Annotated in this window: 44 protein-coding genes and 2 pseudogenes (1 of these 46 running past the window's edge); 21 read left to right on the top strand and 25 right to left on the bottom strand. The window is 41.6% G+C overall.

Translation table 11 applies throughout. The features are described from left to right. Positions 1-21: 21 nt before the first annotated feature. From M3O96_RS09215 to M3O96_RS09230, 4 genes are all read right to left on the bottom strand, one after another. Positions 22-750, bottom strand: a complete 729-nt coding sequence (locus M3O96_RS09215) for a pirin family protein (RefSeq protein WP_249720055.1) — start codon at positions 748-750, stop codon at positions 22-24. Positions 751-884: 134 nt separating this feature from the next. Next, positions 885-1,541: a hypothetical protein gene (locus M3O96_RS09220; RefSeq protein ID WP_249720056.1), complete on the bottom strand. Its 657-nt coding sequence runs from the start codon at positions 1,539-1,541 to the stop codon at positions 885-887. Next, the gene (locus M3O96_RS09225; protein WP_249720057.1) at positions 1,532-1,759 is read right to left on the bottom strand and encodes a DUF2798 domain-containing protein; all 228 of its coding nucleotides are present in this window, start codon (positions 1,757-1,759) and stop codon (positions 1,532-1,534) included. The genes M3O96_RS09220 and M3O96_RS09225 overlap by 10 nt, the downstream gene beginning before the upstream one ends. A gap of 72 nt (positions 1,760-1,831) precedes the next feature. Beyond that, on the bottom strand, positions 1,832-2,506 hold the full coding sequence (locus tag M3O96_RS09230) for an isochorismatase family protein (RefSeq protein WP_249720058.1): 675 nt from the start codon (positions 2,504-2,506) through the stop codon (positions 1,832-1,834). 111 nt (positions 2,507-2,617) lie between these two features. Between M3O96_RS09230 and M3O96_RS09235 the strand changes: the two genes are divergently transcribed. After that, complete coding sequence (locus M3O96_RS09235) at positions 2,618-2,959, top strand: winged helix-turn-helix transcriptional regulator (protein WP_249720059.1); 342 nt, start codon at positions 2,618-2,620, stop codon at positions 2,957-2,959. A gap of 133 nt (positions 2,960-3,092) precedes the next feature. On the opposite strand, the gene M3O96_RS09240 is transcribed toward M3O96_RS09235, so the two are convergent. Next, positions 3,093-3,602: a GNAT family N-acetyltransferase gene (locus M3O96_RS09240; RefSeq protein ID WP_249720060.1), complete on the bottom strand. Its 510-nt coding sequence runs from the start codon at positions 3,600-3,602 to the stop codon at positions 3,093-3,095. A 138-nt stretch (positions 3,603-3,740) separates the two neighbouring features. Between M3O96_RS09240 and M3O96_RS09245 the strand changes: the two genes are divergently transcribed. The 6 genes from M3O96_RS09245 (at position 3,741) to M3O96_RS09270 (ending at position 12,773) form a co-directional block, all read left to right on the top strand. After that, positions 3,741-5,045 (top strand): NCS2 family permease, encoded by a 1,305-nt coding sequence (locus M3O96_RS09245; RefSeq protein ID WP_249720061.1) that lies wholly within the window; start codon positions 3,741-3,743, stop codon positions 5,043-5,045. Beyond that, complete coding sequence (locus M3O96_RS09250; RefSeq protein WP_249720062.1) at positions 5,042-5,833, top strand: 5'-methylthioadenosine/adenosylhomocysteine nucleosidase; 792 nt, start codon at positions 5,042-5,044, stop codon at positions 5,831-5,833. The genes M3O96_RS09245 and M3O96_RS09250 overlap by 4 nt, the downstream gene beginning before the upstream one ends. Before the next feature lie 210 nt (positions 5,834-6,043). Further along, positions 6,044-6,238, top strand: coding sequence for a hypothetical protein (locus M3O96_RS09255; RefSeq protein WP_249720063.1), 195 nt, complete (start codon positions 6,044-6,046; stop codon positions 6,236-6,238). A 169-nt stretch (positions 6,239-6,407) separates the two neighbouring features. Beyond that, a complete protein-coding gene (locus M3O96_RS09260) occupies positions 6,408-9,215 on the top strand; it encodes a PQQ-dependent sugar dehydrogenase (protein ID WP_249720064.1) in 2,808 nt (935 codons plus the stop codon). A 694-nt stretch (positions 9,216-9,909) separates the two neighbouring features. Then, a complete protein-coding gene (locus tag M3O96_RS09265; RefSeq protein WP_249720065.1) occupies positions 9,910-11,274 on the top strand; it encodes a M48 family metalloprotease in 1,365 nt (454 codons plus the stop codon). Positions 11,275-11,897: 623 nt separating this feature from the next. Further along, complete coding sequence (locus tag M3O96_RS09270; protein WP_249720066.1) at positions 11,898-12,773, top strand: PIG-L deacetylase family protein; 876 nt, start codon at positions 11,898-11,900, stop codon at positions 12,771-12,773. 13 nt (positions 12,774-12,786) lie between these two features. On the opposite strand, the gene M3O96_RS09275 is transcribed toward M3O96_RS09270, so the two are convergent. After that, positions 12,787-14,031, bottom strand: coding sequence for a polysaccharide deacetylase family protein (locus tag M3O96_RS09275; RefSeq protein WP_249720067.1), 1,245 nt, complete (start codon positions 14,029-14,031; stop codon positions 12,787-12,789). Further along, the gene (locus tag M3O96_RS09280) at positions 14,028-17,060 is read right to left on the bottom strand and encodes a PVC-type heme-binding CxxCH protein (RefSeq protein ID WP_249720068.1); all 3,033 of its coding nucleotides are present in this window, start codon (positions 17,058-17,060) and stop codon (positions 14,028-14,030) included. The genes M3O96_RS09275 and M3O96_RS09280 overlap by 4 nt, the downstream gene beginning before the upstream one ends. A 268-nt stretch (positions 17,061-17,328) precedes the next feature. Between M3O96_RS09280 and M3O96_RS09285 the strand changes: the two genes are divergently transcribed. The 4 genes from M3O96_RS09285 to M3O96_RS09300 are packed head-to-tail and all read left to right on the top strand — an operon-like array spanning position 17,329 to position 21,827. Continuing rightward, entirely contained in the window at positions 17,329-18,648 is a 1,320-nt protein-coding gene (locus M3O96_RS09285; RefSeq protein WP_249720069.1) for a hypothetical protein, read from the top strand. Positions 18,649-18,684: 36 nt separating this feature from the next. Then, entirely contained in the window at positions 18,685-20,127 is a 1,443-nt protein-coding gene (locus tag M3O96_RS09290; RefSeq protein WP_249720070.1) for a sulfatase family protein, read from the top strand. 22 nt (positions 20,128-20,149) lie between these two features. Continuing rightward, positions 20,150-21,298: a sialidase family protein gene (locus M3O96_RS09295; RefSeq protein WP_249720071.1), complete on the top strand. Its 1,149-nt coding sequence runs from the start codon at positions 20,150-20,152 to the stop codon at positions 21,296-21,298. 55 nt (positions 21,299-21,353) lie between these two features. Beyond that, on the top strand, positions 21,354-21,827 hold the full coding sequence (locus M3O96_RS09300; protein WP_249720072.1) for a cupin domain-containing protein: 474 nt from the start codon (positions 21,354-21,356) through the stop codon (positions 21,825-21,827). A 44-nt stretch (positions 21,828-21,871) separates the two neighbouring features. Here the strand turns inward: M3O96_RS09300 and M3O96_RS09305 are convergent, their stop codons facing one another. Genes M3O96_RS09305 through M3O96_RS09325 form a run of 5 tightly spaced genes read right to left on the bottom strand, consistent with a single transcriptional unit; the run spans position 21,872 to position 30,817 of the window. Continuing rightward, complete coding sequence (locus M3O96_RS09305) at positions 21,872-22,069, bottom strand: hypothetical protein (RefSeq protein ID WP_249720073.1); 198 nt, start codon at positions 22,067-22,069, stop codon at positions 21,872-21,874. Between the two features lie 36 nt (positions 22,070-22,105). Beyond that, positions 22,106-22,717, bottom strand: coding sequence for a hypothetical protein (locus M3O96_RS09310; RefSeq protein ID WP_249720074.1), 612 nt, complete (start codon positions 22,715-22,717; stop codon positions 22,106-22,108). A gap of 4 nt (positions 22,718-22,721) precedes the next feature. Then, the gene (locus M3O96_RS09315) at positions 22,722-23,855 is read right to left on the bottom strand and encodes an AAA family ATPase (RefSeq protein WP_249720075.1); all 1,134 of its coding nucleotides are present in this window, start codon (positions 23,853-23,855) and stop codon (positions 22,722-22,724) included. Between the two features lie 11 nt (positions 23,856-23,866). Then, a complete protein-coding gene (locus M3O96_RS09320) occupies positions 23,867-27,463 on the bottom strand; it encodes an Eco57I restriction-modification methylase domain-containing protein (protein ID WP_249720076.1) in 3,597 nt (1,198 codons plus the stop codon). Between the two features lie 3 nt (positions 27,464-27,466). Next, positions 27,467-30,817 carry a helicase-related protein gene (locus M3O96_RS09325; protein WP_249720077.1) on the bottom strand — a complete coding sequence of 1,117 codons (3,351 nt, stop codon included), beginning with the start codon at positions 30,815-30,817 and terminating at the stop codon, positions 27,467-27,469. 384 nt (positions 30,818-31,201) lie between these two features. On the opposite strand from M3O96_RS09325, the gene M3O96_RS09330 reads away from it, so the two are divergent. From M3O96_RS09330 to M3O96_RS09340, 3 genes are all read left to right on the top strand, one after another. Beyond that, the gene (locus M3O96_RS09330) at positions 31,202-32,095 is read left to right on the top strand and encodes a sugar phosphate isomerase/epimerase family protein (RefSeq protein WP_249720078.1); all 894 of its coding nucleotides are present in this window, start codon (positions 31,202-31,204) and stop codon (positions 32,093-32,095) included. Positions 32,096-32,281: 186 nt separating this feature from the next. After that, positions 32,282-33,748 (top strand): Gfo/Idh/MocA family protein, encoded by a 1,467-nt coding sequence (locus tag M3O96_RS09335; RefSeq protein ID WP_249720079.1) that lies wholly within the window; start codon positions 32,282-32,284, stop codon positions 33,746-33,748. Positions 33,749-33,801: 53 nt separating this feature from the next. After that, the gene (locus M3O96_RS09340; protein WP_249720080.1) at positions 33,802-35,130 is read left to right on the top strand and encodes a GntP family permease; all 1,329 of its coding nucleotides are present in this window, start codon (positions 33,802-33,804) and stop codon (positions 35,128-35,130) included. Positions 35,131-35,284: 154 nt separating this feature from the next. Here M3O96_RS09340 and M3O96_RS09345 read toward each other — a convergent pair whose 3' ends face one another. From M3O96_RS09345 to M3O96_RS09375, 7 genes are all read right to left on the bottom strand, one after another. Continuing rightward, the gene (locus M3O96_RS09345) at positions 35,285-36,076 is read right to left on the bottom strand and encodes an SDR family NAD(P)-dependent oxidoreductase (protein ID WP_249720081.1); all 792 of its coding nucleotides are present in this window, start codon (positions 36,074-36,076) and stop codon (positions 35,285-35,287) included. Positions 36,077-36,117: 41 nt separating this feature from the next. Beyond that, a complete protein-coding gene (locus M3O96_RS09350; protein WP_249720082.1) occupies positions 36,118-37,221 on the bottom strand; it encodes a sugar phosphate isomerase/epimerase family protein in 1,104 nt (367 codons plus the stop codon). 17 nt (positions 37,222-37,238) lie between these two features. Next, entirely contained in the window at positions 37,239-39,788 is a 2,550-nt protein-coding gene (locus tag M3O96_RS09355; protein WP_249720083.1) for a DUF7133 domain-containing protein, read from the bottom strand. 192 nt (positions 39,789-39,980) lie between these two features. Continuing rightward, a complete protein-coding gene (locus M3O96_RS09360) occupies positions 39,981-41,210 on the bottom strand; it encodes a radical SAM protein (RefSeq protein ID WP_249720084.1) in 1,230 nt (409 codons plus the stop codon). Positions 41,211-41,217: 7 nt separating this feature from the next. Beyond that, positions 41,218-42,858 carry a hypothetical protein gene (locus M3O96_RS09365; protein WP_249720085.1) on the bottom strand — a complete coding sequence of 547 codons (1,641 nt, stop codon included), beginning with the start codon at positions 42,856-42,858 and terminating at the stop codon, positions 41,218-41,220. 258 nt (positions 42,859-43,116) lie between these two features. Further along, positions 43,117-43,815: a 6-phosphogluconolactonase gene (locus M3O96_RS09370; protein ID WP_249720086.1), complete on the bottom strand. Its 699-nt coding sequence runs from the start codon at positions 43,813-43,815 to the stop codon at positions 43,117-43,119. Positions 43,816-43,845: 30 nt separating this feature from the next. Further along, positions 43,846-44,196, bottom strand: coding sequence for a hypothetical protein (locus tag M3O96_RS09375; protein ID WP_249720087.1), 351 nt, complete (start codon positions 44,194-44,196; stop codon positions 43,846-43,848). 15 nt (positions 44,197-44,211) lie between these two features. Here M3O96_RS09375 and M3O96_RS09380 point away from each other — a divergent pair, with 15 nt between their 5' ends. From M3O96_RS09380 to M3O96_RS09400, 5 genes are all read left to right on the top strand, one after another. Continuing rightward, positions 44,212-46,182, top strand: a complete 1,971-nt coding sequence (locus M3O96_RS09380) for a glycoside hydrolase family 127 protein (RefSeq protein WP_249720088.1) — start codon at positions 44,212-44,214, stop codon at positions 46,180-46,182. Between the two features lie 52 nt (positions 46,183-46,234). Beyond that, entirely contained in the window at positions 46,235-47,602 is a 1,368-nt protein-coding gene (locus tag M3O96_RS09385) for an FAD-binding protein (protein ID WP_249720089.1), read from the top strand. Positions 47,603-47,888: 286 nt separating this feature from the next. Then, a complete protein-coding gene (locus M3O96_RS09390; RefSeq protein WP_249720090.1) occupies positions 47,889-49,727 on the top strand; it encodes a M64 family metallopeptidase in 1,839 nt (612 codons plus the stop codon). A 46-nt stretch (positions 49,728-49,773) separates the two neighbouring features. After that, positions 49,774-50,280: a hypothetical protein gene (locus M3O96_RS09395; RefSeq protein WP_249720091.1), complete on the top strand. Its 507-nt coding sequence runs from the start codon at positions 49,774-49,776 to the stop codon at positions 50,278-50,280. Continuing rightward, on the top strand, positions 50,277-52,112 hold the full coding sequence (locus tag M3O96_RS09400; protein WP_249720092.1) for a M64 family metallopeptidase: 1,836 nt from the start codon (positions 50,277-50,279) through the stop codon (positions 52,110-52,112). The genes M3O96_RS09395 and M3O96_RS09400 overlap by 4 nt, the downstream gene beginning before the upstream one ends. A 206-nt stretch (positions 52,113-52,318) precedes the next feature. Here the strand turns inward: M3O96_RS09400 and M3O96_RS09405 are convergent, their stop codons facing one another. The 6 genes and pseudogenes from M3O96_RS09405 to M3O96_RS09425 all read right to left on the bottom strand — a co-directional run bounded on the left by M3O96_RS09405 (position 52,319) and on the right by M3O96_RS09425 (position 55,712). Next, positions 52,319-52,816: an energy transducer TonB gene (locus tag M3O96_RS09405; RefSeq protein ID WP_249720093.1), complete on the bottom strand. Its 498-nt coding sequence runs from the start codon at positions 52,814-52,816 to the stop codon at positions 52,319-52,321. A gap of 70 nt (positions 52,817-52,886) precedes the next feature. After that, the gene (locus M3O96_RS09410) at positions 52,887-53,381 is read right to left on the bottom strand and encodes an energy transducer TonB (RefSeq protein WP_249720094.1); all 495 of its coding nucleotides are present in this window, start codon (positions 53,379-53,381) and stop codon (positions 52,887-52,889) included. 62 nt (positions 53,382-53,443) lie between these two features. Next, positions 53,444-53,767: pseudogene (locus tag M3O96_RS22110) on the bottom strand (energy transducer TonB); the annotation flags it as partial. 201 nt (positions 53,768-53,968) lie between these two features. Further along, positions 53,969-54,718 (bottom strand): annotated as a pseudogene (locus M3O96_RS22115) (M56 family metallopeptidase); the annotation flags it as partial. Continuing rightward, on the bottom strand, positions 54,715-55,089 hold the full coding sequence (locus M3O96_RS09420; RefSeq protein ID WP_249720096.1) for a BlaI/MecI/CopY family transcriptional regulator: 375 nt from the start codon (positions 55,087-55,089) through the stop codon (positions 54,715-54,717). The gene M3O96_RS09420 and the pseudogene M3O96_RS22115, both read right to left, overlap by 4 nt. 116 nt (positions 55,090-55,205) lie before the next feature. Then, positions 55,206-55,712 carry a hypothetical protein gene (locus M3O96_RS09425; RefSeq protein WP_249720097.1) on the bottom strand — a complete coding sequence of 169 codons (507 nt, stop codon included), beginning with the start codon at positions 55,710-55,712 and terminating at the stop codon, positions 55,206-55,208. Positions 55,713-55,948: 236 nt separating this feature from the next. On the opposite strand from M3O96_RS09425, the gene M3O96_RS09430 reads away from it, so the two are divergent. After that, positions 55,949-56,443, top strand: a complete 495-nt coding sequence (locus M3O96_RS09430; RefSeq protein WP_249720098.1) for a DoxX family membrane protein — start codon at positions 55,949-55,951, stop codon at positions 56,441-56,443. A 5-nt stretch (positions 56,444-56,448) separates the two neighbouring features. After that, positions 56,449-57,671: the 5' portion of a Gfo/Idh/MocA family protein gene (locus M3O96_RS09435; RefSeq protein WP_249720099.1), read on the top strand. Its footprint extends 412 nt past the window's final position; only the first 1,223 of its 1,635 coding nucleotides appear in the window; the start codon lies at positions 56,449-56,451; the stop codon falls past the right edge of the window.

Below are 57,671 nucleotides of genomic sequence, written 5' to 3' on the forward strand. Positions count from 1 at the left end.
ACTTGACACTGTTAAGTTCATTTATTTCCAAATTGGCTTGTATTCTAATTTTGTTGGTGTTTCAATAAGGAATAGTTCTCCTTGGAAATCTATTTCCAAGGAGCGAGTATCTGAAATTCTGATAGCATCGTCTCGTTGGATTTTTTGGTTGTCTGCCAAGCCCTTACCATTCAGTACATAAAATGTATAACTCATGTTTTCATTTAATGGAATTTCTGTTTTTGTTTTCTTTTCAAACAAAAGTTTTTTGATGGATAGATTTGGTGTCAAGGTCTTTGCAAGACTTTCATTTCCGATATAGGTCAAAGTCAGTATTCCTTTTTCATCTGTATACTGAAAATTTTCACCGTGATAATCGATATAGCTTGGTTCCAGTTTGACTGCTTCATGAAAATTTGGGTCAAACCAGATTTGAAAGGCCCTCGATCCTTTGCTGACTTTTTCTTGGTGTCTGATGCCGCTATTCGATTGTATGATTTGAAAATCGCCTGCTTTGAGTGGTGTCCAATCTTTCGTAGCTGTGTCATAGTGGGAAATATTTCCTTCAAAAAGGAATGTCATAATCTCAAAACCCTCATGCGGGTGCAATCCAAATTCACAGTCGTCCAAAACATATCCGTTGCTCCAATAATACAAACTGGAATAGGGTTTTATATTGGACTTTCCGTTGAAAACAGGTTTGTTGGCATAAAACCTGCCTCCAAAAATCACATCATTATACTGTTCTGATTTTTTGATTATGAGTGTCATTGTATTTTTATTTTTTTCAAGAGGAATTTCTTTTTGGAGCAATTTTAAAAGCCTGATCAGTTTCAATAAAGGTTTTATTTTATTTTGACTCCTTAAAATTGTTTAATTCACGAGATGTTCGTTTTTAATTATGGTCATATTGTGGTTCTTATAAATACCCCATAGTTACTTTTAAATATTTTGTTGATTCCGAAATAGTCTAAATTGGCGGCCAAACCGGACTGATATTTCTTATAATCAAAACCAAATCGAATTTGCAAATAACTTCTTTCGTGAGCGGCAGACTTTATGTTTTGGTTATAAAAAGATTGAAATCTGCTATACATTTTTAATCGATTGGATATTTTAGGTTTGAATTCAAGTAAAGTCAGCATTGAAAAATTCCTGTCATTAGAAAAAATGTAATTGGGTGTCAAAATCAAAAGCCACTTTGCATTTGACAAGACATACTGCACCCCAATGGTAGGAGCAAACCCAGAGAATTTGGTAATATTTATTCCGGTTGATATTCCAAACCCTTTTTTTAGGTTGAAAGAGATTTGAGAATTATTGATAAAGTCGGAATTGTTAACCTCACTTCTATGCTGTCTTTCCAAATTGGTAACCGAGAAGAAAGAGAATTTCTCGCTTTCGGGAAAATACTTGTTGATGATGGTCTGAAGGCCCAATCTGTTGTTTCCAACCGTTAACTCCACAGGAATTGGGATTTCCTTAAATTCTTGTCCTTTTGCGATTATTCCAACAAACAAAAAAAATAGTAACATGAGGCTTTCCCTTTGTATCATCTCCATTCAATTTTTGAAATTATTCTTTGGGAAAATGGTATGAATATCAATGCAAACAGGTAGCCAATCGGAATCAAAACCAAGAGACTCTTTGTCCATTTGATAAACCATCCATCCACAAAACCCGCTGATGTGGCCACCCCAAACAATGACATTACGATACAAAATGGAAGGACTAAAATCATCCGTTCGATGGTAGATTTATATTTCTTTTTCAATAGCATATGGATCATTTTTTAAAGAGAAATAAAAATGAGAGCGAGTCTGATTTCGACGGACTCGCTCTTTTAATTTTTTTATTTTCCCAATTTTGAAACAACTTCTTCTATACTGATTTGCATTGCCTTTTGCCCATCGGGTGTTCCAAAGTCTGGGTATAGTTCGGCCAATACAGCATTTGCGGAATAAACTTTTACTCCCATTTGTCTGAAATGGTCAAAACTCACCTCATCTGCCATTTTGGTCATACTTCCCGAGGCATCAGCAATTACAATAACTTCATAGCCGTTATTCAGTGCGCCCTTTACAGTTTGAAGCAAACAAATGTCTGTAGTCAGTCCGCCTATGAATAACTTTTTCCTTCCCAAATTTTTTACAGCTTGATTGAAATTAGAGTCGAGAAAGCAATTAATTGTACCTCCGCGTTTCACCCTGTTAGAATTTGCAATGGGAGCAACTTGTTGTATTCCCTCATAAGTGGGCCCGACATAATCTTCCATTGTGGTGGTGATCAATAGCGGGATGTTCAGGTCATTACCCAATCGAGCTAGCATTTTTAGATTGTTTTCAACTCCTTTTTTGTCTTGGCTGTATATCCAATCCATGGTCATTTTTTGGTGATCAACTAATAGGATGGCTGAATTTTGTGGTGTGAATTGTTCCATTTTGTTTGAAATTGATTGTGAGTAAACTTTACTTGTTAAAATTGATGCTGCAAGAATCAGCATGACTTGAAATACTTTCTTTTTCATATTATTTTTTATTTGATGGAACAAAATTATTTATATTTACTTCCTAAAGTATAGTAGTTACCTAATGGTAAGTAGTTACATATAAGTAAGTAAATTGATAATCAAATAATTATGGGTCCTAAAGAAGAGGTTTGTCAGTTTAAGTTATTGGCTTCAAGAGATACTTTGGAAGTAATTCAGGGTAAATGGCGAATTCCAATAATCATTTCCCTGACATATGGGAATAAAAGATTTGGTGAAATTCAAAGAGACATCGCGGACATTTCTCCAAAAATGTTGTCTCAAGAACTAAAATCTTTAGAAACGAATAAGATTATTACAAGGACCCTTTATGATAGCATGCCTGTTACCGTTGAGTATTCCTTAACTCCTTTGGGTTGGTCAATGAATAAGCTGTTGGAGGAGATTTTAAATTGGGGAGTTTATTTCCGAGAAAAAATGATCAAAGACTGAAAATATTTACCTTTCTGTACAAAAGACCTTACGGATATAGCGGGTAAAATAATTATGAAGCTATCCTTTTTCAATTTCAGAATTTATTGAAAGGAGTTTGTCCATTCCAAATAAGGGAACAAGATTTTTGAATTCAATTTTCCAGTCTCCTGTACATCACATACGCCCCCACCAATCCCTTTTCCGGATGGCGGTAGGCTTCGGGGATTTCTCCTATGATATCGAATCCCAAGGATTGCCAAAGCTTTACGGCAGGTTGGTTGGTGCTTACCACAAAGTTGAACTGCATGGCGAGGTACCCTGATTTTCTGGCTTCTTCCAAAGCAAAAAGTCCCATCTTTCTGCCGATGCCTTTGCCGCTTTCCTTTTCATCGACCATAAATCCTGCATTGCAGACATGGTTTCCCAATCCGGGTTGGTTTGGTTTCAGGTAAAAAGTTCCTACGATTTTACTGTCCATTTCTGCCACATAAGTGCTTTTGTCCGTACCCAACCAATACTCCATCATTTCCTTTTCCGAGCTATCTAGCGAAAACACATAAGTTCCTCCTTTGCGGATAATTGGCCTGATAATTTCCCATAGGGCTTTGTGGTCTGTTGGGTTGGCTAACCGGAATTCTAATTCTGGAAATATGTCGATCATAAATTGATTTTTTCTTGAAGGATTTCAGGAATTTTCTTTCTAGGCTAAATATAAGGATTGGTTGAGGATAGTTGATCCGTAAAAAATTCTTTGCAATTCCATCTAGATACCTGTATTTTCCGCTTTTCCATGAATTGAATGATCTCCAAACCTACAAACCTCCGAACTGAAATACTGGCTGGAACGAGCACTTTCCTTGCGGCTTTCTACATCATCATCGTCAATCCTGCCATCTTGGCGGAGGCAGGCATGCCTTTTTCGGGAGCATTGACAGCGACGGTTTTGGTGTCTGCTTTTGGCAGTCTGATGATGGGATTGTATGCCCGCAACCCGATCGTCGTCGCACCTGGCATGGGAATCAACGCTTTCTTTACCTACACCGCCGTCAAAGGTTACGGCCTGACATATGAAGAAGCTTTGGGGGCGGTATTTTGGTCAGGCGTGATCTTTTTATTGCTTTCAGTTTTCAAAACCCGGGAGAAAATCATTGCATCCATCCCTGTTGCACTGAGACATGCGGTATCGGCAGGCATCGGGTTATTTATCTGCTTTATCGGATTTCAAAATGCCCACTTCATCGTGGACAATACCGCCACACTCGTAGGAATGGCCGCTTTCAAGGATCCCATCAGCCTGACATTTATGACGGGTTTATTGGTGACGGGCGCCTTGATCAGCCGTAAGGTTTCGGGAGCGATCATTTACGGGATTATCTTTACTACCCTCTTGGCTTGGCCGATCGGCAGGTGGTGGGGAGATGCTTCTGCTGTCAATTTCGGTGTGGCCACCTTGGTCAATTATACCGGATTGTTTGCCTTGCCGGACTTCAGTCTGGTAGGAAAGGCGGACATTTTGGGTTCGCTCCGATACGCTTATGTGCCGGTGATCTTCGTGTTTACATTCACGATTCTGTTTGACGGGATATCTACTTTTGTGGGTTTGGCGGAAGCTTCGGGACTGAAAGATCCTGATGGCAGTCCGAGAAATATGCGCAAGTCTTTGTTGACAGATTCGATGGCAACCCTTTTTGCGGGTTTGGTGGGAAGCAGTTCGGGAACAGCCTACATCGAATCCGCAGTGGGAATCGAAGAAGGCGGAAGGACAGGAGCCACGGCGGTGACTGCAGGATTGCTGTTTTTGCCTTTTATGTTTTTCTCGCCGCTGCTGTCCATCATTCCCTCCATCGCAAGTTCCATTGCCTTGGTATTGGTAGGCTCTTTTATGGTGATGCCGCTGACCAAAATCAACTGGCAAAATCCGGATGAGGCGATTCCTTCTTTTCTCACAATTACCTTGATACCGTTTACTTACAGCCTTTCTGTGGGTATTTCATTTGGGTTTATCAGCTGGACTATATTGAAATTATTGACTGGCAAAAAAGCCCAAATCAACCCCATTCTTCTCATCATCACCCTTCTTTCTATTTTCTTTCTTTGGCTATGAAAAAGTTTTTACTCGTAATTCTAATAGTTGGTTTCTCTCTTTCTGCTTCCGCCCAACGGATAGCATTAATGGGAGCTTTGGATCAGGAGATAGCCATTTTGCTCGATTCCATGCAGGGACAAAAGAAAGTCAGTAGAGGCGGGATTGATTTTTACAAAGGGAAACTGAAAGGCATAAAAGTAGTCATTTTCAAGGCCGGCGTGGGCAAAGTCAATGCCGCTTACAGTACTGCTGTACTTACCGAGAATTTTAAAATTTCCGCGTTAATATTTACCGGAGTGGCAGGGGGATTGAATCCGGAAGCTTTGCCGGGAGATTTGGTGATCGGAGAAAAATTGGTGCAATATGACTTCGGAAAAGTAGATTCCTTGGGATTTTCTGTTTCTCCTTTCAGGAAATTATCTGGTGGTCAGCATGAAGAATTGTTTATTGAATCTGACAAGGAATTGCTAAGGATAAGCCAAGGTGCAGCCCAAGAGGTGGTTTTTGTTCCGATTGCCAACAGGCAGCCAAAGGTTTTCAGCGGAGTGATTGCGACTGGGGATATTTTTGTCAGCAGCAATGAAAAGGCAAAATGGCTTTATACCGAGTTTGGTGCTTTGGCTACCGAGATGGAAGGGGCAGCTGTAGCTCATATCTGTAGGACTTTGGAGATTCCATTTATCGTCATCCGAAGTTGCAGCGACAATGCCAATAACAACGCCCGCATGAATTTCAACCAGTTTGTTGGCCCCGCTTCAGAGAATTCCGCGCGATTGGTCTTGGCAATTTTGGGGAAAATGGAGTAGTTTAAATGGTTCTCCGCTTCTTTGCCATTAACCATAAATTCTAATCCTGTCTTGTCAGAAGACCGAAGTATCGGGCATTTCAGTGTCTTGATTCCTTCACGAAAGTCCCTTTAGGGACTAAACATAGGTAGAAAAAATCGTTGGAGGTTGTTTTTTTATGCCTTTAGGTATAAAATATATTCCGTACCTAAAGGCACGGGAAACTATCATATGTTGACATTTTCTACCGATATTTTGTCCCTAAAGGGACAGCAAAACCACCGTACCCTATTTGGAAGTGTTGCTGGAACAGAATTTGATTTTGTAGATCATCTTCCTCTAACCACTCACGGTTCATCAACAGCATTCGGACTTCAATCCATGATTTATATGGCTAATGACAAAAAGCATAAAACCTTGATTTAATAGATTCGAGACCAAATGCTAAAAAGATGTAAACATCGTAATCGGTCAGTTTTCTCAATTCTATACCCCCATTTTTTGCCAATCAAAATCCCAAAATTACCTCCCTGAAAATTATCTACCAGCAAGGGAAAATTATTGCTAAGTTGGTCGATCTTAAACCCATCAAACCATGTGTTTCGCTCACAAGACCTATTTTCAAGTCCTTCATACCATTTGCCTGGCGCTGCTGTTTACACTTTTTTCCTGCAAAAAATCTGAAGACGCCTCCATCAAACCCGAGGACAACAGGTTTACCAAAGTCGTCCTGACCGAAGGAATGGACGAGCCAATGGAAATGACTTTCTTGCCGGAAAACAAAATTTTGGTGGTCGAGCGAAAAGGTGGGGTCAAGATTTTCAATGAAAAAACCGGGGAGATGAAACTCATTGCCACCATCCCGGTCAATACCAAATATACCAACAAAGAAGGCAGGGTGAGGGAAGCAGAAGAGGGATTGATGGGTGTAATTGCACACCCTAATTTTGCTAAAAACTCCTGGATCTATATGTACTACGCAGATCCTGCTGAGCCCAAGCATGTGCTGGCGCGGTGGGAATTGCATGGCGATTCGCTCTATGCCGATACCAAAAAAGTAATCTTGGAAGTTCCTACCCAGCGCGAAGAATGTTGTCATACCGGTGGTGGGATGGTATTTGACAAGGAAGGAAACCTCTTCCTCACTGTCGGCAATAACACCGTCAACCCACGGGTAGGATCCTCAAACCTTGACGAGCGTCTGGGAATGGAAAGTGCAGATGACCAGCGGGCTCCCGGCAATACCAATGACTTGAGGGGAAAAATCCTTCGGATTCATCCTGAAGATGATGGGACCTATGCAATTCCGGAGGGAAATTTATTTCCCGTAGGAACAGAAAAAACCAGACCCGAAATCTACACCATGGGACATCGGAACCCATGGAGGCCGACTCTGGACAGTGAGACAGGGTATCTGTATTGGGGAGAAGTTGGGCCGGATGCTTCTATCGATTCTATTTGGGGACCAAAAGGATATGATGAATTCAATCAGGCCAAAGGTCCGGGATTTTTTGGTTGGCCGTACTTTATCGGAAACAACCAACCCTACAACAGGCATGACCTAGCAACCAATACCTATGGAGCGCCTTTTGATGTGAATAATCCTGTCAATGAATCAGTGAACAATACCGGACTCAAGAACCTGCCCACGCCTGTAGTGCCTGCGATGATTTGGTATCCTTATGGGGTTTCGGAGGAATTCCCGATTTTGGGAAGTTCGGGTAGAAGCGCTACGGGCGGACCTATTTTCCGCAAGGCAGATTTCAAAAAAGAAGCGACCTTTGTATTTCCTGTCTATTATGAAGGCAAATGGCTGATCGTGGATTTTATGCGGGGATGGATCATGGCTGTGACCATGGATGAAAATGGAGACTACAAATCCATGGAGCGATTCCTACCCAATGAAACTTTCAGCTCGGCGATAGATATGGATTTTGGTCCGGATGGTGCATTGTATGTCTTGGAATATGGAAGTGCATGGTTTCGTGGCAATGCCAATTCCCGCATTGTCAAAATCGAATATAATGCTGGCAACCGAAAACCAAATGTCAGTGCTTCGGCGGATAAATACGCCGGTGGAGTTCCCCTGACTGCAAAATTCTCCGCTGAGGGTACTTCCGATTACGATGATTATGATAAGGGCAAGCTGAATTTTGAGTGGAATGTGACTTCCGCCAATGGATTCAAGCAGGTTTTGAAAGATCAAAATCCGGAATTTACCTTCACAGAAGCAGGAACATACCAAATTACCTTGACCGTCACGGATTCCAAAGGAGACAAGAATTCAGCTTCATTTGAGGTGATAGCAGGCAATGAACCGCCTGTAATTTCGATTGATTTTGGTGGACTGAACAAAACCTTCTATTTCGGAGAAAAAGAATTTGCCTATAATATTCAGGTTGAGGACAAAGAGGACGGGACTTCGGCCGGTGGAAAGATCAAGGCAGAGGAAGTTGCTGTGACTTTTGATTACGTGCCGGCAGGTTTTGACCCGATTGAGATCGCATCCAATCAAAGTGGGGCTGAGAATATGGCGATTTTGAATATCGGCAAAAACCTGATTGAAGCCAGCGACTGTAAATCCTGTCACCAATATGACAAAACTTCCATCGGCCCAAGCTACACAGCGGTGGCGGCTAGATATCCCAAAACGGAAGAAAATACCAAGTTGCTTATCGGCAAGATCATTAATGGTGGCAGTGGTGTATGGGGTGAACACGGGATGAGTGCCCATCCGCAATTATCTGAAGCAGATGCACGGCGAATGGTGGATTTTATCCTCAGTATGAATGAAACCAAACCGACAGTTGCCTCTTTGCCACTCAGCGGAAAAGTTGTACCTGTTGTCCCTGAAGGGGAAAATGGACAGGGAGGCTATCTTTTGCGGGCATCCTATGCCGACAAAGGTGCGGGAAATGTCGGTTCTCTCACCGGGGTGGATTACATTGCTTTACGGAATCCTTTCCTTGATCCCCAACTTTCAGAAATCCGAAAAGGGGTGAATCTGATGACTACGCCGAGGGTCAACTTCTTTATGATTGGTGACCAATCGCATATAGGTTTTAAAGCATTGGATTTGACAGGTGTCAAGCAGATTGACCTGTATGTGGAGGTAAGCCCGCGGGCAGATGCGATTGGCGGTTCCGTGGAGGTGAGGATTGGCTCGCCGACAGGTCAGCTGATCGGTCAGAGTGAGTCCATGGTTCCAAAAGAAGCTGAATTCCGAAGACCACCCGAAGGAGTGAATCCTGTTGAGTGGAGACGGAAAAATACCACCAAATCACAGGTGGTTTTGAATCCGGTTTCCGGTAAACAGGATGTGTATTTTATCTTCAAAAACCCGAATGCCAAGGGTGAAGAAATCCTGATGAGTATCTCAGAGATTGGGTTTAGGGATAAATAAATATTGTCCACAGACCACAGTCAATAGACCATAGCTGCTTGAATTAAACTTCAATTCGGCTTCCAGAAATTTGATGAACGATCGCGGATATTCTTGATAATCATGATTTCCTTCAGGGATTGAAAGCGAATAGAAAAGCAGAGGCCTTATCGGCCTCTGCTTTTTTGCTTGAAAGCTTATAAAATAATGGTCTGTTTCGGGCGAAAGGATATAAAACAAAAGCGGGAAAAATTCTTTCGAACTTTTCCCGCTTCACAAACTGAAAACCGTGGTCTTCAAATCATGCCAAGCTGCAGTTATTATGACTTTTTCCCCAGTTGCCCAAGTTCATAACCTTAGATTTTTAAACTCTGATTTCGCAGCCTTTCAGCTTTGATCCATGATTCCAATACTTCTGCGGTTGCCCTTTTCAGACTATCTACGTTGCCGTTTCAGCCCCTTTGCCTTTTCATCTTGAGTTTTAGATCCTAGTCTGAAATTTTACTTTCAGCCTTTTATCTCTCACTTGATAGAATCAAATTTATGCTTCAAATAATTGATTTCCAATAAATTGACAAATAATTTCTACACAATTTTTCCACTGGAAAAAAGCTTAAATCACAAAGTTATCCACACCTGCATTTTCCCTTATCAAAAACAACCTAAAACCATCTTTATCCGTAAGCATGTTTAAATTCCTAAACCCCTGCTTTTTATGAAAAGGTATCTTCTTCTTTTAGTTTTTGTCTTAGCTGCAAATTTCAGTTTTTCCCAAAGTAAAGTCACGCTCAAAGGGTATGTCGTCCGGCCATTTGGGGAATATACCGTCGGCGATACCGTCACCGTCTATGGTACCAGAAAAAATATCAATACCGGAATGGTTCAATACTATATCAGGTCTCCTTTTGGAGAATACCGTTATTTCAATGAAGATAGGATTTCCCTTCTTGGCAATGACCTTGATTTTTGGGAAAATGTGTGGATGGAAAACAGGGCTGAAACCATAAACAAAAAAGGTTGGGAAAGAGGCCTGAGGCAGGAATTGATAGAAGATGCCATGGATTATTATTCTCAAGCCCTTAATAACAACATGGTTTTGCAAGATGACATGCTTTACGATTATATCTACCAGTTAATCTATTCGATCCATCCGCTTTCTATGCTGAAAGACAGGGCTTCAGATTTCAGCTTGGTCATTTTGAATTCCACGGAACACATCGCATTTTCTTTTGACAATGGCATGATTGTCCTGACCACTGGCCTGATAGCGAGTACGGAATCAGAAAATGAACTCAACCTGATTTTGGGACAATGTATTGCGCATGCCGTCCTCGAGCACAATCTTGTCAACCTCAATGAGGTCATCCGTGCGGAGCGCCGGGCAAGGATTTGGGGAACTGTCGCTGCTTTGGCTGCAGCTACGGCTATGGCTGCCGATGAGGTCAATAATGGGGTTTTGCATGACTACAGCCTTGCGGCGGATTTTGGGATGTCTGTTTATTTCCTTTCCTCCCAAGTCTTGGATAATCTTGGAGCAGGTTATTCCTCCGAACAGCAGTTAATGGCCAAAAGGACTGCTGCCAAATTTATGGATGAGCATCCTCAGGTTAATTTTTTCGATGACCAAGCGTACCTAAATACCATCGCAAGTGCAGTTTCCATTACCGCATGGCAGGAGTACCAGCTGAAGAATTACAGTTATGCCCAAGTGCTTGCTTTGAAACTTGCTGATGCTAGGATGGCTTCTGATATTGATTACCTGCTGCTGAGCAGAATACAAAGGAGAAAATCCAATGAAATGCTATCCAACCAACTGGCATTGGAATACCTTCAAACAGCCAGAAAAATGGCCTTGGATCCCTTACCGGAATTGGATAAGGAAGAAGGTTTGGTATATGCGAGGCTTCAGCAACATGAGAAATCCAAAGCGGCTTATTTGAAATACCGCGATAGTCTTTTAGAATTAAAGGAGAAGGGAAAGAATGTAGATGCTGAACTCAGGATGATCAACCAATACCTGCAGCGGAATTTGGGGCAGGATGCTGCGGCGATGTTGAAGACTGATTTAGATCCTGATTGAGGGACTAAGCTTAAAAAGGATTGATGATCCGATTATAAGGAGAAACAGGCAAATGCAGGCTGCAAAAATGAGTAGGGCTTAAAAGCAAAAGCGGGAAGAAATTCTTTCGAACTTTTCCCGCTTCATCACTTGGAGACCGTAGTCTTCAAATCATGCAAGCTACAGTTATTGTGACTTTTCCCTCAGTTGCCCGAGTTCATAACCTTAGATTTTCAAACTCTGATTTCGCTGCCTTTCGGCTTTGATCCATGATTTCAAGACTTCTGAGGTTGCCCTTTTCAGATTTTCCACGTTGCCGTGTCAACCCCTTTGCCTTTTCACCTTGAGTTTTTGATCCTAGTCTGAAATTTTACTTTCAGCCTTTTATCTCTCACTTGATATAATCAAATTTATGCTTCACTTTATTGAATTCCAATAATTTACAGCTTTATTTCCCCACAATTTTCCCACAAGAAAAAAGCCTAAATCACAAAGTTATCCACAATAGAGGATCCTGAATTTCCAAAAAGCATTGAAAGTCAAATTTGGACCGCAATTCGATGGGTATCAAACTTTCTTTCTTGTTGGCCATATTGATTTTCCTTTTGCTTTTTAATATCTTGAACATCCCAAATGACCGTTCCATGAAAATCGCCCTTTTCTTTCTTGTTTTTCTTTTTCTGAATTTTACCACGGAAGCTTTTTCCCAAGAAAAACCTTTGAAAATCATCATGATCGGTGCCCATCCAGATGACTGTGACATCAAAGGGGGAGGAACTGCAGCCATTTTTGTTCAAATGGGCCATGAGGTGAAGTTTGTCTCAGTGACCAACGGAGATGCAGGACATATGGAAGAAGGCGGCGGGATGTTGGCAAAAAGAAGAATGGCCGAGGCAAAAGAGGCAGGTCGGAGGTTGGGAGTGACTTACGATGTTTTGGACCACCACGACGGTGAATTGCTCGCTACTTTACCTATCAGGTTGGAAATCATCCGCCTCATCCGCGATTGGGATGCAGATGTGGTCATTTCCCACCGTTCCAATGATTACCATCCGGACCATCGTTATACTGCCATTTTGGTTCAGGATGCGGCATATATGGTTGGTGTTCCCAATATTGCCCCGGATACGCCACCTCTTCGAAAAAACCCTGTTTTCCTTTATTTTCAGGACAATTTCCAAAAACCATATCCTTTTGAGGCGGACATCGCTATAGACATTACGGCTGTTTTGGATATAAAAGTAGATGCCATAGATGCCCACGTTTCGCAGTTTTATGAGTGGTTGCCATGGATAGGTAATTATGCCGGGGAAGTACCCGCTGGCAAAGAGGAAAGGAAATCATGGTTGAAAAGTAAGCGATCTATAGCTCCAAATGCTGCCACCCGAGATGCCTTGAAAACCTGGTATGGTGAATCCAAAGCCGGGCAAATCAAATATGCAGAGGCATTTGAGATTTGTGAATACGGTACTCAGCCCTCCAAGGAAGAAATCAAAAGGCTTTTCCCGATGCTGAAATAAAGCAGGGGGTGTATTATTTTCCAGGTCCTACCTTTTCCATGGTGATCTCTTTCAGGTCAAGTAAGGCACCTGTTTCAAATTGGTCCAGAGATTTAAAGAGTACTTTCTGATAGCCTGAATTCAACCTTATTTTGCCAATGGAAACTTTCTTGAAAGTTTCCCAGGAACCTGATTTCTCTACTTTTCCTTGTATTGATTCTTTCCCTGCTGACAGGATAAATTGCTTCCCTGCCTCTTCATCGGAAACAGACCATTTCATCCACACTTCATAGATTCCTTCCTCGGGGATTTCGACTTCCCATACCACACTGTCTTTATCCGTAAACCATCCAAAAGCTCTCCATTCCGGCATGTATTTGATGTCAGGTCCAATGGCCCTTCCCTTTTCTGCGGTCAACATTAACCTGCCATCAGCCGAACTCCTGATGAGTTCAGGGATGTTTGTGGTGTCTGAAGTTGCAAGACGGGTATCGAGTACATATTTTGCAACTGTTCCGATGGGAGCGATCCAGATCCCGTTGGCAGGGTCAGTGGCATATTCTGAAAGTTTTTTCAACATGCTTAAATAAGTGGTTTGATTTCCGGCATCGGCAGTTTCATGTCCTGCCAAAACCAACCACTGTCCGTTTTTTCGAGCCGATTCAATCAATGGCAAGATTTCATCAAAATCCTTATTGTCCATTTCCATTCCGGTCAGCTGAGCCATATCTGCATAGAATGGATCAGAAGGCGCTTCATCCATCCAGCTTCTTCCGGCAAGAAACATTTCAGAAATCAAGGGAACAAAGGATTGGGTATAAATACCTTTCCCAACGAAGGTTTGGCCACATGGATACGCATAAACTGTTGGCCTTACACCAAGTAATTCCTCAATTTCTTTATTGGCCTGAAGCAATTCAGCTTTCATTCTGTCTAAAGTATAATTTTCCAATGCCCTTTCCCGGGACCAGACAAAATTTCCGCTGCAGGGGTGCTGTATGGAATGGTTCCCCATTTCATGGCCCGCAGCCACGGCTTTTTGCCAACCTTCCAAATCCTGTTTCAGGCTATTTGGCAATACAAAAAATGTGGCCTTTATTCCGTACTCATTCAAAAGCGGAATGCCCAGGCTTGTGTTTGTGGCTCGTGCATCATCAAAGCTCAGGCTCAGCGCCATTTTTTTTCCTTCAGGCCAAGGAAAAGATTGTTGCTGTGAAAAGGCCGCACTACCAAAAAGGAAAAGCAAAAGACACAGGGTGAAAATCGGTGATTTTTTCATTTTGGGTTGGATTTAATTTTAAGAATAAAGGCCAGCAAATCCGCCATTTGCTGTGGGTTGATGGCTTCTTCCAGACCTGGCGGCATGGCTGAAATGTCCATGACATTTAGACTCTTGATGTCACTGCGTGAAATGTTTCTCTCTGTTCCGCCTGCTATCCGAAGGAGAATTGCATTGGGTGTTTCGGATCCTATGATGCCCTGCAAAACCTCTCCATTTTGCATTTCGATGGACCATAGGTCATAGCCATCCGCTATGGACAGGTTGGGGAATAGGATATCACTCAATATGTTTTCGGCTCTCCTGTTTTTAAGACTTGCGAGGTTAGGACCAAAATCCCGGCCCATATCTTCCCCCATTTTGTGACATGATGCGCAGTTGTTGTCAAAGATGATTCTGCCTTTTTCGAAGGTTCCTTGTGATGTGAGTGCGGGTTGATACTTTTGCAATAATTCTTCCCCTTTGCTTTCATCTTTATTGATCAACAGGCGTGCTTTTGCCTTAATGGATTCATTGGAATGATTCATCAGTTGGACACTTCGCCTCCAGCCAAGATTAGAAGTCTGAACTGTTCCCTCCTCAATAGCTCCGAGCAATAATTTCATTCTTGTTTCATTTGACATCAGGGCATTGATGGCCTCCTCTCTGATTTCAGGAGTCAGGGTGGACCATTGGCTCAAAACAAATGGTGCTACCATGTCATCCGGAATATGACTGAGTGTTTTTATGGCAGCTACCTGAACGGGCTTTGGTTCTGTAGGCTGAATCAGCCCTTTTAAGGATTCCTGATAGGGATGAGGGTTTTGTAAGGAAAGGAATTCAATGGCCAAGACCCTTTCATCATCTGGCAAGGTTTTATTTTCAAAATTCATTTTGGCATGCTCCATCCAAATTTTAGACTCCTCATTTATTGAGAGACCAATTACTTTCAAAAGTTGGAGGGAAGCTTGTCGCACAGTAATGGAGGGATTTTCGAAACATGATTTGGCAAGCATGCTTTCTGCTGATTTGAGGGAGGAGTCCGATGCTTTTTTACTTTGAATCCCTTGCGCCAATCCTCGCAGCAGTGGAACCTGCCAATCCTTACCATCTCTTGGTTTTGTGGTTGCTTTTTGAATCAAATTTAGGATGATAGGATAATCAAGACTGGCACCAGTCATCGCACTCAACCGCTGTAATAGCGTGGTAAATCCAGGATTATCAGGTTGAAAACCTTCCAAAACAGAAGCCATTAACTTGCTGCTTTCCTCAAATGGGGCAGATAATGCCGCAACCTGCATCCATGGATCCTCCAGGTTTCCAAAAAGCAAATCCTGCCGGGCTTTTGCTGCTTCAGGACTATCCAAAAACCCAAGCGTACAAAGCAATTGAAACCTGACTTTGGGATCTTTGTCATCTTTCATTTTGGGTAAATACTCCTTCAATTCTGGAGCAGCATCCAAATGCAATTCAGCTAGTTTGATGGCATTTTCCCGAACGCCGGGTTCAGGGTTTTTCAAAGCACTTAGAATTGAGCCAGGACTAAGCATACCCAATCCTTCCAAAGTCCACAATGCATGAACACTTCCTTTGGGGGAATTTTGATTTTCAGCCAATAAAGTTAAGCCCTCGGTTATCTCCTTTGATTTCTTATCCAAAAGGAGTCGCTGCGCATTTCTTCTCCACCAGATATTGGGGTCATTGAGTTTTTCTACAAGCTGTTCTGCGGAGAAATCCCCCAATTTGATGTTGTTTGACCAGTTGAGTGGTTTGGTACCCTTTGGCGTAATCCTATAAATTCTTCCTTTATCTGTGCCATTATACAAAGCGCCGGATTTGATAACTTCTTCCGCCATCCATTCCGGATGTTCGATGATCTGTCTGTAATAATCCACCACATAGAGCGCCCCATCCGGTCCTACATACATATTTACCGGCCTAAACCAAGAATCAGTAGAAGCCAAGAATTCCTTTTCAGCATGCTGTCTGCGGGCAGTGAATACCGTTCCTTTTTCCTCCAAAATATCTATATGGATGATATTACTTACAGGTTCGGCTACAAATACAGCTTGGTCATATTCTGGGGGAAATGAGGCGCCAAGGTAGGCCGTTATTCCACAGGCAGAAGTGATGACCCCAATATCCGTCAACAGCTGGTGTTCAGGTTTTTTTGTTATGGGAAAGACCTCAGCTGCATGGCCGTGGTCGGAAATTGATTGGGTAGTTTCCGGTACAATGAGGAAGGGGTTTCGGTCAAGGTATTTTGCGGCCATCACATCCTGGATGATATGGTTACTGTTGTTTACTACAAAGCGATGGCCCCAACTATCGAAAGAATGCCCAAATTGTGTCCTGCTGGCCAAAGCTTCCAATTGATGTGAATCAGGCTGGAAACGTACACTCCTGCCCCCTGCATTTTGGATAAGTTTTGGACCGTCGGGTTGGGAAGGAAAATACACCTCTGATCCCCTGTCACCAAATTCCGCCTCGTAAGTCTTTGTAGTTACCGCTTGTTCATGACCCAAATAGATCCAATTGTCCAATCCAAGCCTTGGACTATTGACGTTGTGCTGGGGATTGGAAACCGCAAATCCTGTCAACATTATCTCTTTGATATCAGCTTTTCCATCACCGTCGCTGTCCTCGAGATAATAGACATGGGGAGGATCGGTTACGATTACCCCATTTTTCCATCTCATAATTCCAGTCGGCAGCATCAGACCTTCCGCAAAGACAATGCTTTGGTCCATCATGCCATCTCCGTCCGTGTCAGAAAGTAATTTGATCTTGCCGGTACCACTTTTATCCAAAGGGTAGCCATGCATTTCAACGACATATAGCCTTCCAAATTCATCAATTTCCATGTCCACCGGATCCGAAATCAAAGGCTCACCGGCGATGAGCTCAATCTGAAATCCATCCTCCAATTCGAAAGTGGAGAGCGCATTTTCCAATGACCTTTCTGCTCCTTGATTTTTTTCGTTGCGACAGGAGGGAAAGGTGATTAGGAGAAGAAAACAAAGGAAAACCGGGAATCTTAATAGGTTCATTCTTGCTGATTTTTTGAGATCCTTACCGGATAGGCTGATCTAACCAATGTAGTAATTGTAAAGGTTATTTCAAAAGTGAATTACTTGCCTTTCATCGGGCTCTTTTGGGGGGAAGATTAGAGATAGAAATAATTAAAATCTTCAGCTTAAAAAGTTTGGTCCCAATAAACAAAAGCAAGATTTCAGGCATTTTCTTTTGAAAAAATTTAATTTTTGTAACTTGAAAAGGTATAGAAAAAGCACCTCAACTCCTCCTATTTATCAAATTATGAAACAAAAGTTCTCCTTTCTTCTGGTGGCGGCCATGACATATTTGTTTGGCTGTAATCCGCGCACTCCAAACCAAGAAAGTCTTTCGGAAACACAAGACTTCAAGGTACCCACTTTCAAACTGATAGAAACAGACACTTTCTTCTTCAATAATTTTGTCGACTGCAATATGGCCGAAGTGTGGGTAGGGGACACACTCAGAATTTTTCCCGGCAAATACGGAGAGGATCCTGTGTGGGGATTTGCTGAAGACCTGAAGTTTGCAAGCGGATCCAATGCCGATGAGGTCTTCAGTACACCTGCATCGGAATACATCGCCCCAAAATTACCAATCAATGCACCGGTCGGAGAACCGGGATTGCATGGTGCAGTATGGTTTGAGACTGTTTATCAAGATGAAAAAGATCCTAGCGGAAGGACCTTGTACGCTATCTACCACAATGAAAATTATCCTGAAACCCTCCCTTTCAATGAAGCAACAGGAGAAGGATATATCGACAAGGACTGGCCCTTGGGTCTGACTGAAAGAATCACGCCTGCTGCGGTATGTAGAATCGGCGTTATGAAATCTACGGACGGCGGATGGAGTTGGGAAAACAAAGGGCTTTTTCTCGAAGACAAGCAGCCCCGAATGATTTTGAAACCACACAATATTTCCAAGACCTTTGCCGGTGGAGTAGGGGATCCTTCTGCCGTGGCTGTTGGCGAATATCTTTACCTTTTTTATGGTGAATATGGCTATCCCGGAACTTATGATGCAGCTTCCTATGACCCGATCAAAGAATGGAGCGGGCAATGTATCAGTATCGCTAGGATCAAAATCGATGACTTAGATGATCCGCAGGGCAAGGCCAAGAGATGGGATGGACAAGGATTCAATGCGGATTGGGACGGAATCGGCAAACCTGTGGCTTCCCTCCAAATGCCTGTCGAAAATGGTGGCGGTCCGGCATCTTCCCCAACAGGTGGATTTCATTGGGGACCATCTGTCAGTTGGAATACTTACCTGGAATGTTGGGTAATGATGATGGGAAAAGTGGAGGGCCAATCATGGGTTGGTGATGAGCTTTACATTTCGTTCAATCCCCACAAGGAATTGGGAGAGGGGAATAATTCCCAAGCTTGGACAAAACCTCAAAAGCTTCTGGAAAAACCCGGACATGTGCTTTGGTACCCCTCGCTGCAACCCCTGAATACCCCTGATGATATTGCCAACAAATACACGAGTCTGCGGCTTGGGAAGCAGGCAAGGTTGTTTTTCAAGTATTCTGATCTGGGAAAATACATGTCTGAATATATCGTCGAGTTTGAAAAATAAGCCAAAATGCCATATACCAAATCGAAGATATCTATTGTGTTAATTTTATTATTAACCATATCTTTTGCCGGATATCCTCAATCCAAAAAACCGAATATCCTTTTTTTATTTGCAGATGACCAGCGGGCAGATGCCCTTGGCATCAGTGGCAATCCTTATATCCAAACTCCCAACATTGACCAATTGGCAAGGGAAGGAAGTCGATTTACCAACGCCTATGTAATGGGGGGACACCACGGTGCAATCTGCGCCCCAAGCCGGGCGATGCTCTTGAGTGGAAAAAGTCTTTTTCAAGTTTATGACCGGCTCAATGGGGTCAATACCATGCCGATGGATTTTTCAAAAGCAGGCTATACAACTTTTGGTACAGGTAAATGGCACAATGAAAAAGAGGCCTTTGAGGCGACTTTTCAGCAAGCTAAAAATGTCTATCTGGGCGGTATGGCAGACCATTATGCGATTGCACTTAGGGACTTTGATGAAAATGGGAAACTGGGAGATCCTCAAATCAAAGGATTTTCCACGGAGGTTTTTGCAGAGGGAGCCATTGAATTCATCCAAAACCATTCAAAAAACGACGCAGGGAAACCTTTCTTTTGCTATGTAGCCTTCACTGTCCCCCACGATCCCTATTCGCCTGCTCCGAAATTCATCAACTATTATCCTGACGGAAGCCTGCCGCTTCCGGGTAATTATATGGGACTTCACCCTTTTCAGTTTGATCAATTGAACGTCCGTGATGAAAACCTGACTGGCTGGCCACGAAAGCCTGAAGTGATTCAGATGATTCTCTCGGACTATTATGGATTGATCACCCACTTGGACCAGCAGATCGGGAAAATAATTTCTGTTTTGAAAGATAATGGGCAATACGATAACACGATCATCGTCTATGCTGCTGACAATGGCCTGGCAGTCGGAAGCCATGGCCTGCTTGGGAAGCAAAACCTCTACGAGCACAGTACCAAAGTCCCCCTGATCATCAAAGGACCCGGCGTGCCCGAAGGAAAGGAATTTGATGCGCTTACGTATCTGTTTGATTTATATCCTACTTTATCTCAATTGGCAGGATTGCCGAATCCCAAGGAAGTCACAGGCAAAAGTTTGGTTCCGATTCTTCAGGGAAAGGAAACCCAAGTCAGAGGGTCACTTTTTACAGCTTACAGAAATACGATTCGGGCCGTTCGGGAAGGAGATTGGAAGTTGATCCGATATCCTGAAAGGGACTTTACACAATTATTCAATCTGAAAAATGATCCCATAGAGATACAAAATCTAGCTTACGAGGATGATTATGTAGAAAAGAGAGAAGCGCTTTTGAAGCTGATGAAACTTTGGCAAAAAGAAACCGGTGACACCACTGAGTTAACAGCCAAAGTCATCAAGCCTATGGAATACGATCCTAAATCAATCTTAAGGCAACCTGATCAATGGCAGCCTGATTATACTTTAAAGCGATATTTTGAAAAAAACTATTAAAACTAACCGAACAGGACTATTTGTGTCCCTTCTATTTCTTGGGATTTGGAGTCAAGGATTCTCTCAAGAGACGATTGTTTTTGAAGGAGGAAAAGAAGGTCACAAGATCTACAGGATTCCGGCTATCATCGACTTACCCAACGGGGATTTTTTGGCTTTTGCCGAAGGCCGGGTCAATGGTTCTGATGATTTTGGAGATGTCAATCTGGTATTGAAAAGGAGTGAAGATGGAGGAAAGACCTGGTCAGCACTCCAAATGCTGGTAGATTATGACAAGTTGCAGGCAGGAAATCCCGCGCCTGTGGTGGATTTGTATGATCCTGCTTATCCTGATGGAGTGGTTTATCTCTTTTACAACACCGGAAACAACCATGAATATGATATCCGCATGAACAGGGGAGTAAGGGAAGTGTGGATGATGAAATCTTTGGATTTGGGAAGAAGTTGGCAAGAGCCTGTCAATATCACGCCGCAAGTTCACCGACCAAACAATCCAACATTCAATGCCGCCTATGATTCCAAAGAAGATTGGAGGCACTATGCAAATACTCCCGGGCATGCTTTTCAGTTTCAGCAGGGCAAATACAAAGGCAGGATTTACGTGGCTGCCAACCATTCAGTAGGACCGCCGCAGGAGGATTTTATGGAATACCGGGCACATGGATTTTTCTCGGATGACCATGGCAAGACTTTTCAGTTGTCTGAGTCCATAGAAATTCCCGGTTCGAATGAGGCTATTGCCACGGAACTTTCAGCCGACAGGATGATTATGAGCGTCAGAAATCAACGCGGAGATATCAGAAGTAGAATTTTGGCCTATTCCTCCGATGGTGGCAAAACTTGGGATGAAGCTTATTTCGAAGCAGCGCTTCCCGATCCGGTCTGTCAAGGTTCCATCCTTCCGCTAGGTGAAAGAAATGGAAAAACCATTTTGGCCCATTCCAATGCTGCAGATCCCAAAAATAGGAATAACCTCTCGCTCAAGATCAGTTTTGACGAAGGGAAAACCTGGGAAAAATCAATAGTAATTGACCGAACCGATGATCCAAATAAACAGGCTTGGACTGCATACAGTGATTTGGTCAGGGTGAATGATAAGAATGTAGGAGTACTATACGAACAGGATAATTACACAAAAATTATTTTCAAAAAGATCAAGTGGAAGGATTGAATTTTTAATCCTTCTTCAAAAATAAAAATTCGCTTTTAATATTTAAACCGAAAAAATGAATACCCGAATCCAAGAATTGGTAGAAAAGTTACAACTCAAGCCGCATCCTGAGGGAGGTTATTTTTCCGAAACATACCGATCAGGCTTGGATACTGCAGGTGCTGAGCGGTCTTTGGCGACATGCATTTACTTTTTGATGACATCGGACAATGTCTCCAAATTCCACACCATCGCGGGGGATGAAATTTGGTTTTACCATGAAGGCAGTCCGCTGACGGTGCATATTCTTTCTGTAAAGGGCTATGAAAAACTCTTGGTAGGCCCACTTGATAATGAAGGCCACCGACCGCAGCAATTGGTTCCTCCGGGAGTGATTTTTGGATCTACGGTAGAGCAGCCAGATTCTTATTCCCTTGTTTCCTGTATGGTCGCTCCGGGTTTTGATTTCCAAGATTTTAGGTTGTACAGTGCCGACGAACTCCTTTCCAAATGGCCGGAAGCAAAGGAGATTATTCAGAGATTAACTTGAAGGAGGTAAATTGAAAAGAGTTTGTCAAAAAATGTCAAAAGATGCTATCCTTTGTCTGAATATTCAAAATCCGAATTGATTTCCGCGACATCAGATAGGAAAAGCGGATCTGAGGAAGCTTTTTTTAGCAATTCTATTTTTTCAGATCTGATATCATCAATTTCCTCTATGATCACTTTTGCGCTTTTTGAAGTTTTGAATGTATCAGACAAATCGATGATCAATTGATTGTTTTTTGGCATATCATGAGGTTTTTCAAATGTCATTTTTTTCTTCATTTAAATTAAATCGATTCCTGTCAACTTAAAATAAAGTCGTTTAAAAGTTTCACTCTTTTTCAATTTTTGGAAGTCGGGAATTAATGCAACCAACTTTTCTGCGTGCATATAGTCAATGTAATTAAAGCTGCCGCCTCTACTTTGTGTGAAAAGTCTGTTGAGCTTCTTCTTCGGATTTTGAACTTGGTCTGGTCGCCTTTCGTGTCCGATTGTAACTTGCCTTGTCTGGGTAGAAAGAAAAATTGAAATTGCTCTTCCGTCAGCGATCAGCCAAGATTCCAACTCCTGTTCAATACAGATTAAATGCACCCTGGTTCGTGGAACATTTGCTGCGTTTAAAGATTCAAAAATATTGTCACGGTCTTCTTTCATACAAGGTCTTGTTCTGTCTTCACGCCAATCGGGATATAAATCCCAAACAATGAAAACCGTTTCACAGCCTGATTTTATCAATTGCTTTGCCGCTTCTCCACATCCACTGATTAATTTGGGCTTGTTGTCAAGTGTAATGGCCACAAACTCGTCATCAGGTCGAATTCTGCCTACTAAGTTTTTACAAACCTTTAAGTCTGCCCCTTGGGGACCGCACTCTAAAATAAATCCTAACTTCATACGCTTAGCTTGAGAATCCTTTTTGGGTGTATAATTGTCCTGGTGCAAATTTCTTTGACCATTCAAGGACCTCTTCATCATCTCCCGGACGTGAAAAAGAAACTTTCTCATCTTTTCTTTCTACAAAAACGATTTGAGAAATATGCAATTGGTCAAGCAGATAAGGCGAATGTGAAGTGATTAAAACTTGTCCTTTCTTGTTATCAATGTAGTTTCTGATTTCGGATACAACAAGGTGAATGGTTCTTGGGTCAAGCCCGTTTTCTAGTTCTTCAATCACGATTAAGGGCGAGGGTTCAGGATGGCGAAATACAGCTAAAAGTGCCAATATTTTCAGAGTTCCTGTTGAAAGCATCCAGCCAGGTAGTTTAAAATCCTGCTCAGAAAGCTGCAGGTAAACCATTTTTTCCAACTCTTGTGTTATCTGCGGTTGAAGGTCTTTGGCATAAGGCAAAACATATTGGAGCGTTTCTAAAATACCTGTATAAACTTCTAAGTTTTTTTCGCGGATAGAAAGAACATATTCTGCTATATTTCTCCCATCAGTATTTAGTTTTATCACACCACTTGTTTTCTTTTGTGATTGAGGGTCACCCATCAAAAAAGTGTTCATAGAAAGAAATTGCCAACTCTCCACATATTTCCTTATTCCTATCTCTGCTGTTAAAATCGAAAGTTCGGGGCGTAACCAAAGGGTTTCTCTATCATCGGTTATATAAAGGTGGTCCGGTGTTCTTTTTCTTATAAAATTGTTGGGTTGATGCGGATAGTTTACAGATTCTTCCAAAAAATATATATGTTCAGCTAAGTCTTGACCTATAGCTGAAGAAAACCGTGTTTTTTGCTTTTGAAAAACTGCATTAAATATAAATTCCATCGGAGCATAAAAATATTCAATACCTGCACTGTTGAACTTACGTTGTTTCTTTTTGCCTTTATGGTGGATATGCTCAAATTTTCTCCAACGACTCATTGATTTCTCCAAACCATCGGTAACAATTACCTGAAAGGTTTCCAGTGCCTCAAGAAGAGAACTCTTTCCGGATCCATTATACCCAATAAAAGCCGTTAGCGGTGTCAATTTTACTTTGGCATTTTCTATGGCTTTGAAATTTTTGATTTCTAAATTTTTAATCATCGTCTGATTTTTTAATTAGGTTTTATCAATTCTCTTTCTACATCACGGTATGCGTTTTGGGTAGCGACCTTTTGAGGTTGCGGGACAACTGGGAAAGCAGATAGGATATAAGCAAATTCTTCCTCACTTAAGCCATATATGTGGGCAATAATGCCGTCTAACTCTGCCCTTAGTTTGCTCCGTTCGTATTCCTGTGTTGCTGCTTCTTTCTCACTCCACGTGGTTTTCATTACCTCTTCCCATAGTTGGGCAAATTCCTCGGTGGTGCAGATTAAGCGGGCTGCCCGTTCTACAATGGCTGTAAACCATTTGTCCTTGGATTTTAAGCGAGGAACTGGAAGTTGATAGATGTAGAACATATTAACATTGTTCGTTATCATCTGTCGTGCGTAAAAATCAACAATGAAGCTGTTCAATAATGCTTGAGCAACAACCAGATTTGCCCCAACCAAATCCTGTGAAACCAACAAGGAGTTACCACAGAAAACGTTTCTAGGAATTGGACCTACAATTATTGTTCTGCTATTTGTGTTTCCTGCAACTGCTCTAAATCCAAGCCTGTAATCTTGATATGGTAAAAATTCTCCATCATCATCTTTTCTTTTTCCAATTATTGCTTGTCTTCCTGCCTTTTCATCAACCCAATATTTCGCCAAACTTGTATAATGTTCAAATTGATTTATCATTTTACCTTCGTATAAAGGCAAAGAATTTTTACTTGGCTTTGTTTTAAACAAATGACTATCACCAGTCATATGAAATTCGCTTCCAATTTTTAGATTCCATTCATTTTCGCTGATTTCCCCTAATGGTGAAAACATCACCATTTTGTCTATTATCTTCTTGTCAATTTCACCGTGAAATTCCATTACAGATAATGCATCTGGAGATAATTTGGCAATAAGCTCAGGGGATAATTCAATATAATCGTCTCCGGCATCAAAAAGATATTCTAAATCTCTAGGATGTATAGCTTCTCTTGGGTCAATTCTAAAAATAGCATTGAACTTTTTTGTCTTTTTCCCCTTCTCAAAACTCAAAAAACAAAACTTGAAAGCGTGATGAACATTTTCAAAAATGAACTTCTCATTTGATAGACTAATCAGATTGGAAATTTGAGTGTCTTCGAACAGCATTTTTCGCAACTGCATAGTTCCTAAACCTGTATATATGGCACTTGGAATTACAATACCGCAGTATCCTCCTTTTCTTAAAAGATTATAGCATTGTTCGGTAAAAAGTTTATATAGGTTTATGTCTGAACCCGCCTTCTTTCCATTAACTACTGATATTTGATTTTTATATTGAGTAGCAATTCTATAATAGGAACTAACATGTGGGAAACGACTAAGATAATCCGTCCAAGCAGCCCTAATTTCATCATCTTGAAGGAGTATTTCTTGTTCTTTTTCAAAGTCCTTGATGTTCATTTTCTTCTTTGAAACCACTTTGGAGTAGTCAAGAAAGAATTCCTTCGAGTTAGGTTTAAATACTTCCCAAGGGGGATTAGTAATAATCGCATCAAAGCCATCTTTCTTTCTGAAAATTTCTGAGAATTCATAACCCCAATGAAAGGGTTCTAGGGATTGTATGTCTTTTAAATTGATGCTTCTCTTAATGCTTTTACCTACTTTGTTTTTCTTGTTGTCCCAAGTTACTTGCTCGTATATAATACCAAGATTTGTAAATTCCTCCACTAATAAATTATCGAGAATTTCATTTGCTTTTTGTTCGCTTTCATCAATTGTTTTCTTTAAACCTTCAATGTCTGTTATTCCAAGCTCATATGCATTCCGAAAGCTGCGAATGGCTGCTTCCTTTTCGTTAATCAGTTGTTTATAGGATTTAGAGTGACCTTCAGCAAAGATGTTCCCTTGAATCAACCCAGGCTGAAAAAGTGTGGCATTACTAACTATTTTGCCTTTTGGAGTCTGTTGTGGTATATGCTTATTAAATCTATTTGGGTCTACTCTCATCATTCCAATAAGCGAGTTACCACTCATGATGTTAAAGTCAATATTGGGTAGTGGTTCTAATTGTTCAACGGTTTCGGCACTGGCTACCAAAGCAAGAAACAAACGGAGTTTGGCAATTTCTGTGGCTTCTTCCATCAAGTCCACCCCATAAAGATTATTGGTGATGATTTGTTTTTTGATGTAATAGTTAATGCTCGGATGGTCTTTTTCAATTTGCTGTTTCCATTCGGTCAGTTTCTTATCGCCAAAAAATTCAATCTTTCCCAAAATAGCTGCATAAACATTGATAAGGGTTTTCATAGCTGCCACCAAAAATGCACCTGAACCACAGGCAGGGTCGAGCAAACTTAGGTTCGGAATTATAGCTTCTTCTCCTACAATTAATTTTTTACACGTTTTTGCATCCAGATGCAATAATAACTCGGCAATTGAATCATACCGTTTTGCCTTATACTTTTCTGCACCTGCAATTTTTAGAATATCAGCATCTATCTCAGGTTCATTAACTGCATCAAGAATGAGCTTGTAAACAGTTTGCTCACAGAGATATTCGGTGATCTCGGTCCGGGTATAGTATGCTCCAAATGCCTTTTGGTTTATATACTTCTCAAAAATATAACCCAATACATCAGGGTTCATTTCATTGTCTGTTCCACCTGGTGTGTCGTCAAGGGTCCAACTGTATCTGTTGAACAAGTCGAACAAATTATCAAAAGCTTGGTCCGGTATTTTGATTCTCCCTTGATACTTTACTTCTATTTTGTGCAGCAAAAACAAACCTCCGTTCAGGTATCTTATCTCCCCAATTAAATCGTTTATTTTCTTTCTCTCATCAGCATTTCGCCCTCTATTGTCTTTAGGTTTCGCAAATCCTTCAAAGAAAAGTTTAGAGAGGAACTCATTGTAAAATTTATTCTTACCTAAATCCTTTTTTGAGAATTCGAGTTTGTGGTTCAGATACTCTGTATCGCCATTATCCAAAAACATTTTCTTTTGCAGGAAATAGATAAACATCAAGCGGTTGAGAATTACGGAAGCATACCATCTACGGTCCGCTTCATTGTCAATACCTTCAATTAGGTCAAGGAAAACGATGTATTCATTCTGATAATCACGGAAGAATTTCTTTACCACCCGTTCAATATCCAATGCCGATTTAATTCGGGTTGCGACTTCTGCAATGGCAATATTCCCTTCACGGTCAAACTCGCTGATGTCCACCACCAATGAGGCAATCTTGGCAATAAATCCATCACCGGGTTGATGGCGAAAAAAGAAATGTTCTCGGCTTACTACTTTTTTGTCTTGATTTTTTAACCAATGCCAAATGCTTTGTTTGCGGTCGCTGTCTATAAAAATTAAAACGTGTTCAAAGTGTTGTTTCTGAATTTCTTTGGCAATAGCCAATCTTTGTGTGGGTTCAGGAACTTCACCGGTTGGAGTAGTAATTTCAAAAACCACTGCACCGCTTAACTCGGCAATAGGTTTACGGCTAATGGCAATTTCTTTAATGGTTTCATTGATAGCTTTATTGGACGAAGGATTGCTCCAGCCCAATTCCTCAATGAATAGTTTTTTGAAGTCGAATGACTGCAATGCTTTTCTTGTGTGTTCTATATTGAGTTTTGCCATTATCTATTCCTTGTTAATTAAGCCCATTGAGCAAATGATTTGGGGTTCGCGGTTGGCGTTATCTTCTTCAGTTATGATACACAGCTTATCTTCTTCTCTTAATGTTACTACCAAATTTGCCAACTGGTCATCTGATGCACCTGCTTTCAGTTGTCTTCCGATTACCTCTTTTGCAGTTTCTTTTAATGGGTATTTATAAATGTCGTCAATTGCCCTTTTCATTGCTTCGGTTACAAACAAGGTGTCTTTGTATGCTTCGTAGTATCGGGTAAGGTGCATATAGATGCGATAACGGACACTACTTTGCTTGCCAAGCTGCCCTCCGGTGCTTATTTCAATGTCTTTGATATAGTCCAGACCTTTTTCTACCAATTTATGATGTTCAGGAATTTTATATTCAGGTACTGTGTCAGGTGTGCAATAAGCTGCTTTTAAAATGGTGAGTTGAGATTGCGTAATAACTTCTCCTTTTTTGTTTGCCCACACCAACACATCATTATCATCAGCAGTTCGGCTATAAACAATCACCCCTTCGTTTTCTTTGGCTTCTGTGTTTTGTTTGGTAGCATAAACCACATTTTGCATTTCTTGAATTAAGTTGTTCAGTTTAGGGTCAGCATCAGTTGCGTTTTTCCAAATCTGAAAAGCGTAAGAAGCCAAGTCTACTTCACCATCTTCCTCTTCCAAAATTCCAGACTGCTCGCTATAAAGTCCCTCCAATTGCGACCTTACTTTTTGATTATCAAAAAATAATTCATCAGGTGAGCCAAGCACTTCATCACTTTGTTCCAATCTAGATTTTAATCGGCTTCTCAAACGAATAATTTTCTCAATTCCATCTTCCGGTAAAAACGAATAGCAATAGATTTTATCTGCCTTTTGGCCAATCCTATCCACACGTCCTGCGCGTTGAATTAAGCGAATAATAGCCCATGGCAAATCGTAATTCAAAATGATATGGGCATCCTGTAAATTTTGACCCTCACTCAAAACATCTGTTGTTACCAAGACACGTATTTCTTCAGATTCTTTCACCTCTTTGCGTTTGTCGTTGCTTTCGGGGCTAAAACGGTATGCGAACGAAGTTGGGTCATCATTTTCACCAGTTACGCAATCCACTTGCTTAATGCCTTTCTTTTTCAATTCCGCAGTTATGTATTTAGCGGTATCGGCAAATTGAGTGAAAATCAAAACCTTTTCATTGCCGTGTTTTTTGGAAATGAGTTTAAATAAAGTAATGAGTTGTCTGTCTGCTTCTGCACTCCAATCTTTTCCAAGGACAAGAATTTTCATTAAATCACGGCTGTCATTGAGTAATGTGTCTTTAAGTGTTTTTGAAAACAATTCACTGCTTATCCAATCAAAGCGGTTTTTATAGGTGGTAGAAAACAAATCATAAATCTTCTGTGATTGATTGAAGTATGATTCCTCACTTAGCATCAGATTGATTTTTTCAATCTCTGAAACTGTGTTTTCTATGTCTTCATCTTCCAAATAATAGTCCAGCATATTGGCATCTTGCTTTCCGATAGGGAAGGGAAGTTTGTTTTCAATGGCATAGATGAAAATGTAGTTGCGTAGTATGTGGCGGCTTATAGAAAGAAGGAATGAATAACCACTACTTTCTAATCGTTTAAATAAGTTAGTTCTGGCAAATCCTTTTAACCTTGCTCCTGCACGACCTAAATTGCTCATTATCACCAATTCTTCCTTGGTTGGTTTCACCAATGGTTTTTGATTGATGTATTGGTCTTGACCTAAACCATAACGAGGTAAATTCAAATGATTAATAATTTGCACCACATCATCCGCATACAATTTTGCATATTGGTCGCTTGGGTCGTTTGCATCAAATTGATACTCCACTTTTTTAGGTAAGCGGTCTGGAAAATAAGACTTAGAGCCATCAGCAAAAGTCAAAAACTTTCGGTTATTGGTTTCGTCCGTTTGTGTGTAGTAGGCTTTAATAAAACTTCTTGTTCTGCGAACTAAATACAATCGCATTAATTCCCTCCAATCATCCGCAAATTCACTTTTCTCAAATGCGGGTAAACTCCGAATGGGAGTTTGATACTTTGCCATAAACTGAACTTTCCCGCCTATGCTTTCAATAAAGTGTTCAGGGCTGATTCCTAAATCCTTTTCATCAGGAATGAATAAACGCAATTGATTGGATAGATCAAGATATGTTTTGTTGTATGGTGTTGCAGAAAGCAATATCACCTTACTGTCGTTCAATTGAATGTATTCTTGAATAGCTTTGTAACGCTTGCCTTCACGATTACGCAGATTGTGGCTTTCGTCAATGATTACAACACGATAACGCCTCTCTTTTGGTAATACCGTTTGTGCTTGGGTAACTGAAATTATTTTTGCTCTTAATTGATATTTGTGGCGATAATCTTCCCACATTTTTACAAGGTTCTTCGGGCAAATAATTAAGGTTTCTAATAAGAAATCGTCCTCAAACATTTTTGCCAATGCTGTTGCGGTTATAGTTTTTCCTAATCCTACAACATCGCCAATGATTACACCACCTCTTTTATTCAAGTGATGTGCTGCAACCAAAACAGCTTTTAACTGAAAGTCCAAAAGTTGTTTTTCAAAAACCTTGGAAACTTTAAATTCAGAAATTCCGGCTCTTGCTTCACGTGCAAGGTGATAAGCAATTTTTAAATAGATATGATAAGGATGAATTAACTTGTCTGCTGCCCAGCTATTGTCAATAATGTCGGCAAGTTCATCTGATATGTCAATGCAGAATTTATCATCCCAACGGTCATTAAACCATTTTGATAATTTATTTGAAGCGTCTCTGTCTAAAACATCAACATTCAATTCTCCTTGCAATGAAAGCCCTGAAAGAGTTAGGTTACTGCTACCTAGGTAGCCAATTGTTGGATTGATTTTGTCGTCACGGAAACACAAATAAAGTTTTGCGTGTAGCGGATAACGCAAGAATAATTTTACAACTACTTTTTTGTCTTTGATTTGTGCCGATAGTTTTCTAAGTCCTTGCTCGTCAGCTTCCGTAGGAATGCCAATGGTAAGTTGTTCTTTAAATTCCTGTGCAAGTTTTTTTCTTATTGTTATAGCGGTTTGGTTGTCTATGCCACTATGTTCAGTTTTTGAAAAATAGTCCCTAATTATTTCTTGTGGTGGCTTTTGCATTCCCACTAACAGGCGACAACAATTTTCATCACCACCTTTCCAATTGTCAATATGGTGAGCAACTTGTTTCCAACCCCTCAAATTAAAATAGCCTACGCAAAAATCAGCACGATAAGAAACATCGAGAGTATAATTTAAACCCTCCGATAAGTGATTCTCAATGTTGTCAAATATTTGTGGCATTACCTTAATTTTTCAATGTTAAATTCATTTTTAATTTCACTTATTTCACCAGTTTAAATTTGACTTTATTTTCATTTCCTTTTCGATTTTATTTTGAACAACGAAATCTGGGAAAATTCATTTTTTCAAATATAGGAACTGTTTGGTTTCTATTTTTAGCAATATAGTATTGGATTCAATTCGGATTTAGAATATACATTACACTTTCAAAAACTATATGAATTAAAAACTTAAAGAACTTATTTTTAAAATTGAAATTAACAGTTTTTTCTTAAGACTAACTAAATTATAGACTTCCAAATCTTCTCCTCCCACATAATTTTTCAAGGTAAAATTGAATTTGGCTAATTTTTAAGCCAATTTATCCTTGCTTTCAAGATCCTTATGAAAAACCAAAAGCAGATGTATTCCAACTCAAGGTCTTTTATTGATTTATTTAGAAAAACCGCTTTAATTTTCTTTTTGATCTGGTATTCTCAGCCCGAATCATTTGCCCAAAGTACCACTTTCCCAAAAATCGGTGCCTGTGCCGGATATAAGGATGGAGAAATTTTAGCCAATGCAGGGTTTTCCTTTATCGAAGAAAATGTGCAGTCTTTTCTTGTTCCAACCAAAAGTGAGGAAGAATTTGACCAAATTTTAGAAGCCTCCAAATCATCTCCATTGCCCATCCAAGCTTTTATCATTTTCCTTCCCGGAAGCTTAAAAAGTGTGGGTCCCAATGCCGTCCACGAGGAGATTGTGGACTTTGCAGAGGTTGTTTTTCGCCGTGCACAAAAAGCGGGAGGGAAGTTGGTGGTCTTTGGAAGCAGTGGGTCCAGGTCTGTTCCTGATGGGTTTTCGAAAGAAGAAGCTACCGCTCAAATGATTGCTTTGGGAAAACTCCTCGGACCAATCGCCGCCAAGTATGATATCACCGTGGTGTTGGAATCACTCAATACCAAAGAATGTAATTTTATCAACAGCCTCAGTGAAGCCGGGGAGATCGTCAAAGCTGTCAACCATCCCAATTACAGGTTGCTTGCGGACATCTACCATATGAAAATGGAGGGCGAAGGACCCGAAAGCATCCTGAATTATGGCCATCTCCTCAAACATGTCCACGTGGCTGAGAAGGAAGGCCGGGCCGTTCCCGGAACCCACGGAGAGGATTTGAGCCTATATTACCAGGCTTTACAATTGTCAGGTTATGAGGGTTCGGTTTCTTTGGAAAGCCGGTGGGAAAACATGGAAAATCAGGCGGCTAAAGCCATTGAAACGATAAAAAAGCAGTGGTAAATAATATAATGTCAAAATTTTAAAGGGATTTGTTAGATTAATCATCCGTTTTGAATTTCAGCATTATTTCCTGTCTTTAAGAAGAAAAACCTATTGCGTGGTTTTATTTCTTTTTGACAAAACTTAACCTATGAAAAAACGCCCATTTAAATTACAACTATACCCGATTCCAAACTTCCAATTCACATGAAAAAACCCAAAAAAGAATCTTCTGACCAATCACGGCGGAATTTTATAAAAAACGCAGCCATAGCTTCTTCCATCTTTATTGTTCCCCGTCACGTCTTGGGAGGCGTTGGATTTACAGCTCCAAGTGACCAATTGAACCTCGCTGCCATCGGTGCCGGTGGCAAAGGAACAAGCGACATTTTCAATGCCTCTGTGAATGGACGCGAAAGGGTCGTGGCTTTGTGTGATGTGGATTTTTCGGGTTCTGCCAAAAAATCTGTGGAGAATTTTCCCAAAGCAAAACTCTACGCGGATTACAGGGAAATGCTGGAAAAAGAAAAAGACATCGATGCCGTGACCATTTCCACTCCTGACCATGTGCATGGTCCGGCAGCAGCTTTTGCCATGGCAAGGGGAAAACATGTCTATGTTCAGAAACCCATGACACATAACATCCGGGAAGCAAGAATGCTGACCGAAATGGCAAGGACCAACAAAATTGTCACCCAAATGGGCAATCAGGGCGCCTCCAATCCCCTGCTTGACATGGTCAAAAAATGGGTTGATTCAGGGAAATTAGGGAAAATTTCCAAAGTGCAGATCTGGACCAACAGGCCGGTATGGCCTCAGGGAGGACCTTTTCCTGCCTCTGATCCAAGCTCAAAGCCTAGCGCCCTCAATTGGGATCTTTGGCTAGGACCTGCACCAGAGATTCCTTTCACTCCCAACTTACACCCCTTCAACTGGCGTGGATGGTGGGATTATGGAACTGGAGCTTTGGGAGATGTGGGATGCCATTTGATCGATATTCCATTCAGAACACTTGGACTTCATTATCCAAAAGATGCGGAATGCAGTGTTGGGTCTGTTTTCTCCAAAATGTGGACACCGGATTACAATCCTGAGGGTTGTCCTGCATCCTCTTTTATCACTTTGCATTTTGCTGCTACGCAAAAAAGCCAATCTCCTATCGAAATGACCTGGAGTGATGGCGGCATCAGACCTTCGCACCCTGATATCATTCCTGCAGACCACGATATCGGCGGTGCAAACAGTGCCAACGGCGTCATGATTATCGGGGAGAAGGGAATCATCACCACCAACATCAACGACAGCTCTCCGCTGATGCCAAAGTTGTATATGAACGATGGCACCACAGAATTTGGGCCGGACAGGTTGGAAAATCAGGAACCTGAATATGGCCACCAACGCAAGTGGGTAGATGCCATCAAAGCCGGATTTGAAAGTGCCGAACACAAGGGGTTAACGTCCTCTTTTGATTATGCAGGACCGATGACTGAGACGGTTTTGATGGGAAATCTTGCCATCCGAAGCTACATGCTGAGAAGGGAAAACAGCAAAGGGCAGATGGAATTTTTTGGCAGAAGGAAATTGCTTTGGGATGGGGAGAACATGAGAATCACCAATCTTGAAGAAGCCAATCAATTTGTCGGCAGAACATACAGAAAAGGTTTTGAGGTATAGCACCTCAATTCCTTTTTTGCTTTTATTTAAACCTATCCAACCCATAACCAGCCATGTTGACCCTACTGATTATTCTATTTGCATTGGCGCTCATCCTGATAGCCATTGTCAAGTATGATATCCATCCGTTTTTAGCCCTATTTGTAGGCGCAATTGTATACGGACTATTATCCGGTATGCCGGTGGATCTGATTCTCAAGTCCATAACGGATGGTTTTGGGGGAGTTTTGGGAAGTATCGGTTTGCTGATATTGTTGGGCGTGATAATGGGTACTTTCTTGGAAAAAACAGGAGGGGCCTTGGTCATAGCAGAAAAGATACTTTCTTGGATTGGTGAAAAATCCGTGACCGTAGCTATGTTGCTGAGTGGTTATATCCTTTCTATTCCGGTATTTGGCGACAGTACTTTCATCATGCTGAATCCCATCAGCAAATCCCTTTCGCTCAAAAGTAAAGTTCCCTATGCTGCGACAACCATTGCTGTGGCTTTGGGAGCCACTGCAAGTCATTCTCTTGTGCCGCCTACTCCGGGACCCATAGCAACAGCGGGGATCTTGGAGGCTGACTTGGGAATGATTATCTTTTGGGGTTTGATTGTAAGTTTGATCACACTGGTCCCAAGTTACTTTTTTATCAGAAAAGTATGTTTGAAAATCCCCCTTGAACCAAAAGTTGCTGAGGTGGAGGTGGGGAAAACTATTCCAAAACCTCCTACAGCATTTTCTTCATTTTTGCCCGTAATTGTTCCTTTGATTCTGATTATTCTTGCCTCAATAGCCAAATATCCAACTTTGCCTTTTGGGGAAAATATGTTTACTACTGTAATCCTGTTTGTGGGTAGCCCGGTAATCGCTTTGCTGATAGGAGCATTTTTGTCTTTCACTTTACCGGCAAAGTTTGACAGGAAGTTATTATCCTCCACGGGTTGGATCGGTGAGGCCATGTTGATTGCTGCACCTGTGATATTGATAACCGGTGCCGGTGGGGTTTTTGGCAAAATGCTTCAAAACTCAGGAATCGGTGACATGGTAAGCGCCAATATGAGCAGTGCCAATTGGGGTATCTTTCTTCCTTTCTTGATTGCCTTTGCCCTGAAAACTGCTCAAGGCTCCTCTACTGTGGCGATGATTACCACAGCTTCAATTATTGCGCCGCTTTTGGTGAGTTTGGGTCTGGATTCGGAGACAATGCGGGTGTTTGCGGCTTTGTCAATCGGTGCGGGCGCGATTGCGATTTCCCATGCCAATGATAGTTTCTTTTGGGCAGTCACCCAATTGTCAGGCCTTTCGATCAAGCAGGGAAATCAAACGCATAGCTTGGGAACGCTGATCATGTCAGTTACAGCGATTTCGGTGATTTATTTGATTACGCTTTTTGTTTAAAGGACGGAAGACAGAATACTGATGTAACCAGCTTTCTAGCCATTGAGCATGAAATGGATGGGATGATTTTGTTTTTTTTACCACTTACCATTCACCTCCCACCTCTAAATACTTCCTACATCCTCATTCAGAATTTTACATTCTTCATTCCAAATTATCTCGCTGTCCAGCCACCATCCACCGTCAGCATCGAACCAACCATATATGTTCCGGCGTCACTTGCCAACAATAAGGCTGCACCCTGGATTTCTTTCAGATGGCCCCATCTTCCCAAGGCAGTGGCTCCTACCACAAATTTCTTTCCCTCTTCGGTATCTGCAATGGGCAAATTCATTTCTGTGAGAAATGGCCCCGGACAGATAGCATTGACCGTGATATTGAAAGGGGCCAATTCCAATGCCAAGGCGCGGGTCATCTGGACAACTGCACCTTTGCTTGAGGCATACGGGGTCCGGTTGGCCAGTCCTACCAAGCCGAGAGTACTTGCCATGTTGATGATGCTGCCTTTGCCGGCCTTTTTCATAAATGGCGTCACAGCCCTGTTGCAAAGCCATGTTCCGGTGACGTTTACATCCATTACTTTTTTGAAATCGGCCTCACTCAATTCGTCAATTGCGCCACGTATATTGATTCCGGCGCTGTTGATCAGGATGTCTATCCTGCCAAACGCTTCCATGGCAGCATTGGCCATTGCTTCTGTCTGCTCCTTGGAGGAAACATCAGCCGAAAAAGAAATGGCTTTGATGCCATAGGCTTTTTCCAGTTCCAAGGCGGACTCAGCTCCGACAGCCCCGTCCCGACTGACCAACATGACATTGGCACCTGCTGAAGCCAAGCCTGCGGCCATGGCCAAACCGAGCCCTTTGGACCCTCCGGTGATGATGGCGGCTTTGCCACTCAGGTCAAAAAGCTTGATTCCGGGTAATTCACTGACTGAAGTATTCATATTTTTATCTTAAATGAATGTTGATTAATTTTTATTCCAATTTATTTACCAAGCCCCAATTCGCTCTTGCTGTACCGGAGACTGGCGAGGACATTTGCTTCTTCAAAACCAAGCCGCTGCTCTGGTTCTAGGTTACGTGTATAAGGCAACTCCCCGGAAAAGGATTTCTCCCTTACCATTTTGAGAATTCCGGCAAGTTCAGGACCCGATATGTTATCAAATGTGGCCCAATATTCTTCTTCCAGACAGGGGATTTCCAAAGGGTCTCTTGTGATCATTTCCAAGTTGAAGGTAATGTTGGGGTTATATTTCCTGCAAAGTTCAACTCCTTTTTTGAGGTCGACTATCCCTTCTCCAAGCGGAACCTCAGACAGCAAAAAGCCTTTGGAATAGGATTTGACGCCCATATCCTTAATATGGGTGGAAAATGAATAAGGAGCCAAAAGGTCGATGACATCTTCCGATTTTTCGAGAAGGGAATAATTGTTTCCAAAATCCAAAGTTACTCCGATCCATCCGCTGTCCAGTCCTTTGATGATTTCGACCAATTCAGCCGCGCGCCAGTCTTTGTGGTTTTCGACTGCTAGTTTTATTTTATGCTTCCTTACAATGGGCTCCGCAAACTGAAGTGATAGTATGGATTTTGCTTTGAAATCAAGAAATTCAGCCTCCGTTTTGAAATTTTCATACCTCCTACCACTCAGGCAAACAGTCCTCAGGATTGTCGCACCTGCTTCTTTTGATGCCAAAACTTCCTTCTCAAATTTGTCAATCTCAGCCTTTGACTTAGGCAAACCAATACTTCCTTCCAGGTACATTCCAAGCTTTTCCCTTTGGTCCCTTACTTTTTGGGCAAAATCAGAGGTCCAGTTATTGACTCCAACCTGTACGCCCCCGGCTCCGATCTGATGGCAGTGGTTGATGAGTTGGAGGGCATTTTCGAAACCCGGATATTTTTCGCTTGGGAATTTCGAATTCCACCTTGCTCCATAGGAGTGGACCACTATTCCCATCGAAACCCCTTCAAAATTCATGGAAAAAGAAGGCAATGGAAAAGCCATCGCCAATGCTGCCAATCCTGTTTTTTGTATGAAATTCCTTCTTTCAGAAGAAAAGGAGGAGGTGTGATTATCGGAGGCTCTCATATAGGCGGAATGGGTTTCTAGTTAGGTTTGAGGACAGACAAAGAGTCGGTATGTCGGATAAGTTCGGGAGCGGTCCATGGATACACCCTTCCCTGCGAGGTATGACGGGTAGAGGAAACAGTTCTGCCGCTGATGGCAGGAGCTTGGTTTCCCCATTCATTTCGGATATAGGTCAAGATTGCCGCGATGGAAGCGTCATCCATGGTCGAATGGGCGGGCATGACGGGAAGGATTTCCGGAGCGTCATATTTTTTACCTGATACTTCCAATGGACCTTCCATGCCATGGAGGAGGATGAGGGAAAGCCGGATTTCATCACCGATCACCCATTCCGAAGCAGCCAACGGCGGTCCCATCCTGTTGACTCCAGCGCCGTCCGAACCGTGACAACCGGCACAGGTTACCAGGTATTTTTGCCTGCCCAAAGCAAACTGTTGCATCCCTTTTTCATCAAGAGAATTGGCTGACATTTCTAACAATTTTGGCGTATACCCCGGCCAAGAAAACATGGATTTCAGCATCTCAACTCTTGCAGGTTCGATTTTAAGGTCAGTTCTTTTAAACAATGGAGGTTCTTTTTTCAAAGCCAAAGGCCCTTTTGTTCTACTATTTGCTGCTTGGATGGCCATTCCGGTAAGGACGACCTGATGTTTCCAATCCGAATCCTTAGGAGAATCATCCAATATTGTCAGTAGGCTTTCCAGTTCTTTTGGATCTCTTTTCTTGACAATGGAAACAGTCAGCATTTCCAAAAATATCTCTTTGGCTGGATCTGTTGTCTTCCAATTTTCAGATATCCATAACTTATCCAAGAAATCAAATTCTCGGTTACCAAGACTACTCATGACCGCATCCCTGACCAATGCATTTTCCCCAAAGCGGGAAATTATTTTTTCCAATATTCCCGAAGCATCCTCTTTATTCAGGGCATAACCACTCAAAGCCATTTGCAGAGAAACTTCAATGGGAGCATCCATTACTTTGGAGGTCAATAATTGTCCGAGTTTGGTCTGAATGGTTTTATCTTGGAGTGCAAAAATTTCCAAAAGCCTTATTGCGGTATTTTGTAGCAAAATGGATGGATCATCAAGTAAGTCGAAAAGCAAGTCTGTTGCTATCAAACCCATACCTTCCAAAGTCCAAAGTCCGTGGAACCTGCCCAATTCGGATTTTCCGTTTCGGACCAAGTCTTCCAAATCCGATTTTATGGATACATCCTCCCGCTCGACCAAGAGTCTTTGGGCCATGTCCCTGTGCCAGCCATCAGGATGAGAAAGGCGCTTGATTAGGTCCATGGAGCTTTCTTTGGAAAGTTTTGGATTTGGAGAAGGTTCCCAAACTTCCGGAACAATCCGCCAGATTCTGCCCAAATGAACAGGAAACACCAAGTCTCGCTTCAATGTCTGCTCTCTCAAATAGGGAGTCACATAAGATCCATGTTGCACCATTCCCCTATACATGTCAGCAATATACATTGCGCCATCCGGTCCAATAGTTGAATTAACAGGCCGGAAGCGTTCATCGGTGGAGGCCAAAAATTCTTTACCCGGGTTTGGGTCAAAAGCCTCTAAGAAAATACCATTTTGTTTGACGACGTTCCTTTTTACAAGGTTTCCAGCATTTTCGCAGACAAAAGCATTACCATAATATTCCTCTGGAAATAATGTGCTCCTGAATACGAGTGGAGAACATGCAGATGTAAATTCAAGAAGTTTTCCTTCTTCATCCAAAGTACCGGGGATATAACCCCTGTTCACAGCAAGATTTGGTCTTATCGGAAATATCCGCCGGTCTATCGTCAGTCCATGGTCAATTCCGGTGGAAGGGGAGTGGTTTTTGTTTCGGGAAAGGTAATTGGCAGGAACGAGATCGGCATGCAATTGGGACCAATTGTAATTGTAAAACAACCTTCCCTGATCGTCATGGCTGATACCCCATTGTCCCCGGGCTTCGGTGCTGTCCCGGACCCATTCTCCGCCTAGGTTTTTGTACCGCAACTTTGACTTCACATTGTAATACCAGTTGTCAATATTCCTCAAAAGGCCATTGTCGGAATGCTCAGGAATGCCATTTTGGGAATAAGTAGAGTCCAAAAGTACTTTTGAATCTGCCTTCAGGTCACCATCTATGTCTTTTGTGATCCAAAGGGAATTGTTCTCTGCGACTAGGGCACCACCTTTTATAAGTCCCAAAGCCCTCGGCATGATGAGACTGTCAAGGTAGATGGTGCTTTTGTCCATCACTCCGTCGCCATCTTCGTCCTCCAAAACAGAAATTCTACCGAGAGGTTGCTGCTCTTCAGTACCATCGATGTCGGTCATAAAACCCCTCATTTCGACTACCCAAAGCCTGCCATCTTCATCGAATGTCAGGGCTATCGGATCCTGCACCATGGGTTCAGCCGCGACCAATTGTATTTTAAATCCCTTTTCGATTTCAAAAGTCTCGAGTTCTTCTTGGGGTGATTTTGGCGGAGAGGAATCTTCCCGAAAAGGAGCCTTCTTTTCTGAGCATTGGCTCAAAATTAGAATAGAGAAAAGGAGTAAAAATTTCCGGATAATAGGCATGAAAGGGTTTGTTGCTAATCGGAGCAAAATCTGATTTTCAAGCAATCAAGTCCCTGAAAATCATAATGTAGCTCAAACCCAAATTGCAATTTATTCCCCTGATACACAAGCATCTTTTACAGAGGCGGAAAAAAATCCGATTGGCTGATAATATTCCACCTGAATTAATTTAAACTCGTTTGGATTACAAACCTAAAATGAAGTACAGGCTGTGATTTCCTTTCTTCCAATTTTTGGCATTTCCAACCAATCGGTGATTTTGAAATCATTAGAATGGCAAAAAGGACAAGAATGGACCATTCCCAATGCGTCTATATAAAAACTGAATTTTCCTCCTGACATACAGCCAACTCGTCTTTGGTGGTATCCATGATACATGACAGGAGGGAAGTGGTTGTTTTTCGGATCGTGGTTGAAGGCTACAAACAACTCTTCCATAACACTGATTTGGTCCGGTAGAAGCATCACTTCTTTGTTTCTGTAATGGCCTTCGGCTCTTGGTTCGAGCCATTGAATGAAGTCAGCTCCCAAATTTTCACACAAAGAAGTGTGCTTCGTCAAGAATTCTTCAATTGCATTTTCGCGGGTGATACATACAGAAATGGCAAGGGTGAGTCCCGCATTTACAGTTGCTTTTGCCGCATTGATTGCATGTCCAAAAGCATCTTTATGCCCTCTGAATTTGTTGTTTATTTCGGCATCATGGTGGTCCAGACTCACGACCACACCTGTTGCCCCAGCATCTTTCAGGCGTTTTGCTTTCGCCTCTGTCAGGTTAAATCCTGAAGTCAAAATCCACCATTCGGTACTTTTTTCTCCTGATCTGATCAGTTCCACCATATCCTCAAACCGCACCATGGGCTCTCCACCACTAAGGGAAATATGGCCCAATCCATTATACTGGAGTTTTTTGACGATTTCCTGAAGTTGGGGTAGGGTAAAAGTTTCTCTCAGATTGAGGTTGTCCCATTCGAAGCAATGCTCACAACGCATGGGACATTTGGTCGAAATCGCAAAATTTACCTGTTGATGGGCATTGATAGGAGTGAAATGAGGAACGTAGCGGTTTAACTCTGTCAAGATAAACCTGTCAAAATTTTTGGATGGAAAAGGCGGTAAATATAGCCCAAACCAATACTGCTTGTTTTTGACACTGAACTTTCTCCTGCCATTTTTTGCAAATGCTTTCTCTTTGAATTCCTGTAATCCACGCAGCGCGGTTCTTGTTTTCTTAATTGATTTGTAGGCACGGAAGGCGAGGAGGGCCATATGGAGATTGACCCAAATACCTACCCATATCGTAAGGAAGTATCCCGGCACATTCCGCTTTTGCAAGGGAGTGGCTTCGGAAGGGTTAACTTCTACCATGTCCGGAAAGATTAGCCTTTTGACACCCGGTGTTTTGATTACAGTTTCTTCCATTTCCGGATTATTTAGCATTCAAATAAGCTGACTGGGTGACTTCTTGGTATTTGTTTCTGCTAAAATCTGGGAAGGCTCCCGGTTCCAGAAATTTGGTCAAAAACTTTCGGTCTGCAGGTCCTTCATATTCCCGGATCGGTTCATAATATCCTTTGGTATAAAGGAAAGCTGAATATGCCTTTTCCTTAGAATATTCTCTGACGTCATAGGTAAGGTAAGCCCTGTTTCCGATTTGGTGTTGCTCTAGGTAAATCCCGTCTTTTTCGAGTATGGGAGTTAAAATGTCTCGGTCTTTTTCATCTATTGCCTGTGAGGGCTTGAGGATCTGGATGGAGTTATCCGCAACTGCACCCACCTCTGTTAAGGAAACTCTGTCTATTTCCCAAAACATAAAACCTGTAGTGAGAGAGATTTCGATAGGGGCATTTCCCAAGTCAAAATCCTCTAGAGAAATGGCAACTTCCCTGTTCATTAGAGGACCTATCGTTTTTACTTTTTCCACCAATTTCCACCCGTCTTTGGTTTTGACAGCAATAGTCAAAGGCATATTCTGTTTTTCCTGCCAAGCAATTAATTCTTGTGCAGGTCGCTTTTTTTGATCTTCTGTCCAGCTTACATACTTACTGCCAAATCGGCTTGTGAAATCCGCCATCAAAAAGTCCAGCCACATCGAATTTCTCATATCGACCTGCAGACTCAGCTTCTTCCCTTCCCCCGGATTGTCAAATTTGAGTACAAGTTCATTGACTGAAGATGGGTGTGAAAGATCATTGAAAGAACAGGGGATATTGTCTGTAACTCTGACTTGGTCAAGCATGTCAGTTCTGTCATTGAGAACTGCAGAGGTGGGAGCAATATTTTGTTTGACGAGGTGCAATTTGCCATTTGGACTGACTGTAATTTGGTCACCGGGCTGATGCTCTACCAAAATCAGGTCAGCCATATCTGTATATTGTCTTTCTTTCAGTTCATTGCTGATCTGAACTTTTACCTCATTGCCAATCGCAGCTGCAGGTAAAGGGACGAAATCCTCCCGTGCCAAAGAAGGATAAATGGAACCGCCAAAAGACTCTCCCTGTAGTGCGTAATTTTCCCCATCAAACACGCTTACAAAAGGACAAGAACTTTTTGTCAAAACATAAATCGCCGAAATTAAAGCGAGTGTCCCTATGGTGATTCCAATTACGGCCAAAACCGTATTGCCATCACTTCTTCCCTTGTCTCTTTCGATCAACTCAATTTTACTGATGTCAGAGAGAGGAATAACTACATTGGTCCCCACTTCGCCGATTTCGTCCATATCTGTATAGATATGGACTTCATGGAGCACAGCAGGTGCACTGGATTTATACCTGAATTTTCCATCAACATCATTGATGTATGTTTGGTATTGTGGAGGAACTACATCCAAGGTCGCCTCCAGTTCCTGTTTTTCCTTGTTGATCTGCATATTTCGCAGCAAAAAAATACCTTGGCTGCTGTGCACGATAAAAGTCTTTTGGTTGAGTGAATCTATTTGACTTGCTTTGGTTTCCGGGGAGGCAGATGCCGATTTGGGGATAGGTTTATAGTAATTGCAGCCAACAGACATCAGAAATCCAAAAGCGAAAATGAGGCCTGGGATCCGTTTTAATAGTTTCTCTTTCATAACTATTTATTTTGGGTTAAACTGTATTTGGTAAGTCAGAAAAAAAATCGACGAACACGATACTATATTCTAAATCTAACCAAAGTATGGAGGACATTAAAGAGTTTTTTTGGCAAAAAATCCAAATTCAAATAGGAATTGCTGCCAATTATTCTTTCAACTAAATATTATCAAAATCTATTTGGATACAAAAAAATACTCCCGATTATTCTTTTCAAAACAAGGAAAAGGAATCCAAAGAGGATTCCTGACATTAACTTACAAGCTGTTTTTATCTATCAAACACTCCACATTGGGATGCATCCAAAGGAAAGATGCTGGACATTGTGTTGATATTTTTCTGTCCAAAATCTGTTTGATGGCTTCCTGTTTGCCTTTGCCCGTGATGAGGAATATTATTTTTCTTGTCTCAAGGATATCCTTCATGCCTACACACAATCCATAAGCTGGTTCCGGACCTTGTGACAATGCCGGGTCATGCTGTATGGTTGAAGGTGCCAAAACAGCTTTATGAAAATAAGGCTGCAAAAAATCAGCAGGTTCATTGAAAGCAATGTGGGCGTTTTTTCCCAATCCCAAAATACAAATGTCAAAAGGCTCTTGATCGCTGATAAAGTTTTGCATTCTCGTGCACTCGGCCGCTACCGATTCGGGTGCAGTATCAAATCCAACATACCTTTCAGCCGGAATTTCCAAAGGTTCCAACACATGTTTTTTGATGTAGGATTCGCAGGAATCAGGATGGGAGAGCGGAATGATTCCCCACTCGTCCATTTTGACTACACGCATCCGGTCAAAGAGGGATTTGTTTTTTGCCATTTCGGCGTACATTCCCGTAGGAGAATTTCCCGTAGCGGCACAAAACAAGAGGTCTCTTTTGAGTTGTACCTCATCCATGACAAGCTTTGCAGCATATTGGCTTAGGGAATCGTAATTTTCAAGATAGGTGATTTTCATAATCCAAATCTATCAAAACCATCAATGAAATCAGAAAATACAGGCAGGTAATTGCACATGATGGTCTCCAGTATTTTGATTTAATGTATGTACATAATTATGCCAGTAGATTGGATATCCATTTAAATTTTTGTTTGCAGACTGAAATATCCGGTACATCGGTCTTCCGACTTCCGTCTTCCGTCCCCATGAAGAAGAATATGGCGTTACTGGCAAAGAAGCGTATATCCATGTTTGATTTTCCCATTCAAGTATAAATTCTGGCAAAATTGGTTCAATTGGATATATTTGTATAGGTGCCCAAAATCGATTGTCTGATTTTGGATAGGTGTTTTCAATACTCGTGGAAATCCAATCAATGCCTTGCTTTCTGTTTTCCATTCAACCCAAAAACCCATGAAAATCAAACTGTTCCTGCTTTCTTTCCTGATGCTTTTTGTTTTTGAAAAAGCCACAAGCCAATCCGGATTGGTCAGGTTGACACCTGTCAGTTACTCGGAAGTGACGATCACAGATGCTTTTTGGAAACCAAAACTTGAAAAAGTAGCTTCCACCGCCTTGCAGGTTTGTATTCAGCAAACTGAAGTCGAGACCGGCCGTATTCGGAATTTTGAGAAAGCAGCGAGGAAAGCCGGGGAGACCCATGAAGGGATTTATTATGATGACAGTGATGTCTACAAGGCCTTGGAGGCAATTGCCTATTCCCTCAAAAACCAATCTGATCCTGCACTTGAAGCCAAGGCGGACGAATGGATCGATAAGATCGCCGCAGCGCAAGAGGCCGATGGTTATATCAATACTTTTTACACCTTGACAGGCTTGGAGAATAGGTGGAAAGACATGGACAAACACGAAGCATATTGCGCAGGGCATCTGATCGAGGCGGGTGTGGCTTATTACCAAACTACCGGAAAGAGAAAACTCCTCGATGTCGGTATCAAGATGGCTGACCATATTGATCAGACTTTCAGACAAGCCAACAGGCCTTGGGTAGTAGGCCATCAGGAGATCGAACTGGCTTTGGTCAAATTATACAAGTTGACCGAAGAGGAAAGGTACCTCGAACTTTCGGATTGGTTTTTGGATCAAAGGGGCCGTGGCCATGGAGTAGGAGGGATCTGGGAAAACAAGCATTGGGGTCCCAAATATGCCCAAGATGACGTGCCTGTCAAGGAACAAAAAGAAATCACAGGACATGCCGTCCGGGCAATGTATCTCTACACCGGTGCTGCAGATGTCGCCGCAGCAAAAAATGACGATGGGTATATGAATGCCATGAAAACCGTGTGGGAAGATGTGGTCTACCGCAACATGTACATCACAGGGGGCATTGGTTCCTCAGGCAGCAATGAGGGTTTTTCTGTCGATTATGACCTTCCAAACGAAAGAGCTTACAGCGAAACCTGTGCCTCAGTGGGCATGGTTTTTTGGAATCAGCGCATGAATTCCCTGGAAGGGGATTCCAAATACATCGATGTCCTAGAGCGGAGTCTATACAATGCAGCATTGGATGGGTTAAGTCTTCGGGGCGATAGTTTCTTTTATGGAAATCCCCTTGCTTCCAATGGGCAACATTCCCGTAGGGCTTGGTTCGGAACTGCCTGCTGTCCTTCCAATATTTCCCGATTGGTGGCCTCTGTCGGTGACTATATCTATGCTACTTCGGATGACGGGATTTGGGTTAACTTATTTATCGGAAGCAATACCAATATCCAAATGGGAAAGGTAAATGTTCCGGTGGAAATCAAAACCAATTTCCCAATGGATGGCGTGGTGAACATCGCCATGAATCCTGAGAAAAAAATCACATACAGCTTCAATTTAAGGTTGCCGGGATGGGCAAAAGAACAGCCGGTACCCGGGGATTTGTATCGCTTCGAGGGAACTGCCAAAGAAAAATATACGCTGACACTCAACGGCAAGCCTGTGGAATACACCCAAGAAAATGGATATATCACGATCTCCAGAAAATGGAGCAAAGGAGATGTGGTCCAATATTCTCTGCCAATGGAAATCAGGAAAGTAAAATCAAGAAATGAGGTAGAAGCCAATCGTGACAGAATTGCTTTGCAAAGAGGGCCTTTGGTTTATTGTGTGGAGGGTGCCGATAATGCAGGAAGGGCGTGGAATATCGTGGTACCTGCGAATACCGAATTTAAAGAAGTGGAATATCAGGTCTTGAATGAAAGGGTGATGGCCATTCAAGCAAATGTGCCGGTCGTGACCGTTTCCGAAGACGGCTCCACTGTAAAAACCGAAACCAAGAGCATCACCGCCATTCCCTATTATACTTGGGCCAACCGAGGAGCAAATGAAATGCAGGTTTGGCTACCGACCAAAGTGAAAGAGTTGAAGGTGAATTATTGAGAAAACATTGCTGCCATTTAAAAATAAAAACTCTTTCTTGACAAAACCCAAAATGGACAAAAGAACCTTCCTCAAAAACTCTTCCCTCCTTGTTGGAGGGGTTTTGATCCAACCGATGATATCCTGCTCCCCCCAAAAACCTAATCAAACAATGACCACCGAATCCTTGAAAAACTGGGCTGAAAATTTTGAGTTCAGCACGTCCAAGATACATTATCCCAAAACTGTGGAAGAAGTACAGGCTTTGGTCAAAAAATGTGAGAAACTGAGGGTACTGGGTTCGAGGCATTCTTTCAATAAGATTGCTGACAGCAGCGATAACCTCATTTCCTTCCAAAACCTGAACAAAATCATTTCCTTGGACAAGGAAAAAAACCAAGTGACGGTAGAAGGAGGGATCAAGTACGGAGAACTCTGTGCATACCTTCATCAAAACGGATATGCCCTTCATAACCTCGCTTCTTTGCCGCATATTTCCGTTGCTGGTACGATAGCCACAGCCACACATGGCTCTGGAGTCGAAAACGGAAACCTTTCCACGGGAGTTGCCGCGATTGAGTTTGTCAATGCCAAAGGTGATTTGGTTCAATTTTCGAAAGAAGCTGATCCAGATTTTTTTGGTGCCGTAGTTGGATTGGGAGGATTTGGCCCTGTGACCAAAGTGACTTTGGACCTGCTTCCCACTTTTGAGGTGGCTCAAGTCGTGTACCTGGATATGCCCATGGAAGCCTTGAAGGACAATTTCCAAGAAATCATGGCTTCAGGTTATAGCGTGAGTTTGTTTCTTGACTGGAAAAGTGACAATGTCAACGAAGTCTGGGTAAAGAGAAAAGTAGTGCCCGGCGAGGTGCTAGATTTTCCTGAAGAGTTTTTTGGGGCAAAACAGGCCAAAGTGCACATGCATCCTGTGCAGGAGATGTCTGCTGAAAGTTGTTCCGAACAACTTGCGATTCCAGGTCCTTGGTATGAGCGTTTGCCACATTTCAAGATGGAGTTTCAGCCCAGTGCGGGCAAGGAACTCCAATCAGAATATTTTGTACCAATGGAAAATGGCTACGAAGCGCTGATGGCGGTGAAGGAAATGGCAGATCAAATCCATCCTCACCTTTTTATCTCCGAAATCAGAAGTATCAAAGCAGATGAGCTGTGGATGAGTACCTGCTACCAAAGGGATTCTATCGCGGTTCATACCACTTGGAAACAGGAAATTCCTGAAGTCATGGCACTTTTGCCTCAGATGGAAGCCAAGTTGGAACCGTTCAATCCTAGACCGCATTGGGCGAAGTTATTCACCATTTCCTCCCAAAAACTTCAAGAGCGGTACCCAAAAATGGAGGAATTCAAATCCCTTCTAGCCAAACACGACCCCGAAGGAAAATTTAGGAATGAATTTATTGATCAAAATATTTTTGGGAAATAGGGAAAATAAAAATTAAATATTACGTGCTGTAATAGATTATTTTCGGTAAATTAAACCACCAATTATAATAATATCTCTTTGAAAATGGACTACTTTCTTTTCCTCAATCTGGATCACAGTTAAATCTTATCAAAAATCAAACTGTAGTTGGATTTGGCTCACCATTGTTTGGGTTTATTTCTTTTCCAAGTTTTTTGAATAGATACTGTGTGTTGCTGTTTTGGGCAAATCACATTGATCAGATAGGGGCACAATTGTTTTACTGGATTTTTAAAAAAAGCACGCCATGGGAAAATTTTACATCAAGGATTTCAAAGCTGTTATAACGCTTCTTTTATTTTTAATTTATTGTCAGTCTCAGGCGCAGTTGATGCCTATGGAGATTATTCATTATAGTGGTTCCCCAAATGAAGTAACCAACATCGTGATAGTGGGAGATGGCTATACCGAATCACAACAGGACAAATTTCTCAGTGATGCCAAAAATGCAACTACCGGGATGCTTGCCCAACCTCCATGGAGAAATTATCGAAATGGAATTAATGTATATGCTATCAAAGTAAATTCAAACGTGTCCGGCGCAGCAATGAATCCTAATAACCTAATAGATAACTATTTTGGAAGCTCTTACTGGTCTTTTAATATTGAAAGATTGCTTTATACCTGGCGGTCCCAGAAGGTTTCATCTGTCTTATTTGCCAATACACCTTTTTATGATATTGGCGTAGTCGTGGTGAATGATCCCAAATATGGAGGTTCAGGTGGAGCCTTTGCCATTTTCTCAACCCATTCATCTGCAACGGAGATCATGATTCATGAATTGGGACATTCCTTTGGTAATCTAGCGGATGAATACTGGGCTGGCCCCCAATATGCCCGGGAAAGGCATAATATGACCCAAAACACCAATCCGCAAACAATTAGATGGAAAGACTTTTTGAATAGAAACGGTATTGGGATCTACCCTCATGCTGAATCGCCCACTTGGCAAAGACCTCATCAAAATTGTAAAATGAGGTTTCTTGGTCCAAATTTTTGTGATGTTTGTTCCCATCAATTGTCAGGCCGGTTGTCAGCACTTTCAACACCCGATACCCCTACAAAACCCACCGCATTATTTGGTGCAAATAAGTTGGAAATCAAGCCGGCAGAGAAGGTTAAATTTATTGACTTGTCCACCAGCAATCCCACATCTTGGGAGTGGACTTTTGAAGGGGGAATACCTGAAGTAAGCAATGAAAAAAATCCTGAGGTGTCTTACCGAACTCAAGGAAAGTATAAGGTTACTTTAAAAGCACGTAATAATTTGGGTGAAAATGTTTTTTTCCGAGAAGAGTTTATTACCGTAACGGCACCTTTTCCGGACCGTACTCCACCTGTTTTGGTAACAAAAAATATAACAATAAACCTCGATGAAAAAGGAAAGGCTACCGTTTGTGCAGAAGATATAGATGGTGGTACGTATGATGATGTCGAGCTTGTAAAAATCAGCATTTCAAAGGAAAATTTCACATGTGCGGATATAGGGACAAATAAGGTTGTTTTCAAAGCCAAAGATGCTAGTGGAAATGAATCTCAGAGGGATGTGATCGTTACGGTAGATGATAAAATCAAACCTACTATCAAAGCAAAAGACATTGAAATCTCCGTCAATTATGAAGGAACTGCCATCGTGAATCCTATAGATGTAGATAATGGTTCGTTTGATAATTGTGAAATTAAAGAAATGACCCTTTCAAAAACCGAGTTTACCAGAAATGATGCCGGTGAAAATAAAGTGGTATATACAATTTTTGATTCCTGTGATAATTCAGCTTCTATCGAAATTACGGTTACTGTAAATATCATTCTCACAGAAGAAGAGGCCCTTTCAAACGGGCTTAAATTATATCCCAATCCTGCTGATGATATAGTCAATATCGAATACCTCAAATTAATTGATCATCAATTAGAATCAATTGAAATTTTGGATATCAACGGAAGAATACTAAGAAGTATAAGTTCTTTTGAAAAAAATGTAAATGTCATACCAATAGACGTCAAGGGATTCCATTTAGGACAATATTACATCATATTGAAATCTCAAAAATCCTTTAAAACCTTAAGGTTCAGCATTGTTAGGTAATTGGGCAATTAAATTCAAGAAAATCTGAACATTTGATTTAACATGTATGAGAAATAAGAAATTTTTTGTCTTTGTAGTTTGCGGGTTAATATTCTTGGCAGGATGCAAAACGGCAAAAGAGCAAGTGAATGATGAAAATGAATCAGAAATAATGATTGTGGAAAATACACCCGAAATCCTTATGGTGAATTTTTCAATGGATTCAAGGGATTCGGTAAAAGTCGTCAATTACTTAAGAAACCCCGGAAGGTTGAGAGGGGCAATGGAAGAAATTGGTGAACCTGGAGATGGGGATTTGATCATTTCGTTTTTGAGTGAGACCAACATGGTATGTTCCAAAACCATAGTCCCAAACCCATTGATTAAAAGGGTGGAATACTCAGAAACCGATGACTTCTCAACCCTAAAGGCCAAAACAATTTCTCTTGACAGTGCTGAGTTTTTTATCAGGGTTCAAGTCGATGACTGTTTTAAGCATTTGAAAATTGAAAAATTCACCGCAGATAAAATTTTGGAATTAAAGATAATTAGGGATTTTCATAAACCTTTATGAGAACTTGTAAAAAATATGTCTTAGCTGCTTGTTTGCTTAATTTTTTGGTATTAGAAATACTTGGGCAGAATATGCCCATAGAAATCATCCATTACAGCGGACCCCCAACAGAAGTTACCAATATTGTAATATTAGGTGACGGCTATACTGATGTTGATCAAGAGAAATTTATTTTGGATGCCACGAAGGCTATGCAGGAAAAGCTTAATCAAGAGCCTTGGAAAAGTTATAGAAACAAGATAAATGTATTTGCCATAAAAGTGGTATCCAAAGTACGTGGGGCTTCCATGGATCCCAATAACCTAATCGACAATTATTTTGGGAGTTCATATTGGTCTTATAATATTGAAAGGTTGTTGATGCCATGGAGAAATAGTAAAATAGTAAATGTTTTGATGTCCAACACACCTTTTTTTGATATAGGTGTATTGGTGGTCAATGACGACAAATACGGAGGATCTGGAGGAACATTTGCGGTATTTTCGACCAATCAGGCAGCTACTGAAATAATGATCCATGAATTGGGACATTCATTTGTCAATCTAGCAGATGAATATTGGGCCGGTAGCGATTATGCAAGGGAGCAGGCCAACATGACAAAAGATACAAAACCTGGGACTATCAAATGGAAGAACTTCCTAAATAAGAATGGGATAGGGATATATCCCCATTCAGAATCCCCGACTTGGCACAGACCACACCAAAACTGTAAAATGCGATTTCTTGGACCATCGTTTTGTGATGTCTGTTCACATGAAATTAAAACCAAACTCCAACTTTTGTCTACTCAACCTGAACCAAGCATTCCAATAGCATTTTTTGGAGCCAATAAACTTGAAATAAAAGTCAATGAGAAAGTCAATTTCATAGATTTGTCTTCCTTCGATCCAATTTCTTGGGAATGGACTTTTGAAGGAGGTTCTCCCGCAAGTAGTACCGATCAAAACCCTGAAATTATCTATAAAGAAGGAGGGATTTATCAGGTAAGCCTAAAGGTCAAAAATGAAAAAGGGGAAAATATGATTTCAAGGGTCGGATTCATCAAAGTGATTCCAGATGGGGTTGATGAAGTTCCACCAATAGTCAAAGTTAAAAATATAGAAATAGAATTGGATAGTGAGGGAATTGCAGTAGTTGTTCCTGACTCTGTGGATGATGGGACTTTCGACAATGTTGGTTTGGATAGATTGGAAATTTCCAAATCAAATTTTGACTGTGGTGACATCGGAGTAAACACCGTGATTTTCAAAGCTATTGACACAAGTGGTAATGAAGCCTCCGCCGAAGTGGAGGTCACTATTGTAGATAATTTTCCTCCAGAGATAGTAGCATATGACATTGAAATTCAGCTGGACCGTGACGGTTTCGCAACCTTAACACTAGAGGATGTCGACAAGGGTACTTTTGACAATTGTTCGATTCAATCTATGACTCTTTCCAAAACAAAATTTGGGTTGGGTGATAAAGGGGATAACTCCGTTTTACTTACTGTTAGAGATCAAAGTGGCAATACAAGTGTATTGGAAATAAAAGTCAAAGTGGATATAATCCTTTCTGCTTCAGATGGAGAAAATGATTTTGGTACTGTCAAACTTTATCCCAATCCTGCAAAAGAATTGATTCAAATCGAATATGTTAAAACCATTGATCCCCTACTTCAATCTATTCAGGTCTTGGACAGCCAAGGTAGGCTTATCAATGAATGGCTTGATTTTGAAAAATCAGGTAAACGTATCTCATTGGATATTGGCCATTTACCTTCGGGTCAATACTTTGTCCGGTTAGATAATGGTAAGAAGCTTACCGTTCTACGTTTTACATTGGCAAAATGAGGTTTGGCTATTTGCGAGTTAGTATAATTGAAATGCAGGCCTTGTAAGTGTATCACAAAATGATCAGCTGCACTTATGGATGCCTCAAGATAGTTGTTGAGTTGTGAAAGCTTTTCCAAAGTTGGAACAAACCAAGAAAATCTGTGGAGGTTCAATTTGAACTTTGGCAAAGTTCATCGAATGTTATCTAACTATGCGAATTTGGATCAGGATTTATCCTTTTTGCCAAGAGCATATTGAACAGGTAGCCTCATCCGGGTTTTGACTATTTTACCGTCTTTCTTTCCCGGTTTCCAATTTGGTGAGGCATTGACAACCCTCAGCGCTTCTTCGTCACAGCCTCCCCCGATTCCTCTCAAAATCTCCGCATCACTCACTGAACCATCTTTATTGATAATAAAAGTGATGTACACTGTCCCTTCAATCCCTTTGTCTTTGGCCAAGGTTGGATACTTGAGATTGTCTTTCATGAAGTTGCCCCAAGCTTCGATCCCACCTGGAAATTCGGGAACTTCATCCACCACATCAAAGACTTCATCGGATGAACTTTGTGGGGAATTCTCCCCCATCGGAATGTCCATGGTTTTTGAAAAACCGGAATCTTTGGAGCTTTTGCAGGAGATAACAAATACCATCATGGACAATAGAATGATGGCCAACAGAAAATTGTTTGTACTTTTTGATTTTGATGCGCTGGTTTTCATTTAGGGAAGGTGTTTGATTGCTTGAAATAGATTTTGTTATGAGGTGATTTATTGAAATGGTTTATGGACTTTAAGCGATTACCTCTTTGTCCCCAAGTTTGAACTTGATCGGAACCCTCATCCTGACATTGACGATATGTCCGTGCTGTTTGCCGGGAGTCCAGTTTGGCGATCTTTGGATGATGCGTAGTGCTTCCTCGTCACAACCAGCTCCGATACCTCTGAGCAACTCGGCATTTTTGATAGAACCATCTTTCCTGATTTCAAAGACGACATACACCGTGCCTTCGATTCCCATTTCTCTGGCTTGTTCAGGATATTTGAGGTTTTTTCCCAAGAATTCTACCCAAGCTTCCATGCCACCTGGAAATTCCGGGGAGTCTTCCACTACATCAAAAATTTCATTGGTTTCTATGGTCTTGCTTGTCACCTCGCCATTTTCCAGTACTACTTTCTCGTCGTATCCTTGAAAGTCACAGGATAAAAATACGATCATCAGTCCCATAAGAGGGAGGACAGTGAGAGGCCTGCTTTTGTAATTTGGGGTTGAATTGTTTGCTTTCATCTTGTGGTTAGTTTATATGGTTGATTTATTTTGAATATCTGGTATGCTTTTTCGATAAGGATTTAACCCAATTTGAACCTGAGCGGTAACCTCATCCTGACGTTGACCAATCTTCCTTTTTGTTTTCCGGGAATCCAGTTTGGAGAAGCTGCTATCACTCGCATCGCTTCCTCATCGCAGCCAGCCCCGATTCCTCTTAACAATTCAATATTGTGGACACTGCCATCGGTTCGGATTTCAAACACGGCGTAGACAGTCCCTTCAATTCCCATACTTCGGGCCTGCTTAGGATATTTGAGGTTTTTACTTAAGAAATCATTCCATGCTTCCATTCCTCCAGGAAACTCCGGTGACTCTTCCACGACATCGAAAACTTCATCTGCACTTAAAATTTCAGCAATTGGATCATTATTTATTAGTGGGGCAAATTCCATTGTCATCGGGATATCCATGTTTTCGGAAAAGGAATTCTCGGTTGTTTTGTCGCAGGCAAAAACAAAAACCATTACTCCCAAAAGTGGCAATGCCAACAAAAATCTCCCTTTGTGGATCAAACCTGATTTGTTTGCATTCATCATGAGGATCCTTTTTTTGAGTTGAAACTGGTTGAAGTTGTTCACAAACTGCTGTTCTTTTTTGGTTACTGTCAGGTTAAAGAGCAATTGTGCATATTCCTTTTTGGGATGAAAAGTGGTCACTTTGGTGTCTGCCTGGAATTCATGGACTTCATGGATACAGGATTCAAAGGCTTTGATAAGCGGATGAAACCAGAAAATCGCTTTGCTTACCTGCATGAAAATCAGATCCAGGGTGTGGAGTTTAGAGGCATGCTCCGATTCGTGGAGAATGATCAATTCTTGGGCTTTATTTCCTTCCTGATATTCCGGCAAAAGGATATAGCTAAAGAAGGAGGAAGGTGGAAATTTTGGATTGACGACGATGGTCAATCCATTGTGGCTGAATTTTTCAGAGGACCTGATCAAACTGAAAGTTTTGAAAATCCCGGTTGCCAACCGGGTTGCTGCCCAAAGAAATCCTGCGACATAGAGGATTATAGCCGCATAAATCAAAATGGATTTTTCCGAAATCCCTTCTGCAGGAGTCAAAGCAAATTCCGGTAAATAATAGGTAAATACTTCCGGATTTAATCCGGTCAATGAAGTTTGATTGAGTTCAAAGGAAAGTAGCGGAAGTACCAATGCCGAACCCAAGGAACCCAAAAGAAAGGCCCTGTTCCACCCAAAAAACGTAAGTTTGGAAAGAAATGCAACATAGAAGGCATATAGCAAAAGCAGGATAATGCTGCCTTCCAGGAGGTAGTTGAATAGTGTTGTCATGGCTGAGAAGTGTTACCCATGTTGTCAATCAATTTTTGAAGTTCTTCCATATCTTTTTCAGATAACCCTTTTTCCTTGACCATAAAAGACAAAACATTCTCCACCGAGCCTTCAAAATAGTCCTCAACCAATTCATTGAAGCTGTTTTTGCGGTATTCGGATTGGGAAATGGTAGGAAAATACTCAAGGATTTTGCCATAAGACTTGTGGTCGAGAAATCCTTTTTTCTCCAGGAGCTTGATATTGGAGGCGAGTGTCGTGTAGGGAGGCTTGGGTTCGGGCAATTCATTCAATACATCCCTTACTAGGGCACGCTTCAGCTTCCAAAAAATCCGCATCAGCCCCTCTTCGTATTTTGTCAATGTTTCCATAAAATAAAAGTAAAAGAAAGTTTTTAGACTTCCTACGAAAAATTCGTAATTCTACGAAAAATATATAAATACTTCAGATTAAAGTGTTTCAGGGTTTTAGTCTGACCGGATGGCTCTTAATTTCCAGTATTAAAAAGTTCCTTTCCCAATCCGGAATCAGCTGACCAAGCCTGCATATGGGTGGGCTTTTCCTGATATCTGAGTATGTATGAATCTCTGTAATATATCAAGTCAACCAATTCTATGTTGTTTTCAAAAAGCTTTGGCATGGTTTCTCCTTCCATGACAGCAACTGCCTCCAAAAGAATTGGTTTGTCTGTTCCTCCATAAAAAACCTCCGCCTGTGACTTGTCATCTGCTAGGACCACATAGGCCACCTTGGTGGAATCCATAACCCCGGTAGCGGCATCATAAGTGACAAATGATGTTCCTGACTCAAATATCCGAATACAATCTTTTTTTGCCTCTGACCAAGTGTATCCTGCCGAACCGATGCAGCCATTTGGATCCTTGTCGCTGCCCACCAAAGTCTTTTTGCCGTATAGGATTTCTTGTTGTGGGGTTTTTGAACAAGAGATCAGAATGAATATCAGGATGAAATTAAAGAATACAGAAGTCCTCATATTTTTTGATATGGAATTTGAGATTACCCGATTAGTTATTCCAAAGATCGGATAAAAAGATGAATTTGAGTCATGGTATTTAAGCTGTCAAGAGATTGTTTTTTTGTTTCTCCGGGCTGTAGGAATTGGGAACCTCTTGTGATACAGAGAGATATACATCATGTTTTGGATTGATTTATGTCATGTTTTTTTGGAGCTGATTGTAGTAATATCGTGCATCATTTAACAAAAAACTTATGGATCAATCTCCCAGATTTACCTCATTGCAAACAGGCAGCTTGGTGCTGCTCCGCTTGCTTATCGGTTGGCACTTTTTGTACGAAGGTGTCATTAAATTATATAGTCCATCTTGGACTGCAAAAGGTTACTTGCTCAGTGCGACTTACATGGAATCATTTTTTAGGTGGATGGCAAGCGATGCCATCATCCCTGTCATAGATACGCTCAATATCGGTGCGCTGCTTCTTGTCGGATTTTGCCTGATTATCGGGTTCAAAACCAATTGGGCCAGCATCATTGGTATTGGACTTTTGTTGCTTTACTATTTTGCTCATCCACCTTTTCCAGGATATCCCCAAGGTCCAAGTGAAGGGAGCTATTGGCTTGTCAACAAAAACCTCATTGAGGCAGCCGGACTCTTTGTGATCTATTTATTTCCCACCCAATATTCATTTGGTCTGGCTAGGCTCTTTGCCAAACAGAAGACCATATCCACTAACCCAATAAACTGAAGCACATGGCAACTGACAAGAATTTATTCAAAGGCTTTTCCCGAAGGGAGTGGCTCAAAATACTCGGAGGTGTTCCGATCTTTGGCGCAGTATGGGCAGCAGGTTTCAGGTCCAATGAAAAGGCATTGAGTGAGCGTAATCTCTTGCTCGAAACCCTTAATATCAAAGCATCCGCACCGCCTGCCTCCGGCCCTATGACCGGTGAACCCCTTCGGGTTGGTCTGATTGGTTTTGGGATTAGGGGAGAGCAACTGATGCGGTCTCTGGGTTTTGCGACTACAGAATGGATCGATGACATGGTCAAATCCTCCGCAGAAAATCCAGACGATAAACGCTTAGCGGAATTCCAAGCCCAAGAAAGCCTCAATGTGAAATTGACGGCCATCTGCGATGTGTTTGATTTTCGGGCAGAAAAAGCACTCAGGTCATTCAATACCAAAGAAAATCCCTGCAAGCGGTACGCCACACACTTGGAGTTGATCAACAGTGGAGAGGTAGATGCCATCATCATTGCTACACCCGATCATTGGCATGCTCCTATGGCCCTTGCCGCAATTGAGGCAGGCCTGCATGTTTACCTGGAAAAACCGATGACCCATACCATTCAGGAGACCTATGACCTGAGAGAGGCTTGCCGAAAAAATCCTGACATCAAATTTGCGGTCGGTCACCAGCATCGCCAAACCCAAAGTTTTTTGACTGCGCAGGATGCCATTGCCAAAAATACCTTAGGCCATGTGTCTTTGGTAACTACCACTACAAATAGAAATGATGATAACGGCGCATGGCAATATGACATCCACCCGGACGCTTCACCCGAAACAGTCGATTGGAATGCCTTCTTGGGTACCGCTCCACAAATCCCATTCAATGCCGAGCATTTTTTCAGATGGAGAAAATGGTGGGCTTATGGTTCAGGTTTGTCAGGAGATTTATTGACCCATGACTATGATAGGATCAATTGTGTTTTGAAAATGGGAATTCCCAAATACATCACTGGATCGGGAGGAATTTACACCCACAGGGATGGAAGAAATGTTCCTGATGTGATGCAGATCAATATGGATTTTCCTGAATTCAGCACCGGTACCAGTCAACCTCCGGGTAAAGAAAAAGGCATGACCTTGGTCTACAGTGCTACCTTGGGCAATCAGTTTGAAAGGGGAACAATGCTTATGGGCCATGATGCCTCGATGGATTTGGGCAATATGGTCACGATCTACGCGGA

The sequence above is a fragment of the Aquiflexum sp. TKW24L genome, assembly GCF_023502205.1.
Lineage (GTDB): Bacteria > Bacteroidota > Bacteroidia > Cytophagales > Cyclobacteriaceae > Cognataquiflexum.

Bases quoted from the DNA above. Each gene is read 5' to 3' on its own strand.
- M3O96_RS09215 (WP_249720055.1), bottom strand. From the start codon at position 750: ATGACACTCATAATCAAAAAATCAGAACAGTATAATGATGTGATTTTT.
- M3O96_RS09220 (WP_249720056.1), bottom strand. From the start codon at position 1,541: ATGGAGATGATACAAAGGGAAAGCCTCATGTTACTATTTTTTTTGTTT.
- M3O96_RS09225 (WP_249720057.1), bottom strand. From the start codon at position 1,759: ATGCTATTGAAAAAGAAATATAAATCTACCATCGAACGGATGATTTTA.
- M3O96_RS09230 (WP_249720058.1), bottom strand. From the start codon at position 2,506: ATGAAAAAGAAAGTATTTCAAGTCATGCTGATTCTTGCAGCATCAATT.
- M3O96_RS09235 (WP_249720059.1), top strand. From the start codon at position 2,618: ATGGGTCCTAAAGAAGAGGTTTGTCAGTTTAAGTTATTGGCTTCAAGA.
- M3O96_RS09240 (WP_249720060.1), bottom strand. From the start codon at position 3,602: ATGATCGACATATTTCCAGAATTAGAATTCCGGTTAGCCAACCCAACA.
- M3O96_RS09245 (WP_249720061.1), top strand. From the start codon at position 3,741: ATGATCTCCAAACCTACAAACCTCCGAACTGAAATACTGGCTGGAACG.
- M3O96_RS09250 (WP_249720062.1), top strand. From the start codon at position 5,042: ATGAAAAAGTTTTTACTCGTAATTCTAATAGTTGGTTTCTCTCTTTCT.
- M3O96_RS09255 (WP_249720063.1), top strand. From the start codon at position 6,044: ATGTTGACATTTTCTACCGATATTTTGTCCCTAAAGGGACAGCAAAAC.
- M3O96_RS09260 (WP_249720064.1), top strand. From the start codon at position 6,408: ATGTGTTTCGCTCACAAGACCTATTTTCAAGTCCTTCATACCATTTGC.
- M3O96_RS09265 (WP_249720065.1), top strand. From the start codon at position 9,910: ATGAAAAGGTATCTTCTTCTTTTAGTTTTTGTCTTAGCTGCAAATTTC.
- M3O96_RS09270 (WP_249720066.1), top strand. From the start codon at position 11,898: ATGAAAATCGCCCTTTTCTTTCTTGTTTTTCTTTTTCTGAATTTTACC.
- M3O96_RS09275 (WP_249720067.1), bottom strand. From the start codon at position 14,031: ATGAAAAAATCACCGATTTTCACCCTGTGTCTTTTGCTTTTCCTTTTT.
- M3O96_RS09280 (WP_249720068.1), bottom strand. From the start codon at position 17,060: ATGAACCTATTAAGATTCCCGGTTTTCCTTTGTTTTCTTCTCCTAATC.
- M3O96_RS09285 (WP_249720069.1), top strand. From the start codon at position 17,329: ATGAAACAAAAGTTCTCCTTTCTTCTGGTGGCGGCCATGACATATTTG.
- M3O96_RS09300 (WP_249720072.1), top strand. From the start codon at position 21,354: ATGAATACCCGAATCCAAGAATTGGTAGAAAAGTTACAACTCAAGCCG.
- M3O96_RS09305 (WP_249720073.1), bottom strand. From the start codon at position 22,069: ATGCCAAAAAACAATCAATTGATCATCGATTTGTCTGATACATTCAAA.
- M3O96_RS09310 (WP_249720074.1), bottom strand. From the start codon at position 22,717: ATGAAGTTAGGATTTATTTTAGAGTGCGGTCCCCAAGGGGCAGACTTA.
- M3O96_RS09315 (WP_249720075.1), bottom strand. From the start codon at position 23,855: ATGATTAAAAATTTAGAAATCAAAAATTTCAAAGCCATAGAAAATGCC.
- M3O96_RS09320 (WP_249720076.1), bottom strand. From the start codon at position 27,463: ATGGCAAAACTCAATATAGAACACACAAGAAAAGCATTGCAGTCATTC.
- M3O96_RS09325 (WP_249720077.1), bottom strand. From the start codon at position 30,817: ATGCCACAAATATTTGACAACATTGAGAATCACTTATCGGAGGGTTTA.
- M3O96_RS09330 (WP_249720078.1), top strand. From the start codon at position 31,202: ATGAAAAACCAAAAGCAGATGTATTCCAACTCAAGGTCTTTTATTGAT.
- M3O96_RS09335 (WP_249720079.1), top strand. From the start codon at position 32,282: ATGAAAAAACCCAAAAAAGAATCTTCTGACCAATCACGGCGGAATTTT.
- M3O96_RS09340 (WP_249720080.1), top strand. From the start codon at position 33,802: ATGTTGACCCTACTGATTATTCTATTTGCATTGGCGCTCATCCTGATA.
- M3O96_RS09345 (WP_249720081.1), bottom strand. From the start codon at position 36,076: ATGAATACTTCAGTCAGTGAATTACCCGGAATCAAGCTTTTTGACCTG.
- M3O96_RS09350 (WP_249720082.1), bottom strand. From the start codon at position 37,221: ATGAGAGCCTCCGATAATCACACCTCCTCCTTTTCTTCTGAAAGAAGG.
- M3O96_RS09355 (WP_249720083.1), bottom strand. From the start codon at position 39,788: ATGCCTATTATCCGGAAATTTTTACTCCTTTTCTCTATTCTAATTTTG.
- M3O96_RS09360 (WP_249720084.1), bottom strand. From the start codon at position 41,210: ATGGAAGAAACTGTAATCAAAACACCGGGTGTCAAAAGGCTAATCTTT.
- M3O96_RS09365 (WP_249720085.1), bottom strand. From the start codon at position 42,858: ATGAAAGAGAAACTATTAAAACGGATCCCAGGCCTCATTTTCGCTTTT.
- M3O96_RS09370 (WP_249720086.1), bottom strand. From the start codon at position 43,815: ATGAAAATCACCTATCTTGAAAATTACGATTCCCTAAGCCAATATGCT.
- M3O96_RS09375 (WP_249720087.1), bottom strand. From the start codon at position 44,196: ATGGAAAACAGAAAGCAAGGCATTGATTGGATTTCCACGAGTATTGAA.
- M3O96_RS09380 (WP_249720088.1), top strand. From the start codon at position 44,212: ATGAAAATCAAACTGTTCCTGCTTTCTTTCCTGATGCTTTTTGTTTTT.
- M3O96_RS09385 (WP_249720089.1), top strand. From the start codon at position 46,235: ATGGACAAAAGAACCTTCCTCAAAAACTCTTCCCTCCTTGTTGGAGGG.
- M3O96_RS09390 (WP_249720090.1), top strand. From the start codon at position 47,889: ATGGGAAAATTTTACATCAAGGATTTCAAAGCTGTTATAACGCTTCTT.
- M3O96_RS09395 (WP_249720091.1), top strand. From the start codon at position 49,774: ATGAGAAATAAGAAATTTTTTGTCTTTGTAGTTTGCGGGTTAATATTC.
- M3O96_RS09400 (WP_249720092.1), top strand. From the start codon at position 50,277: ATGAGAACTTGTAAAAAATATGTCTTAGCTGCTTGTTTGCTTAATTTT.
- M3O96_RS09405 (WP_249720093.1), bottom strand. From the start codon at position 52,816: ATGAAAACCAGCGCATCAAAATCAAAAAGTACAAACAATTTTCTGTTG.
- M3O96_RS09410 (WP_249720094.1), bottom strand. From the start codon at position 53,381: ATGAAAGCAAACAATTCAACCCCAAATTACAAAAGCAGGCCTCTCACT.
- M3O96_RS09420 (WP_249720096.1), bottom strand. From the start codon at position 55,089: ATGGAAACATTGACAAAATACGAAGAGGGGCTGATGCGGATTTTTTGG.
- M3O96_RS09425 (WP_249720097.1), bottom strand. From the start codon at position 55,712: ATGAGGACTTCTGTATTCTTTAATTTCATCCTGATATTCATTCTGATC.
- M3O96_RS09430 (WP_249720098.1), top strand. From the start codon at position 55,949: ATGGATCAATCTCCCAGATTTACCTCATTGCAAACAGGCAGCTTGGTG.